At 70.6% G+C, this 56,131-nt stretch carries 52 protein-coding genes and 1 pseudogene (2 of these 53 only partly in view); 28 read left to right on the top strand and 25 right to left on the bottom strand.

Going from position 1 to position 56,131, the window contains the following annotated elements; translation table 11 throughout:
- The 5 genes from ACIQCZ_RS04455 to ACIQCZ_RS04435 all read right to left on the bottom strand — a co-directional run.
- Positions 1-1,518 carry the 5' portion of an ABC transporter ATP-binding protein gene (locus tag ACIQCZ_RS04455; RefSeq protein WP_402279619.1) on the bottom strand. 315 nt of this gene lie to the left of the window's left edge, so only the first 1,518 of its 1,833 coding nucleotides appear in the window; its start codon is at positions 1,516-1,518; its stop codon lies off the left edge, out of view.
- On the bottom strand, positions 1,515-2,069 hold the full coding sequence (locus tag ACIQCZ_RS04450) for a TlpA family protein disulfide reductase (protein WP_402279616.1): 555 nt from the start codon (positions 2,067-2,069) through the stop codon (positions 1,515-1,517). Before ACIQCZ_RS04450 ends, ACIQCZ_RS04455 begins: the two co-directional genes overlap by 4 nt.
- A 15-nt stretch (positions 2,070-2,084) precedes the next feature.
- Positions 2,085-2,618 carry a MauE/DoxX family redox-associated membrane protein gene (locus ACIQCZ_RS04445; RefSeq protein WP_402279613.1) on the bottom strand — a complete coding sequence of 178 codons (534 nt, stop codon included), beginning with the start codon at positions 2,616-2,618 and terminating at the stop codon, positions 2,085-2,087.
- A gap of 73 nt (positions 2,619-2,691) precedes the next feature.
- Positions 2,692-2,871, bottom strand: coding sequence for a hypothetical protein (locus ACIQCZ_RS04440; protein WP_327273156.1), 180 nt, complete (start codon positions 2,869-2,871; stop codon positions 2,692-2,694).
- Between the two features lie 73 nt (positions 2,872-2,944).
- Positions 2,945-3,478 carry a peroxiredoxin family protein gene (locus ACIQCZ_RS04435; protein ID WP_402279609.1) on the bottom strand — a complete coding sequence of 178 codons (534 nt, stop codon included), beginning with the start codon at positions 3,476-3,478 and terminating at the stop codon, positions 2,945-2,947.
- A gap of 109 nt (positions 3,479-3,587) precedes the next feature.
- Here ACIQCZ_RS04435 and ACIQCZ_RS04430 point away from each other — a divergent pair, with 109 nt between their 5' ends.
- Complete coding sequence (locus ACIQCZ_RS04430) at positions 3,588-4,385, top strand: BTAD domain-containing putative transcriptional regulator (protein WP_402279607.1); 798 nt, start codon at positions 3,588-3,590, stop codon at positions 4,383-4,385.
- A gap of 98 nt (positions 4,386-4,483) precedes the next feature.
- Positions 4,484-5,641, top strand: a complete 1,158-nt coding sequence (locus tag ACIQCZ_RS04425; RefSeq protein ID WP_402279604.1) for a hypothetical protein — start codon at positions 4,484-4,486, stop codon at positions 5,639-5,641.
- A gap of 236 nt (positions 5,642-5,877) precedes the next feature.
- Here ACIQCZ_RS04425 and ACIQCZ_RS04420 read toward each other — a convergent pair whose 3' ends face one another.
- The 3 genes from ACIQCZ_RS04420 to ychF all read right to left on the bottom strand — a co-directional run bounded on the left by ACIQCZ_RS04420 (position 5,878) and on the right by ychF (position 7,699).
- Complete coding sequence (locus tag ACIQCZ_RS04420; RefSeq protein ID WP_402279601.1) at positions 5,878-6,132, bottom strand: Txe/YoeB family addiction module toxin; 255 nt, start codon at positions 6,130-6,132, stop codon at positions 5,878-5,880.
- The gene (locus ACIQCZ_RS04415) at positions 6,129-6,410 is read right to left on the bottom strand and encodes a type II toxin-antitoxin system Phd/YefM family antitoxin (protein WP_402279598.1); all 282 of its coding nucleotides are present in this window, start codon (positions 6,408-6,410) and stop codon (positions 6,129-6,131) included. The genes ACIQCZ_RS04420 and ACIQCZ_RS04415 overlap by 4 nt, the downstream gene beginning before the upstream one ends.
- Before the next feature lie 200 nt (positions 6,411-6,610).
- Positions 6,611-7,699, bottom strand: coding sequence for a redox-regulated ATPase YchF (ychF, locus tag ACIQCZ_RS04410; RefSeq protein ID WP_376277852.1), 1,089 nt, complete (start codon positions 7,697-7,699; stop codon positions 6,611-6,613).
- 239 nt (positions 7,700-7,938) lie between these two features.
- On the opposite strand from ychF, the gene ACIQCZ_RS04405 reads away from it, so the two are divergent.
- Positions 7,939-8,544 carry a DUF6542 domain-containing protein gene (locus ACIQCZ_RS04405; RefSeq protein ID WP_402279596.1) on the top strand — a complete coding sequence of 202 codons (606 nt, stop codon included), beginning with the start codon at positions 7,939-7,941 and terminating at the stop codon, positions 8,542-8,544.
- A 63-nt stretch (positions 8,545-8,607) separates the two neighbouring features.
- Here the strand turns inward: ACIQCZ_RS04405 and ppgK are convergent, their stop codons facing one another.
- Both ppgK and ACIQCZ_RS04395 read right to left on the bottom strand, forming a co-directional pair.
- Positions 8,608-9,366 (bottom strand): polyphosphate--glucose phosphotransferase, encoded by a 759-nt coding sequence (gene ppgK, locus ACIQCZ_RS04400; RefSeq protein WP_402279593.1) that lies wholly within the window; start codon positions 9,364-9,366, stop codon positions 8,608-8,610.
- Positions 9,367-9,433: 67 nt separating this feature from the next.
- Positions 9,434-10,423 carry a 4-hydroxy-3-methylbut-2-enyl diphosphate reductase gene (locus tag ACIQCZ_RS04395; RefSeq protein WP_402279589.1) on the bottom strand — a complete coding sequence of 330 codons (990 nt, stop codon included), beginning with the start codon at positions 10,421-10,423 and terminating at the stop codon, positions 9,434-9,436.
- Positions 10,424-10,498: 75 nt separating this feature from the next.
- Here ACIQCZ_RS04395 and ACIQCZ_RS04390 point away from each other — a divergent pair, with 75 nt between their 5' ends.
- From ACIQCZ_RS04390 to ACIQCZ_RS04375, 4 genes are all read left to right on the top strand, one after another.
- The gene (locus ACIQCZ_RS04390) at positions 10,499-11,896 is read left to right on the top strand and encodes an APC family permease (RefSeq protein ID WP_402279586.1); all 1,398 of its coding nucleotides are present in this window, start codon (positions 10,499-10,501) and stop codon (positions 11,894-11,896) included.
- Between the two features lie 282 nt (positions 11,897-12,178).
- Positions 12,179-13,393 (top strand): exodeoxyribonuclease VII large subunit, encoded by a 1,215-nt coding sequence (gene xseA, locus ACIQCZ_RS04385; protein ID WP_351079480.1) that lies wholly within the window; start codon positions 12,179-12,181, stop codon positions 13,391-13,393.
- Between the two features lie 135 nt (positions 13,394-13,528).
- The gene (locus tag ACIQCZ_RS04380) at positions 13,529-13,786 is read left to right on the top strand and encodes an exodeoxyribonuclease VII small subunit (RefSeq protein WP_351079483.1); all 258 of its coding nucleotides are present in this window, start codon (positions 13,529-13,531) and stop codon (positions 13,784-13,786) included.
- 406 nt (positions 13,787-14,192) lie between these two features.
- On the top strand, positions 14,193-14,783 hold the full coding sequence (locus ACIQCZ_RS04375) for a malonic semialdehyde reductase (protein WP_402279583.1): 591 nt from the start codon (positions 14,193-14,195) through the stop codon (positions 14,781-14,783).
- Between the two features lie 130 nt (positions 14,784-14,913).
- Here ACIQCZ_RS04375 and ACIQCZ_RS04370 read toward each other — a convergent pair whose 3' ends face one another.
- A complete protein-coding gene (locus tag ACIQCZ_RS04370; RefSeq protein WP_376223338.1) occupies positions 14,914-15,432 on the bottom strand; it encodes a DUF4245 domain-containing protein in 519 nt (172 codons plus the stop codon).
- Positions 15,433-15,574: 142 nt separating this feature from the next.
- Between ACIQCZ_RS04370 and glpX the strand changes: the two genes are divergently transcribed.
- Complete coding sequence (gene glpX / locus ACIQCZ_RS04365) at positions 15,575-16,606, top strand: class II fructose-bisphosphatase (RefSeq protein ID WP_376324402.1); 1,032 nt, start codon at positions 15,575-15,577, stop codon at positions 16,604-16,606.
- A 158-nt stretch (positions 16,607-16,764) separates the two neighbouring features.
- Here the strand turns inward: glpX and ACIQCZ_RS04360 are convergent, their stop codons facing one another.
- Positions 16,765-17,148 carry a WhiB family transcriptional regulator gene (locus ACIQCZ_RS04360; RefSeq protein WP_402279578.1) on the bottom strand — a complete coding sequence of 128 codons (384 nt, stop codon included), beginning with the start codon at positions 17,146-17,148 and terminating at the stop codon, positions 16,765-16,767.
- Positions 17,149-17,415: 267 nt separating this feature from the next.
- Positions 17,416-18,081 (bottom strand): DUF1707 domain-containing protein, encoded by a 666-nt coding sequence (locus ACIQCZ_RS04355; RefSeq protein ID WP_402279576.1) that lies wholly within the window; start codon positions 18,079-18,081, stop codon positions 17,416-17,418.
- 185 nt (positions 18,082-18,266) lie between these two features.
- Here ACIQCZ_RS04355 and ACIQCZ_RS04350 point away from each other — a divergent pair, with 185 nt between their 5' ends.
- The 4 genes and pseudogenes from ACIQCZ_RS04350 to ACIQCZ_RS04335 all read left to right on the top strand — a co-directional run bounded on the left by ACIQCZ_RS04350 (position 18,267) and on the right by ACIQCZ_RS04335 (position 23,579).
- The gene (locus ACIQCZ_RS04350) at positions 18,267-19,934 is read left to right on the top strand and encodes a fumarate hydratase (protein ID WP_402279574.1); all 1,668 of its coding nucleotides are present in this window, start codon (positions 18,267-18,269) and stop codon (positions 19,932-19,934) included.
- 243 nt (positions 19,935-20,177) lie between these two features.
- Positions 20,178-20,360 (top strand): annotated as a pseudogene (locus ACIQCZ_RS04345) (hypothetical protein); the annotation flags it as partial.
- Complete coding sequence (locus tag ACIQCZ_RS04340; protein ID WP_402279572.1) at positions 20,357-21,751, top strand: MFS transporter; 1,395 nt, start codon at positions 20,357-20,359, stop codon at positions 21,749-21,751. The pseudogene ACIQCZ_RS04345 and the gene ACIQCZ_RS04340, both read left to right, overlap by 4 nt.
- 526 nt (positions 21,752-22,277) lie before the next feature.
- The gene (locus tag ACIQCZ_RS04335; protein ID WP_402279569.1) at positions 22,278-23,579 is read left to right on the top strand and encodes a M18 family aminopeptidase; all 1,302 of its coding nucleotides are present in this window, start codon (positions 22,278-22,280) and stop codon (positions 23,577-23,579) included.
- A gap of 75 nt (positions 23,580-23,654) precedes the next feature.
- Here the strand turns inward: ACIQCZ_RS04335 and ACIQCZ_RS04330 are convergent, their stop codons facing one another.
- Positions 23,655-25,184, bottom strand: coding sequence for a ricin-type beta-trefoil lectin domain protein (locus ACIQCZ_RS04330; RefSeq protein ID WP_402279566.1), 1,530 nt, complete (start codon positions 25,182-25,184; stop codon positions 23,655-23,657).
- A 105-nt stretch (positions 25,185-25,289) separates the two neighbouring features.
- Here ACIQCZ_RS04330 and ACIQCZ_RS04325 point away from each other — a divergent pair, with 105 nt between their 5' ends.
- The 4 genes from ACIQCZ_RS04325 (at position 25,290) to ACIQCZ_RS04310 (ending at position 31,353) form a co-directional block, all read left to right on the top strand.
- Entirely contained in the window at positions 25,290-26,714 is a 1,425-nt protein-coding gene (locus ACIQCZ_RS04325; RefSeq protein WP_402279563.1) for a class II fumarate hydratase, read from the top strand.
- A 44-nt stretch (positions 26,715-26,758) separates the two neighbouring features.
- Positions 26,759-27,463 (top strand): DUF402 domain-containing protein, encoded by a 705-nt coding sequence (locus tag ACIQCZ_RS04320; protein ID WP_402279561.1) that lies wholly within the window; start codon positions 26,759-26,761, stop codon positions 27,461-27,463.
- 371 nt (positions 27,464-27,834) lie between these two features.
- On the top strand, positions 27,835-29,748 hold the full coding sequence (locus ACIQCZ_RS04315) for a SpoIIE family protein phosphatase (protein WP_402279558.1): 1,914 nt from the start codon (positions 27,835-27,837) through the stop codon (positions 29,746-29,748).
- 135 nt (positions 29,749-29,883) lie between these two features.
- A complete protein-coding gene (locus ACIQCZ_RS04310) occupies positions 29,884-31,353 on the top strand; it encodes a catalase (RefSeq protein ID WP_402279556.1) in 1,470 nt (489 codons plus the stop codon).
- A gap of 74 nt (positions 31,354-31,427) precedes the next feature.
- On the opposite strand, the gene ACIQCZ_RS04305 is transcribed toward ACIQCZ_RS04310, so the two are convergent.
- The gene (locus ACIQCZ_RS04305; protein WP_402279553.1) at positions 31,428-33,677 is read right to left on the bottom strand and encodes a transglycosylase domain-containing protein; all 2,250 of its coding nucleotides are present in this window, start codon (positions 33,675-33,677) and stop codon (positions 31,428-31,430) included.
- Positions 33,678-33,909: 232 nt separating this feature from the next.
- On the opposite strand from ACIQCZ_RS04305, the gene ACIQCZ_RS04300 reads away from it, so the two are divergent.
- The 5 genes from ACIQCZ_RS04300 (at position 33,910) to ACIQCZ_RS04280 (ending at position 38,888) form a co-directional block, all read left to right on the top strand.
- Positions 33,910-34,881, top strand: coding sequence for an SPFH domain-containing protein (locus ACIQCZ_RS04300; RefSeq protein WP_376211627.1), 972 nt, complete (start codon positions 33,910-33,912; stop codon positions 34,879-34,881).
- The gene (locus ACIQCZ_RS04295; RefSeq protein ID WP_402279551.1) at positions 34,878-35,123 is read left to right on the top strand and encodes a hypothetical protein; all 246 of its coding nucleotides are present in this window, start codon (positions 34,878-34,880) and stop codon (positions 35,121-35,123) included. The genes ACIQCZ_RS04300 and ACIQCZ_RS04295 overlap by 4 nt, the downstream gene beginning before the upstream one ends.
- A 161-nt stretch (positions 35,124-35,284) precedes the next feature.
- Positions 35,285-35,809 carry a PadR family transcriptional regulator gene (locus tag ACIQCZ_RS04290; protein WP_402279549.1) on the top strand — a complete coding sequence of 175 codons (525 nt, stop codon included), beginning with the start codon at positions 35,285-35,287 and terminating at the stop codon, positions 35,807-35,809.
- Positions 35,806-36,492 (top strand): ABC transporter ATP-binding protein, encoded by a 687-nt coding sequence (locus ACIQCZ_RS04285; protein ID WP_402279546.1) that lies wholly within the window; start codon positions 35,806-35,808, stop codon positions 36,490-36,492. Before ACIQCZ_RS04290 ends, ACIQCZ_RS04285 begins: the two co-directional genes overlap by 4 nt.
- Positions 36,489-38,888, top strand: coding sequence for an FtsX-like permease family protein (locus ACIQCZ_RS04280; RefSeq protein WP_402279544.1), 2,400 nt, complete (start codon positions 36,489-36,491; stop codon positions 38,886-38,888). Before ACIQCZ_RS04285 ends, ACIQCZ_RS04280 begins: the two co-directional genes overlap by 4 nt.
- A gap of 62 nt (positions 38,889-38,950) precedes the next feature.
- On the opposite strand, the gene ACIQCZ_RS04275 is transcribed toward ACIQCZ_RS04280, so the two are convergent.
- A complete protein-coding gene (locus tag ACIQCZ_RS04275) occupies positions 38,951-39,910 on the bottom strand; it encodes a hydrogen peroxide-inducible genes activator (protein WP_402279541.1) in 960 nt (319 codons plus the stop codon).
- A gap of 131 nt (positions 39,911-40,041) precedes the next feature.
- Between ACIQCZ_RS04275 and ACIQCZ_RS04270 the strand changes: the two genes are divergently transcribed.
- Together ACIQCZ_RS04270 and ACIQCZ_RS04265 are read left to right on the top strand one after the other, a co-directional pair.
- Positions 40,042-40,596: a peroxiredoxin gene (locus ACIQCZ_RS04270; protein ID WP_189542777.1), complete on the top strand. Its 555-nt coding sequence runs from the start codon at positions 40,042-40,044 to the stop codon at positions 40,594-40,596.
- A gap of 12 nt (positions 40,597-40,608) precedes the next feature.
- A complete protein-coding gene (locus ACIQCZ_RS04265) occupies positions 40,609-41,142 on the top strand; it encodes an alkyl hydroperoxide reductase (RefSeq protein WP_402279538.1) in 534 nt (177 codons plus the stop codon).
- Between the two features lie 80 nt (positions 41,143-41,222).
- Here ACIQCZ_RS04265 and ACIQCZ_RS04260 read toward each other — a convergent pair whose 3' ends face one another.
- From ACIQCZ_RS04260 to ACIQCZ_RS04245, 4 genes are all read right to left on the bottom strand, one after another.
- Positions 41,223-42,653 carry an AI-2E family transporter gene (locus tag ACIQCZ_RS04260; RefSeq protein WP_402279536.1) on the bottom strand — a complete coding sequence of 477 codons (1,431 nt, stop codon included), beginning with the start codon at positions 42,651-42,653 and terminating at the stop codon, positions 41,223-41,225.
- A 153-nt stretch (positions 42,654-42,806) separates the two neighbouring features.
- Positions 42,807-43,517: a lytic transglycosylase domain-containing protein gene (locus ACIQCZ_RS04255; protein ID WP_402279534.1), complete on the bottom strand. Its 711-nt coding sequence runs from the start codon at positions 43,515-43,517 to the stop codon at positions 42,807-42,809.
- A 390-nt stretch (positions 43,518-43,907) separates the two neighbouring features.
- Positions 43,908-45,230, bottom strand: a complete 1,323-nt coding sequence (locus ACIQCZ_RS04250) for a PhoH family protein (protein ID WP_402279531.1) — start codon at positions 45,228-45,230, stop codon at positions 43,908-43,910.
- A 390-nt stretch (positions 45,231-45,620) separates the two neighbouring features.
- Positions 45,621-46,382 (bottom strand): isoprenyl transferase, encoded by a 762-nt coding sequence (locus ACIQCZ_RS04245; RefSeq protein ID WP_402279528.1) that lies wholly within the window; start codon positions 46,380-46,382, stop codon positions 45,621-45,623.
- Between the two features lie 200 nt (positions 46,383-46,582).
- Here ACIQCZ_RS04245 and mgrA point away from each other — a divergent pair, with 200 nt between their 5' ends.
- Positions 46,583-47,623 carry an L-glyceraldehyde 3-phosphate reductase gene (gene mgrA, locus ACIQCZ_RS04240; protein WP_402279525.1) on the top strand — a complete coding sequence of 347 codons (1,041 nt, stop codon included), beginning with the start codon at positions 46,583-46,585 and terminating at the stop codon, positions 47,621-47,623.
- 513 nt (positions 47,624-48,136) lie between these two features.
- Here the strand turns inward: mgrA and ACIQCZ_RS04235 are convergent.
- From ACIQCZ_RS04235 to ACIQCZ_RS04225, 3 genes are all read right to left on the bottom strand, one after another.
- Positions 48,137-48,595 (bottom strand): hypothetical protein, encoded by a 459-nt coding sequence (locus tag ACIQCZ_RS04235; RefSeq protein ID WP_402279522.1) that lies wholly within the window; start codon positions 48,593-48,595, stop codon positions 48,137-48,139.
- Between the two features lie 22 nt (positions 48,596-48,617).
- Positions 48,618-49,481, bottom strand: a complete 864-nt coding sequence (locus tag ACIQCZ_RS04230; protein WP_402279519.1) for a class I SAM-dependent methyltransferase — start codon at positions 49,479-49,481, stop codon at positions 48,618-48,620.
- Between the two features lie 84 nt (positions 49,482-49,565).
- Positions 49,566-50,378, bottom strand: a complete 813-nt coding sequence (locus ACIQCZ_RS04225; protein WP_402279516.1) for a prepilin peptidase — start codon at positions 50,376-50,378, stop codon at positions 49,566-49,568.
- A 103-nt stretch (positions 50,379-50,481) separates the two neighbouring features.
- Between ACIQCZ_RS04225 and ACIQCZ_RS04220 the strand changes: the two genes are divergently transcribed.
- Positions 50,482-50,865: a DUF192 domain-containing protein gene (locus ACIQCZ_RS04220; protein ID WP_402279514.1), complete on the top strand. Its 384-nt coding sequence runs from the start codon at positions 50,482-50,484 to the stop codon at positions 50,863-50,865.
- Positions 50,866-50,995: 130 nt separating this feature from the next.
- Here ACIQCZ_RS04220 and ACIQCZ_RS04215 read toward each other — a convergent pair whose 3' ends face one another.
- Together ACIQCZ_RS04215 and ACIQCZ_RS04210 are read right to left on the bottom strand one after the other, a co-directional pair.
- A complete protein-coding gene (locus ACIQCZ_RS04215; RefSeq protein WP_402279511.1) occupies positions 50,996-52,234 on the bottom strand; it encodes a hypothetical protein in 1,239 nt (412 codons plus the stop codon).
- Positions 52,235-52,265: 31 nt separating this feature from the next.
- Entirely contained in the window at positions 52,266-52,850 is a 585-nt protein-coding gene (locus tag ACIQCZ_RS04210) for an XRE family transcriptional regulator (RefSeq protein ID WP_351085461.1), read from the bottom strand.
- A gap of 202 nt (positions 52,851-53,052) precedes the next feature.
- On the opposite strand from ACIQCZ_RS04210, the gene ACIQCZ_RS04205 reads away from it, so the two are divergent.
- The 3 genes from ACIQCZ_RS04205 to ACIQCZ_RS04195 all read left to right on the top strand — a co-directional run.
- Positions 53,053-54,201: a Zn-dependent alcohol dehydrogenase gene (locus ACIQCZ_RS04205; RefSeq protein ID WP_402279508.1), complete on the top strand. Its 1,149-nt coding sequence runs from the start codon at positions 53,053-53,055 to the stop codon at positions 54,199-54,201.
- Positions 54,198-55,628: an APC family permease gene (locus ACIQCZ_RS04200; protein WP_402279505.1), complete on the top strand. Its 1,431-nt coding sequence runs from the start codon at positions 54,198-54,200 to the stop codon at positions 55,626-55,628. The genes ACIQCZ_RS04205 and ACIQCZ_RS04200 overlap by 4 nt, the downstream gene beginning before the upstream one ends.
- Before the next feature lie 309 nt (positions 55,629-55,937).
- Positions 55,938-56,131, top strand: the beginning of a protein-coding gene (locus tag ACIQCZ_RS04195) for a hypothetical protein (protein ID WP_402279502.1). The gene runs 1,801 nt beyond the window's last position; the window shows 194 of its 1,995 coding nt (coding positions 1-194); the start codon lies at positions 55,938-55,940; its stop codon lies beyond the right edge, outside the window.

Genomic DNA, 56,131 nt, shown 5'->3' with positions numbered 1-56,131 from the left:
CTGGCCGCCCGACAGCTGGACGCCAGGGCTGGTGTCCTCGGTGTCGTCGGGGAAGAACATCCGGCTGAGCATGGTGTCGTACCCCTGTGGGAGGCGGGCGAGGGCGGTGTGGATGTCCGCGTCCGCGGCGGCGGCGTGGATGCGCCCGTGGTCGTGGAGGGATTCGAGGTCACCGAGGCCGATGTTCTCGCCGGCGGTGAGGTCGTACTCCATCGGGTCCTGGAAGACGACGCTGACTCGTCGGCGCAGCTGGTCCGCCGGGAAGTCCTTGAGGTCGATGCCGTCCCAGTGGATGCTGCCCCGCTGCGGGTCGTAGAGGCGGCACAGCAGTTTGACGAGGGTGCTCTTGCCGGCCCCGTTGAGGCCGACGACGGCCAGGCTGGTGCCGTGCGGGATGGTCAGGCTGATTCCGCGCAGGATCCACGGTCCGTCGTCGGTGTAGCGGAACCAGACGTCCCGGAGTTCGAGGCCGTGGCTCAGGGGCGGTGCGGCGATCGGGGCGGCCGGGGCGGGGAGGTCGTCCCGGACCTGGGTGACATGCAGGTAGTGGCTGAACAGCAGGGCCGTCTGGTGGCTTTGGGCGATGCACCCCACCAGGCCGACGAGGGCCGTCTGCATGCCGGCGAGGGCGGCGACGAGGAGGGACACGTCACCGGCGGTGAGGGCGTGGGCGGCTGCCTGGTGCACGCCCCAGACGAGTGCGCCGGTGGAGACGCCGGCTCCGAGGACGGCGAGGGCCGTCTCGTAGGTGGCGAGGCGGCGGTCGAGGCGTTCCTCCTGCTGGTTGATGCTGTCCAGATCGCTACGCATGCGCTGCGCGAAGTAGCCGCCGAGGCCGTAGAGGCGGATCTCCTTCGCCGCTTGAGTGTCGGTGAGGAGCCCTCGGTAGAAGATCTGGCGGCGGGCGAGGTTGCTGGTGCGCCAGAACATGTCCGCGCGGTGCCGGCTGTTGGCCAGGTGGGCGAAGAGGGCCGGAACGGCCGCGGCGACGAGGATGGCGGCCAGGGTGGGGCTCATGAGCAGGAGACTTCCCAGAAAGCCCGCCAGGGTGAGGACTCCCTGCGCGCCCTGGAGTGCTGCGCCGACGAGTCGCTCGGCCCCCTGCGCGCTTTGGATGGCGAGTTGGACGCGGTCGTGGAAGGCGGGCTGTTCGAGCTTGGACAGCCCGCTGAGCCGGTTGACGGCCGTGAGCAGGTCGCTCTGGGCCCGGGTGGAGGTGGCGCGGCGGATGCGGCCGTCGGCGTAGGAGGAGACGGCCGAGGCGGCAGCGAGGAGGACGGTGAGCAGGCCGATGCCGGTCGCGGCCCAGTTGAGGTCCGAGGCGCGGAACTCGTCCGCGGTGAGGCTGTCGACCACGTACTTGAGCAGCCAGGAGGCGGCCACAGGGGCTGCGCCCGCGATGACGACGGTGGCGACGCGGACGGCGAGGGCCCCGGGGCAGGACCGCAGCGTGAGGGCGAGTACGGCGGTGAGACCCCGCAGGAATTCGGCCGTGCGGGAGGTGGACCGCCCGCTCATGCGGTGAGGAGGTCGATCGCGGGCAGGGAGCCATGGCCGATGCCCGTCTCCCGGATGGTCCCGTCGGCGTCGAGGAGGACGAAGGTGGGGTGGTGGCGTACGCCGAAGGTGTCGGCCACGGGGCCGTTCGGGGGTTCGGTGGCGGTGAGTTCGGTGAGCGGGCCGACCGCTTCGAGCAGGGGGCCGGTTTCGGTGGGCTGTCCGTTGATGACGGCGACGAGACGCGCGCCCGACGGGGTGTTCGCCTCGGCCCACCGTCGGATCCCGGGGAGGCTCTCCCTGGTGGGCCCGCAGTCGGGGCGGAGGAAACAGATGAGGGCGGGGTGGCCGGCCAGGGTGGATGAGCCGACCTCGCCCCGGGAGGTGTGCAGGGTGAACGCGGGGGTGTGGTCGCCTTCGCGTACGGCGAGGGCCGGCGGGCCGGGGGCCGCGGCGGCCGGGGCGGGCGCGGCCATCGTGGCGCGCCAGCGTTTGGTGACCGCGAAGGTGAGGAGGGCGTTGACGAGGGTGACCGCAGCGAGAAGGGCGAGGCCGCTGATGGCGTAGCTCACTCTGTGATCGTCCTTTCAGCGTTGGCCGGTGCGGACCGAGAAGAAGAAGGCGAGGTCGTCGGTGAAGACGGCGAACGCGGTGAGATAGACGGCGACGGCGACGGCGAGCGCGAGTGCGGGGGCGTTGAGGGGGGTGGTGGTGCCGTGGACGAGGGCGATGGCGCCGCCGAGCAGGGCGAGAACGGTGAGTGCGGCGTTGCGGGCGACATGCCAGGGGCCCATGGGCACCGTGGTCCGGCTGCCGAAGCAGGGGCAGCCGGCGGAGCTGCCGCTCCGCATGGTGGTGACGGCGACGGCGCTGAATGCCGCGCACATCGCGGCGGCGACGGCCAGGCCCGCGATGAGCGTCCGGGGCAGGGCGAGGAGCGCGGCGGCGATGAGCTCGGCCGCGGGCACCAGGACGGCGAGAGCCGGCCGGGCGGCGGCCGGCAGGTAGGTGAGGTCGCCCAGTGCCGTGGCGAACCGGCGGCGGTCGCGCAGCTTCGCGAGGCCGGCCACGGCCAGCACGCAGATCAGGGTCAGACGGCAGACGAGCAGCAGGTCGGACAAGGGTGACTCCGAAAGAATGGGTCCTGGGCCGGCGGGCACGGGGCGGGCCGCACGCGGCCCGCCCCGTGGTGGTTCAGCAGTAGTCCCAGCTGCCGCAGCTGACCCCGCACGCGCCCGTGTAGCAGCAGCGGCGGCATCGCTGGGCGCTGGTGCTCCACTCGGTCCAGCAGTCCGGCGGGCAGCCCGCCTCGGCCTCGGCCTTGGGCAGAATCCGCTCGATCAGGCGGCCCGCACCGGCCTTGAGTGTGCGCATGATTCTCCTCTTCCTGTGTGGATGGGGTGTGCGTACTCCTCGGTGCGACCGCGGTCCGCGATCGCACCGGGGTTCAGGAGGCCGCCGATACCGGTTCTCGGCCGGCGGCGGAGGGAGCGGCGACGACGCCGTCCTGGTAGCTGAGGATCGTGGGGAAGGCGGGGACGCGCAGGGCGCGGAACAGCGGTGACGCCTCGGGTCCCGGTACCACTTCGTCCGCCGGCCCGACGAGTCGGGCGGTCAGGCTGCTCTCCCCGGCCTCGGCGCCGATCACCAGGGCCAGGACCCGGCCGCCTGCCGCCCGTGCCCGGTCGGCCCGTTCGGTGAAGTCGGGCAGGCTGTCGGTGCAGGACGGGCAGTCGTGGGAGAAGACGCCCAGCAGCAGTTCCCCGGAGCGGAAGTCGTCCTGGGTCAGGGTCCGGCCGCTGAGGGCGGTGGCGGTGAAGTCCGGTAGTCCGTCTCCGGGTTGTGGCCCCTGGGCCGCGAAGTCGTCGCGTCGGCGTACGGCTGCGAGCTCCTGCCAGCGGCGCAGGATGACCATGAGCAGGACGAGGTTGAGCAGGGCGACGGCTCCGACGAGCACCAGACCCGCAATGACGTAAGGCAAGTTGCGACCCCCTGGCCGGTTGCACGGGAGAGCAGTGTGATAGATGAGGCCTGTCGGAAGGATGCCAAGACCTTGCCAGGAACATGACGAGCTGAGCATGATTGCCGCCATGCTTGCCACGGGGTCGCGTTTTCGGGTGCTGGGCAGAGTCGAGTGGTCCGTCGACGGACACCCCAAAGCCATCGGTCGCCGCCGCGAGCGCCTGCTGCTCGGTCTGCTCCTGCTGGAGATGGGCCGGCCCCTCCCGATGGACCGGCTGATCGATCTGCTGTCGGACGAGGACGAACGACCGCGCTCCCGGACCGATCTGTATGTGGACGTCTGTCGGCTGCGGGCGAGCCTTCGCCGGGGCGGGTGCGACGAGTCGGTGCGGCTGGTACGGAGCGGTTCGACGTACGCACTGACCGGCGATCCGCAACTGGTGGATCTGCACCGCTTCACTCAGCTGGTCTACCGGGCTCAGCGGGGCACCGAGCCGCAGGAGGTTTCACGACTCGCCTCGTCCGCCCTGGCCGAGTGGCGGGGGGCGGTGCTGGAGGACGTCGCGTCCGAGCGGACACGCCGAGGCGTCGGCACCGCTTTCGACGAGCTGCTGATCTCGGCGCAACTGCTGCGTGTCGCGGCGGAGTTCAAGCTGCGTAACTACTGGTCGCTCGCCTCGGAGCTCGCACGGCTCACCGAGGACCATCCGGAGCACGAGATGTTCCTGGCCTTCCGTGCGGCCACACTCTACGAGTGCGGCCGTCGCGCGGATGCGCTGCGAGTGCTGTCCTCGGCGCGAACACGAATGACCGCGCGGCTGGGATTGGATCTGAGCCGCGAGCTGCAGGATCTGCGCGAGGCGATCCTGCGGGGCATTCCCGTGGACCGCCGCATCTTCCGCTGTGGCGCCCTGGGCGCCGTGTGACGCACCATCGCATCCCCACCGACCCGGCGCGGTGGGGATGAGCCCGCTGTCCGCGCCGGCCGCGCCGGATTGTCAGTAGCGGCTGCTTTCATGGCGCCATGAGCACTGTGTACGAGACCGCAGCCCTCCTTCCCGACCCCGCCGACCTCCGCGCCCACCTGCGCGCGTTGGCCGTCCTGGACGCCACGATCGGAGGCGATCCTCGGTTCTGCTGCTACACCTTCGACACGGCTTGGGGCCCCGGCGAAGAGGCAGCGCTGATGGAGAACGGCTCGGGGGACGAGTTCTCCGTCCTCTTCACCCCGGCCGGCGTGCTCATACGCGGCTTCGACCACGAGTCGGAGATGAGCCCGTACGCGACGGACGACGAGCAGGTCTGGCCCGGCGTCATCGACGAAGTCCCCGCCGCGCTGCGCCCGCTCCTGGATGAACCCGCCTTCTATGACAAGGGCATCGACGCCCCTCGGGTCACCGTCTGCCTGTGGCGGGAGACCGGCGACACGGCCTGGCGCGCCGGCTCCGCCATCGCCTTCCCGTCCGGCAGCGAGGACACCGACGGCTCCGGTTTCCTCTTCCACCTGCTCACCGACCGCTCCCCCGAGGCGGTCCGGGCCCACTTCGAGGACTACTACGAGCGCCCCATCCCCCTCGACGCCGTCCGCCACGTCCTCGCCGGGCACCCCCTCACTCCTGCGATCGCCGCAACCCTCAACCCGGCCGCGCTCTCGGACAACGCCCTGCTCCGCAGGATCGCCGAACATCCCGAGGCCGCTTCCTACCTGGCCTGCGACGGCGAGTTCGACCTCGCCCGCACCGACCCGATCGAGCCGATCGCCCTGCCCAACGGCCTCCCGGTGGAGCCCATCGCCGGCTGCAACGCGGGCGGCACCCACTACCTCTGCGGCCCGGCCGTCCCCGACGGCCCCCGCCCCGTCCTCTACACGGACTCCGAGGGCCGTGCCTCTCTGATCGCCGAGTCCCTCGCCGAGGCCCTGACCCTCGTCGTCGTCCTCCCGTCCTGGCACGACGCCCTGGCCGGCTTCCGCCCCCCGGCCCTCAGCTCCGACTACCTCGACGACCGCCCGGACCACCCCACGGTCCGCGACCGCCTCCTCACCGCCCTCGGACTGCCTCCGGCCACTGAACGGGAAGTCCTGGACCGCCTCCTCACCACTGCGGCCCGCACCGTCCCCGACGGCTTCCTCCCGTACTGCCCCGATGAGGAGGACTCCTCCTTCGAGTCGATGCTCGCCTGAGGGGTTACCGAACAGCCCTTGGAGCCCGGCGACGACTTCGACCCGCAGGTGGCGGCACGCCGAAAGATTCAGCACGTCTCCGGCGCGGGAACCGGCAAGGGGTCGACTCCCGAAGGAGCCGACCCCTTGCCGCCTGCAAACCTGACAAATCGCACACGTCGCTCGCCCCTCTCCTGTCCACAACACCTGGAGGAGCGGGCCCGCCGCCAGGATGTGCCCCTTCGACAGCGATGCGTCTAGTAGTGATAGCGAGCTGCGAGGATCACGATCTCCTTGTTTGTGACCAGGTAGACGAGGCGGTGCTCATCGTCGATCCGCCTCGACCACGCTCCGGGCAAGTGGTACTTGAGGGGCTCGGGTTTGCCGATTCCTGTGAAGGGGTCACGCTTGACGTCCTCGATGAGCTTGTTGATCCGAGCGAGCATCTTGCGGTCGTTCTTGAGCCAGGACGTGTAGTCCTCCCAGCCCTGATCTTCGAAGACGAGCCTCACTCAGCACCCGCAGCAGGGTCCACCGCGTCCGGATCGATCAACTCGCGCTCCGACACGTTGATGTTGCTCAAGGCGTTCTCATACGCCTTGAGCAGCCGCCGCGCGTTGGCGGGCGAACGCAGCAGGTACGAGCCTTCGCGCAGTGCGGCGTAGTCCTCGGCCGAGACGAGCACGGCGTTGCCGTGCTTGGAGACGATCTCGATGGCCTCGTGATCGTCGTTGACCTTCTTGATCAGCGGAAAGAGAGCCTTGCGGGCTTCGCTCGCGGTTATGGACATGGGCCGACTCCCTACATCAAGTGGTACCGAATAACGTACCACTAGCAGCCTCCCCGAGCCGGATCAATGGGATTACCTGCCATCAAAAGAACCCAGCACCATCCCAGCACGGGAGACAGCATGGGGCCGACTCCGGAAGGAGCCGACCCCATCTGACCTGCATGTCCGACCAGGCCGCCGACGCAGCGCTGCTCATCCGCTCACACGTTGAAGCGGAACTCCACCACGTCCCCGTCCTGCATCACATAGTCCTTGCCCTCCATCCGCGCCTTGCCCTTGGCGCGGGCCTCGGCGACCGAGCCCGTTTCGACCAGGTCCTCGTAGGAGACGATCTCCGCCTTGATGAAGCCCTTCTGGAAGTCGGTGTGGATCACACCGGCCGCCTCGGGGGCCGTGGCGCCCTTCTTGATCGTCCAGGCGCGGGCTTCCTTCGGGCCTGCCGTGAGGTAGGTCTGCAGGCCCAGGGTGTCGAAGCCGACGCGGCCGAGGGTGGCGAGACCGGGCTCCTCCTGGCCCATGGACTGGAGCAGTTCCAGGGCCTCGTCGTCGTCGAGCTCGATCAGCTCGGACTCGATCTTGGCGTTGAGGAAGATGGCCTCGGCGGGGGCGACCAGGGCGCGCTGCTCGTTCTTGAAGTCCTCGTCGACCAGCTCGTCCTCGTCCACGTTGAAGACGTAGAGGAAGGGCTTGGTGGTGAGGAGGTGCAGCTCGTGGAGGAGTTTGCCCTTCTCCGTGCCCGCGGTGATACCGGCGGCGAAGAGGGTCTGGCCGGACTCCAGGATCTTCTGGGCCTCCTCGACCGCGGCGAGGACCGCGACCTTCTCCTTCTGGAGACGGGACTCCTTCGTGAGGCGCGGGACGGCCTTCTCGACGGACTGGAGGTCGGCGAGGATCAGCTCGGTGTTGATCGTCTCGATGTCGTCCTTGGGCGAGACCTTGCCGTCGACGTGAACGACGTTCTCGTCCTTGAAGGCGCGGATGACCTGGCAGATCGCGTCCGACTCACGGATGTTCGCGAGGAACTTGTTGCCCAGACCCTCGCCCTCCGATGCGCCCCGGACGATACCGGCGATGTCGACGAAGTCGACCGTCGCGGGGAGCAGCCGCTGGGAGCCGAAGATCTCCGCCAGCTTGTTCAGACGCGCGTCGGGGACGCCGACGACACCGACGTTCGGCTCGATCGTGGCGAACGGGTAGTTGGCCGCCAGCACGTCGTTCTTGGTCAGGGCGTTGAACAGGGTCGACTTGCCGACATTCGGCAGACCGACGATTCCGATCGTGAGCGACACGTTGGCGACTTCCTGAGGAGTGAGGAGCGGGACGACGGGGTGGTGAGCGGATGGAGAGGCGTCGGCCCGGGTGGGCCGATTCTCCAGTTTACGGGCGGGCGCAACCGGGTAACCACGGGTCCGGTCCGGGTGCCGAATCGGTTCCCGTTCGGCCGTGTGGCATCGAACTCACCCCCAAGGTCACCCAAAGCGCGTGTCCCGCACCCGTTTCGTCCCGTTCGGCGACCTACGTTGTCCCGGTGGAGCAGCACAGGACACGTCCCCCGCAGCGCAGCCGGTCTCGGCAGGCCCCGCTGTCCCCGCAGGGCACCATCGACGAGGCCGCGACCGTCTACCGGGTGGTGGAAACGAAGCCGGAGGGCCGGTCCCGTCGGGTGCCGCCCATCGTTCTCGCGCTGCGCAGGCTGCCCAACCCCCGGCTGACCGGTATCGGCGCCGGGCTCTTCGCCACCGCCGCCATGCTCGTACTGGCGTGCCTGGACCAGCTGATCCTGGACGGTTCGTCTGCCGTGTTCGGCGCGCTGTTCCTGCCGGTCAGCGCGCTCACCGCGCTGTGGGTGCGGCCCGCGGACCTGGTGACCGCGCCGATCATCGTGCCGATCGCGTTCGCCATCGGGGTCATCCCGATCTCCGGTGGCCCGAGCGGCTTCGCGGGCCAGACCATGGCGCTCGTCACCGCACTCGCCGTGCACGCCGGGTGGCTGTACGGCGGCACTCTCGTCGCCGGGCTCATCGCGACCGTACGGAAGGTACGGCTGATGCGTCAGCGCCAGCGGCAGCGCCGGACGCTGCTCGCCGCGCAGACGGCGCGGGCCGCACAGCCGCCCCGCCACCCGCAGCGCTGACCGGGGAAGGAAGGGGGCAAGGGGGCGGGGCGGAGCCGTCGTGTGCGCCGCGGCCGCCACCGCCTACGCCGTACCCGCCGCCTGCATCCTGCCCGCCGCCGACATCGCCGCGCCCACGATGCCCGCGTTGTTCTGCAGCTCCGCGGGCACCATCTCGGCCCGCACGTGCTCGATCAGGGGCAGGAACTTGTCGGCCTTGCGGCTGACTCCGCCACCGATGATGAAGAGCTCGGGCGAGAACAGCATCTCCACGTGGGTGAGGTACTTCTGCACCCGGTGCGCCCAGTGGTGCCAGCTCAGCTCCTCGTCCTCCTTGGCCTTGGTGGAGGCGTGCTTCTCCGCATCGTGGCCGTCCAGCTCCAGGTGGCCCAGTTCGGTGTTGGGGACGAGCTTGCCGTCGATGAAGAGGGCGCTGCCGATCCCCGTACCGAGCGTCAGTACGATCACGGTCCCGCTGCGGCCACGCCCCGCGCCGAAGGCCATCTCGGCGACGCCGGCCGCGTCCGCGTCGTTCAGGAGGGTGACGGGCAGGCCGAGTCTGTCGCCGAGCAGGCCTTGGGCGTCCGTGTCGATCCAGGCCTTGTCGACGTTGGCCGCCGTGCGGGTGCAACCGCCGGTGACGACACCCGGGAACGTGATGCCCACCGGGCCGGACCAGTCGAAGTGGCCGACCACCTCCGCCACGCACTCGGCCACGTCCTTGGGCGTGGCCGGGTGCGGTGTCAGTACTTTGTGGCGCTCCTGCGCCAGGTCTCCGCGGTCCAGGTCCACGGGAGCGCCCTTGATCCCGGATCCGCCGATGTCCACGCCGAAGATCTGCATGCAATCCACGGTACGGGCAGGCGGCCCGGCCCACTTCCCGGAACGGGAAGCCGTCGGTGCGGAGTCGTCACTTCTCCGCGAGTGCGGCGGCCTCGGCCCGCAGGTCACGGCGGAGTTCCTTGGGCAGTGAGAAAGTGATGGACTCCTCGGCCGCCTTGACGATCTCCACGTCCTCGAAACCGCGCTCCGAGAGCCACGCCAGGACACCGTCGACCAGCACCTCGGGGACGGACGCGCCCGAGGTGACACCGACCGTGGAGACACCCTCCAGCCAGGCCTCGTCGATCTCCTCGGCGAAGTCGACCAGATGGGCGTCGTTCGCACCCGCGCCGAGGGCGACCTCGACCAGGCGGACGGAGTTGGAGGAGTTCTTGGAGCCGACGACGATCACGAGGTCGGCGTCCGCGCCCATCTGCTTCACGGCGATCTGGCGGTTCTGCGTGGCGTAGCAGATGTCGTCGCTGGGCGGCGAGACCAGGAGCGGGAACTTCTCCTTGAGCGCGCCGACCGTCTCCATCGTCTCGTCGACGGAGAGCGTGGTCTGGGACAGCCAGACGACCTTCGACGGGTCGCGCACCTCGACACCCGCGACATCGTCGGGGCCGTCGACCAGCGTGATGTGCTCGGGGGCCTCGCCGGAGGTGCCGATGACCTCCTCGTGGCCCTCGTGGCCGATCAGGAGGATGTCGAAGTCCTCCTGCGCGAAACGGACGGCCTCCTTGTGGACCTTGGTGACCAGGGGGCAGGTCGCGTCGATCGTGGCGAGCTTCCGCTCGGCCGCCTCCGCGTGCACGGTCGGCGCGACGCCGTGCGCGGAGAACATCACGATCGAGCCCTCGGGGACCTCCGCCGTCTCCTCGACGAAGATCGCGCCCTTCTTCTCCAAGGTCTGTACGACGTACTTGTTGTGGACGATCTCGTGGCGGACGTAGACCGGGGAGCCGTACTGCTCCAGGGCCTTCTCCACAGCGATCACGGCACGGTCCACGCCCGCGCAGTAGCCACGGGGAGCGGCGAGCAGGACGCGGCGGTGTGTCGTTGCAGTCATGCGTCCCATCGTAAGGCCGCGTCGGACGCGCGGAAGATCGGCGGGGTGGCGAGACTGATGCGTACGCGACTCAACGGAGGGCTCATGTCGGGGACGGGCGGCGGCAGCGGCAGCGGCGGGGTCACGGAGGCGGAGGGGGCGAGCGGGGCGCACCAGGAGAAGGGCAGGCTGCGCCGGACGCTCGGCTTCCGCGATCTGGTGGTCTACGGGCTCCTCTTCATCGCGCCGATGGCGCCCGTCGGTGTCTTCGGCACACTCGACGCGAAATCGGGCGGTGCGGTCGCACTGGTCTATGTCGTGGCGACCGTCGTGATGGCGTTCACGGCCTTCAGTTACGCCCAGATGGTGCGCGTGGCCCCGCTGGCGGGCTCGGTCTTCGCGTACGCGCGCAGGGGGCTCGGGGAGGGGCCGGGGTTCGTCGCCGGGTGGATGGCGATGCTCGACTACCTCCTGATCCCCGCCGTCGCCTATCTCTTCTCCGGGATCGCGCTGAACGCGCTCGTGCCCTCGGTGTCGCGGTGGGTGTGGACGGCGCTCGCGGTCGTCGTCACCACACTGCTCAATCTCTGGGGCGTACGGGCCGCCGCCCGGGTCGGTTTCGCGGTGCTCGCGATGGAGATCATGGTGCTGCTGGTGTTCCTGGTGTCGGCGGTGGCGGTGCTGGTGCGGGACGGGGCGCAGCGCGGCTGGCTGACCCCGTTCACCGGTGATTCCGGCTTCTCCGCGTCGGCGGTGCTGGGGGCGGTGTCGGTGGCCGTGCTGTCGTATCTGGGCTTCGACGCGATCGCCTCGTTCGCGGAGGAGGTGACGGGGGGCCCGTCGAAGGTCGCGCGGGCGCTGCTGTTCTGCCTGGCGCTCGCGGGCGTCCTGTTCGTGGCGCAGGGGTATCTGGCGGCGCTGCTGGAGCCGCTGACGTCGGCGGAGCTGGCCTCCGATCCGGCCGCGCAGGGCTCGGCGTTCTACGACACGGTGGACTCCTCGGTCGGGACCTGGCTGCACGATCTGGTGGCGGTCAGCAAGGCGATCGGGGCGGCGTTCGCCGCGCTGGCCGGGCAGGCGGCCGCGGGGCGGCTGCTGTTCGCGATGGCCAGGGAGCGGCGGCTGCCCCCGTTGCTGTCGAAGGTCGATGCGCGCTCCGGGGTGCCGCGGATCGCGATCCTGCTGGCCGCGACGGTGACGCTGGTGGCGGCGGTGTGGGCGGCCCGTCGCGCCGACGGTCTCGACCATCTGGTGTCGGTCGTCGACATCGGAGCGCTGACGGCGTTCGTGCTGCTGCACGCGTCGGTGGTCGGCTGGTTCGCCGTACGCCGGATGGAGGGGCCGCCGAGCTGGTGGCGGCATGTGCTGGTGCCGGTGTTGGGTGCGGGGGTGCTGATCGCGGTGATCGTGGAGGCGACCGCGAGCGCCCAGGTGGTGGGGGTGTGCTGGTTGGCGGTGGGGCTGGTGGTACTGGCGTTGCAGCGGGGGCGGCGCACGGCCTGAGGGCCTGCCGGGTGGCGCCGGATCGGATGGCGGACGCGGTCCGGTGCGTGCGGTTTTGAGGCGGAGGAGGGAGTCGGACGGGGTCTCCCCTGCTCGAACGCGGCTGAGAGCTCGGGGAAGGAGCGTCGGCGACCGACGACGACGCGGGAAGCGCGCGTGCCAGGGCGTGGCCGCCCGGTCGGAGGCCACCCGACAGGCTCACAGGGGGCGGTGTTGCGCCGACAGCGCGTGGCTGTCGGCGTGGGCGGCTGATTGTCGGTGGGGGCGGTTACGCTCGCTCGCATGGCTCTCCAAACGTCCGCGGAAGCTCCGCTGCCCGTCGGTGATGTGTCGCGGCTCATCGGGGGGTGGATCGACCGGCTCGGAGCGGTCTGGGTCGAGGGGCAGATCACCCAGCTGTCGCGGCGGCCCGGTGCCGGCGTGGTGTTTCTGACGCTGCGCGACCCGTCGCAGGACATCTCGGTGAGCGTGACGTGCTTCCGCCAGGTCTTCGACCGGATCGCGGACGTGGTGACGGAGGGGGCGCGGGTCGTCGTCCTCGCCAAGCCCGAGTGGTACGCGCCCCGCGGCCAGCTGTCCCTGCGGGCCACGGAGATACGGCCGGTCGGCATCGGCGAACTGCTGGTCCGTCTTGAGCGGCTGAAGACGTCACTGGCCTCGGAGGGGCTCTTCGCGCTCGACCGGAAGAAGCCCCTGCCGTTCCTGCCGCAGCTGATCGGACTGGTCTGCGGACGGGCCTCGGCAGCCGAGCGCGACGTCCTGGAGAACGCGCGACGGCGGTGGCCCGCGGTGCGTTTCGAGGTGCGCAACACGGCGGTGCAGGGGGTGCACGCGGTCAATCAGGTGGTCCAGGCCGTGAAGGAGCTCGACGACCTGCCGGACGTCGACGTGATCGTCGTGGCGCGGGGTGGCGGCAGCGTGGAGGACCTGCTGCCGTTCTCGGACGAGCAGCTGATCCGGACGGTGGCCGCGTGCCGTACGCCGGTGGTGTCGGCGATCGGCCATGAGCCCGACTCCCCGCTGCTCGACCTGGTCGCGGACCTGCGCGCCTCCACGCCGACGGACGCGGCGAAGAAGGTCGTGCCCGATGTCGGTGAGGAGCTGGACCGGGTGCAGCAGCTGCGGGACCGTGCGCTGCGGACCGTGCGCGGGTTGCTGGACCGGGAGGAGCGGGGGCTGGCGCATGCGCTGGGCCGCCCGTCGATGGAGCGTCCGCAGCGGATGGTGGACGAGCGGGCGTCGGAGATCGATGCCCTGATCGGGCGGGGCAGGCGGGTACTCGGGCATCTGCTGGACCGGGCGGACTCGGAGCTCGCCCACACCCGGGCGCGCGTGGTCGCGCTGTCGCCCGCCGCGACGCTGGAGCGCGGATACGCCGTGCTGCAGCGGGCCGACGGCCATGTGGTGCGGGCCCCCGCGGACGCGGGGGCGGCGGGCGATGTGCTCCGTGCGCGGGTCTCGGGGGGCGAGTTCGCGGTGCGGGTCGCCGGTGAGTGAGCACGGGCGCGGCAGGGACGCTCCGGACGGTGGATGCTCGGCGCGCGGACGCCGGGCGGGGTCGGAGGGTGGGCCCGCAGATGACGACGGACGAGGTCGATGGCTCCTGGCGGGCCGGAACGTAGGGTGGGGCGCATGACGGACGACGGGACTACGGCGGCTGCCGCGGGCACACTCGGATACGAGCAGGCCCGTGACGAGCTGATCGAGGTGGTGCGCCGCCTGGAGGCGGGCGGTACGACGCTGGAGGAGTCCCTCGCGCTGTGGGAGCGGGGCGAGGAGCTGGCGAAGGTGTGCCGGCACTGGCTGGAGGGCGCGCGCGCCCGGCTGGACGCGGCCCTGGCGGGGCCGGCCGACTCCGAGGAGACCGCCACGGCAGCCGACAACGGCTGAGAGCCTGTCGGGTGGCCTCGGATCGGATGGCGGACGCGGTCCGGTGCATGCGATTCCGAGGCGGAGGAGGGAGTCGGAGGGGGTCTCCCCTGCTCGAACGCAACCGAGAGCTCGGGGAAGGAGCCTCGGCGACCGACGACAACGCGGGAAGCGCGCGTGCCAGGGCGTGACCGCCCGGTCGGAGGCACCCGACAGGCTCCGAAACCGCCCGGCCGTGCGCGAGGGCCACGGCGGGCGCCGCACCGAAGGAGCCGTCGACGGCGCAGAAGGCCCGACGGCGGCGCAAGAGGCCCATGCTGTGGAACGGGTCACTCCGCTCCAGTTTTAGTTGAAAGTTAACCTACCTCTCCCGTACCGTGGCCGTCGTTGCTTGATCCACGTGTACGTCCGGAAGGTAATACGCACGATGTCCCTCGCTCTTGACCCCGCCGCCCAGGACCTCCTCTTCCGCGAGGCCCGCACCGCCAACACCTTCACCGACGAGCCGGTGACCGATGAGCAGATCCAGGCGATCTACGACCTGGTCAAGTACGGCCCCACCGCGTTCAACCAGTCGCCGCTGCGCGTCGTCCTGGTCCGCTCCGACGACGCCCGCGCGCGCCTCGTGAAGCACATGGCCGAGGGCAACCAGCCGAAGACCTCCACCGCCCCGCTGGTCGCCATCCTGGCCACCGACAACGAGTTCCACGAGGAGCTCCCGGCCCTGCTCCCGCACTTCCCGCAGGCCAAGGACGCGTTCTTCTCCGAGCGCCCGGTCCGCGAGTCGGCCGCCACCCTCAACGGCGCGCTGCAGGCCGCTTACTTCATCATCGGCGTCCGCGCCGCCGGCCTGGCCGCGGGCCCGATGACCGGCTACGACGCCGCGGGCATCGAGAAGGAGTTCCTGGACGGCGACCACAGCGTGCTGATGGTCGTCAACATCGGCAAGCCGGGCGAGGACGCCTGGTTCCCGCGTCTGCCGCGCCTGGCCTACGACGAGGTCGTCACGACCGTCTGATCGTCGCCGCGCGTACGGAGAAGGCCCTGGAGCACCTGATACGGCTCCAGGGCCTTCTCCGTACGCCGTGCGCGGGAGGCTCCGTACGCCCCGCACGGGGCGCGCGGCCCCGCGCACGGCCATCAGGCCATCAGGACGTCTTGAGCGCGGCAGCCATCTCCGCCAGCCGCTCCGGCGACGCGGAACCCGTGACCACCGTGGTCGCGCCCTTGTCGTGGCGCACGAGGGCGTCGTACTTCTCGCCCTTCCAGTGCTGCCAGGTCTCGCCCGCGACCTGCTGCGTACGCCCGGTGTCCTTGGCGTCCTGGCTGACCTCGGTCACGTACTTCTTCGCCGCCGAGGTGGACTGCTCCACCGCGACGTACTTGCCCTCCGGGTCGAGGAAGCCCAGGTGCCAGCTGTTGCCGGCCTTGCGGTCGTAACTGACCGAGGTCGGCTTCCACTCCTTGGCCAGTCCGTCCGGCGCGGCCACCGGATAGGGCGCCGCGCGCCGCGCCGTCAGCAGCTCCACCCGGTAGTCGACCGGCTTGACCGGGTTGGCGTTCTCGTCATGCGGAACGAAGATGTAAACAACCCCCGCGGCGGCGGAGATCACCGCCATCGACAGGAACATGTCCCGCACCGTCTGCTTGCCTCGCTTGCTAGCCACGGGTCCATGGTCGCATCAGCCCCACTGGATCCGATTCGGGGGGCAGCCGCTCAAAAGTGACCCGGTCTGCTCATTTTGTCGACCTGACGATAGAGTCACAGCACCCTCTTCCGGTCGTCGTCGTACAGAAAGGTGCGCTCCGATGTCCGAGCATCATCTGCCGTCTCAGCTGGAGGTCTCCCCCGAGGCCCCCGACCGCAACCTGGCCCTGGAGCTGGTCCGGGTCACCGAGGCCGCCGCCATGGCAGCAGGACGCTGGGTGGGCCGCGGCGACAAGATCGGCGCCGACGGTGCCGCCGTGAAGGCCATGCGGACCCTCGTCTCGACCGTCTCGATGAACGGCGTCGTCGTCATCGGCGAGGGCGAGAAGGACGAAGCCCCCATGCTGTTCAACGGCGAGCGCGTCGGTGACGGCACCGGCGCCGAGGTCGACATCGCCGTGGACCCGATCGACGGTACGACCCTGAACGCCAAGGGCATGCCCAACGCGATCGCCGTCCTGGCCGCAGCCGACCGCGGCGCCATGTTCGACCCGTCCGCGGTCTTCTACATGGACAAGCTGGTCACCGGGCCCGAGGCCGCCGACTTCGTCGACATCAACGCGCCGGTCTCGGTGAACATCCGCCGTGTCGCGAGGGCGAAGAACTCCGCCCCCGAGGACGTGACCGTCGTCGTCCTGGACCGCCCCCGCCACGACGGCATCGTCAAGGAGATCCGGGAGACCGGCGCCCGGATCAAGTTCATCTCCGACGGCGACGTCGCGGGCTCGATCATGGCCGCCCGCGAAGGCACCGGCGTCGACCTGCTGATGGGCATCGGCGGCACCCCCGAAGGCATCATCTCGGCCTGCGCCATAAAGTGCCTCGGCGGTGTCATCCAGGGCAAGCTCTGGCCGAAGGACGAGGCCGAGCGGCAGCGCGCGCTGGACGCCGGGCACGACCTGGACCGGGTGCTGTCCACCGACGACCTGGTCAGCGGCGACAACGTGTTCTTCGTCGCGACCGGCATCACGGACGGCGAGCTGATGCGCGGCGTGCGGTACCGCGCGGAGACGGCGACCACCGAGTCGATCGTCATGCGCTCCAAGTCCGGCACCATCCGGAAGATCGACTCGACGCACCGGCTGTCGAAGCTGCGCGCCTACAGCGCCATCGACTTCGACCGCGCGAAGTAGGCCCGGTCCCGGAAGACCGGTCCGGCCCGGGAGCCGGATCCGCGACGCGGATCCCCCGAGAACGCGAAGAGGCGCCCCCGTGTGCGGTGGGGGCGCCTCTTCGCGTGTACGGGCACGGGCGGATACGCGCCTGCGCGGACCGGCACCCGGCCCGCCGGTCAGCCCGCCGCGGCGATGCGGCCCGTCACTCCGGAGGACGCGGACGATGCCTTGAGCTCCATCTCGCGCCGTCTGCGACGAGCGAGCACCACGCGGCGCTCGGCGGCGGTGAGGCCGCCCCACACCCCGTACGGCTCCGGCTGTATGAGGGCGTGTTCCTGGCATTCGACCATCACCGGACAGCGCGCGCAGACCCGCTTCGCGGACTCCTCGCGCGCGAGTCTGGCTGCTGTCGGCTCCTTCGACGGGGCGAAGAACAGCCCGGCCTCGTCCCGGCGGCACACCGCCTCCGAGTGCCAGGGGCCGGTCCGGTCCTCCCGAGCGGGGGTGCGCTGGGGAGGGACGGCGGCGACCTGCAGGGGCTGATGCGGCAGTTGCAGCACGGTCTACTCCTGACGACGGCTTCGCGTGCGAGAGACGATGCAGCAGTCCCTACCCGCTGTGCGTACGCCTATGCACTGCGTGGCACCCGCTTCCAGGATGCGAAATTGCGCCGGTCAGGAATTTGGCTTGTTTTCGAAGCCCTTCGAAGGGCTTGCGCGGACTTCGACGGACTTCGGAGCAGACCGAAAGGGTTCGGAGAGGTCCGGAGAAGTCCGAAACGGTTCGGAGCGGTTCGGAAGTGAGCGAAGGAGCGCGGGCCGAACCCCTCAGCCGAGGTATTTGCGCAGCCGCTCCTGGAGATCCGCGATGAACTTCCCGCGCTTGGGTTTCGCTTCGACGCTGCCGAACACCGAATAACCGTTGACGACGACCACGGGCGCCTCGGGGTCCGCGGATTCCAGTGTGGCGACTTCGAAATTGCCGAAGACACCCGTGCCGCTGCCGCGCAGCGAGATGTTCTCCGGGACCTTGATCTCGACACTCCCGAAGATGGCGGTCGCATTGATCACCGTGAGCCTCTGGCCGAAAAGCGCCTCGGTCAGATCGATCTCCACGCTGCCGAAGAGCGCGAAGGCGTTCGTACGGCCCCCGACCCGCCAACGACCCTTGCGGGTGGAGCTGCTGAAGACCGCCACCAGATTCTCGGCGGGGCCCGCCGGGCCCTGCGCGCCGTGGGCGCCGGGCGTGGCGGCCGAGCGGGCGGCCCCTCCGGGGGTGGGCAGATCCCGCACCAGCGGTTCGAGTTCGCCGACCGTCTTGGCGCGGTAGACCGCATCGACCCGCTCGGCGTGTTCCTCGGCGGTGAGCCGGCCCTCGGCCAGGGCCTCGCGCAGGATGTCCGCGATCCGGTCGCGGTCCGCGTCGGAGGCACGGATACCGGCCGGCTCCGCCGGGGCCACGGAGGGTTGCTGGGGGTGCTTTTCGAGGTCCACCGGCCCAGGGTACCCAAACGCGATAGATCGCGACTAGTCCCCGCCCCGTCTCCGCCGTGTCGCCCGTGCCCGGGTGCCGCACTGAGCCCTACCTCACAGCTTCGGCCTCCGTTCGGCGCTCTACGCTGGTGGGTGCGCTGCCCAAGGGAGGTCAGCCGCCGTCTGCCGAGTGAGGAATGGCCGTAATGCCAGAGTTTGCGTACTCCGATCTGCTCCCTCTGGGAGAGGACACCACGCCGTATCGTCTGGTGACCTCCGAGGGTGTCTCCACCTTCGAGGCCGACGGCCGTACGTTCCTCAAGGTCACCCCGGAGGCGCTGCGCACCCTGGCCGCCGAGGCCATGCACGACATCTCGCACTACCTGCGCCCCGCCCACCTCGCGCAGCTGCGGCGGATCGTGGACGACCCCGAGGCGTCGTCCAACGACAAGTTCGTCGCGCTCGACCTGCTGAAGAACGCGAACATCGCCGCCGCGGGTGTCCTGCCGATGTGCCAGGACACCGGCACCGCGATCGTGATGGGCAAGCGCGGGCAGAACGTACTCACCGAGGGCGGTGACGAGGAGGCCCTTTCGCACGGCATCTTCGACGCGTACACGAAACTGAACCTGCGTTATTCGCAGATGGCTCCGCTCACCATGTGGGAGGAGAAGAACACCGGCTCGAATCTGCCGGCCCAGATCGAGCTGTACGCCACCGACGGCGGCGCGTACAAATTCCTCTTCATGGCGAAGGGCGGCGGCTCGGCCAACAAGTCGTTCCTCTTCCAGGAGACGAAGGCCGTGCTGAACGAGGCCTCCATGATGAAGTTCCTGGAGGAGAAGATCCGGTCGCTGGGTACGGCCGCCTGCCCGCCGTACCACCTGGCGATCGTCGTCGGCGGTACGTCGGCCGAGTTCGCGCTGAAGACCGCGAAGTACGCCTCCGCGCACTACCTGGACGAGCTGCCCGCCGAGGGCTCCCCCACCGGCCACGGCTTCCGGGACAAGGAGCTGGAGGAGAAGGTCTTCGAGCTGACGCAGAAGATCGGCATCGGCGCCCAGTTCGGCGGCAAGTACTTCTGCCACGACGTGCGGGTCGTCCGCCTCCCCCGCCACGGCGCCTCGCTCCCCGTCGCGATCGCCGTGTCCTGCTCGGCGGACCGCCAGGCCACCGCGAAGATCACCGCCGAGGGTGTCTTCCTGGAGCAGCTGGAGAAGGACCCGGCCCGCTTCCTGCCCGACACCACCGACGAGCACCTCGACGAGGCGGGTGACGTCGTCGAGATCGACCTGAACCGGCCGATGGACGACATCCTCGCCGAGCTGACCAAGTACCCGGTCAAGACCAGGCTCTCGCTGACCGGCCCGCTGGTCGTGGCCCGCGACATCGCGCACGCCAAGATCAAGGAGCGGCTGGACGCGGGCGAGGAGATGCCGCAGTACCTGAAGGACCACCCGGTCTACTACGCCGGCCCGGCGAAGACGCCCGAGGGCTACGCCTCCGGCTCCTTCGGCCCGACGACGGCGGGGCGGATGGACAGCTATGTCGCGCAGTTCCAGGCGGCGGGCGGCTCCAAGGTGATGCTCGCCAAGGGCAACCGGTCCAAGCAGGTCACCGACGCGTGCGACGCCCACGGCGGTTTCTACCTGGGCTCGATCGGCGGCCCTGCGGCGCGCCTCGCGCAGGACTGCATCAAGAAGGTCGAGGTCGTCGAGTACGAGGAGCTCGGCATGGAAGCGGTGTGGAAGATCGAGGTCGAGGACTTCCCCGCGTTCATCGTCGTCGACGACAAGGGCAACGACTTCTTCACCGAGCCCGCTCCGGCGCCGACGTTCACCAGCATTCCGGTGCGGGGTCCGGGTCTCGCCTGATGAGCTGAGGCGTGCCGAGGCACGACAGGTACGGTCCCGCGGGGGCGTTCCGGCCGCATTCCACCGGCCGGGGCGCCCCCGCGGGCCGTTCCCGCCCCAGCGGGCGTCGTCCGTGGGGGCGGCTGGGCTGGGGGTCATGACGACAGGAGCGCGGAGCGGGGAGAATGCCGGGCATGACCGTTGGACCCACCGGCTTCGTGTGTCGTCCAGCGCAGGCGCCGCGCTGGAAGCGGAGTGGGCACGGACAAGAACTCCGCCCGCGTGATGCTCGTCCGGGCCGGTCTCAACCCGGCCGGCGCTGATCGTGCAAGAGCTGACGGACCGCCGGTCCGCAGCCGACGTGAGCCAGGAATCCCCTCTTCACAGGGAGAGGAGGATGTCAAAGCCATGCAGATCACATTCGTGCAATCCGGAGACCATGGATGAGCACGACCGGTGACTATGGGCCGGTGACACAAGACGTCGAACAGGCGGACGACCGGTCTGACCGCGCACCGGATATCGATCCGGCCGGCACGGCGCGCGGCGAGCGCCGATATCGATTCCTCGTCGCCGGTTGCTCGCTCTCCTCGTACGGCACGTTCCTGAACATGGTGGCGCTCAATCTGTTCGTCTACGAGACGACGGGCAGGGCGCTCGCGATGGGCCTGTTCATGGCCGTGCGTCTGGGGTCCGGATTCGTCGCCGGCCTCGCGGCCGGTGTTCTCCTCGCCCGATTCACGGCCAGGAGCGTCATGCTGTGGACGAATGCGGCGCAGGCGGCGGTGATGCTGTCGCTGATCCTCGCGCCGGAGGGGATGCGCACGGCCGCGTTGATGGCCGTTTCCGTGGTGGTCGGCGCCTGCGGAACGCTTTTCATGGTGTCGCTGCGCAGCTCCATTCCCGAGATGGTCGGCGACGACCGCCGGTCCTGGGCGAACTCCCTTTCCATCACGGGGCGTTCACTGGCCATGGTGGCGGGGTTCGCTTCGGCGGGAGTGGTGGTCTCGCTGGTCGGCTACACCGTGGCGTTCGTGGTGGACATGGCCACCTTCGTGGTCTGCGCCGTGACGGTGGCTCTGCTGCCGATCGCGGGCGGCGGCGGAGGGAAGGGCGCCCGGCCGGAATCGGAGCGGGATTCCGGCGGGCGTCCGCGGGACAGGAAGAAGGGGGCCTGGGCCCGGCGGTGGCGGTTGCCGGGGGCGTTCCTCGGGTCCGCCGCCGCACCCGGCCTCGGTCTGATGGTGGTGCTGCGCGGTGTGGACGCCTTCGGTTCTTCCTCCCACAACGCGGCGCTGCCGGTCCACTCCGCGGGGCTCGACGCCTCGCGCCCCGCCGTGTTCGTCAGCGCGTTCTGGTGTCTGTGGGCGCTGGGGAACGTCGTCGCCCAGCAGCTGATCCAGCGGTACGCCGCGCGCACCGGGCGGTCGGTGGGGGCACCGGGTTTCGGGTACGGCACATGTCTGATGTCCGGGGCGTTCATCCTGGCGTTCGCGGGGTTCCCGTACGCGGCGACGGCGGTGATCGCACTGGTCGCGGGGGCGGCCGACGGACTCACGGAGGTCTCGTACACCTCGCATCTGCAGACGCTCCCCGCGGATCTGCGCGGTCATGCGTTCGGCTTCTCCGCGACCGTCGAGAACCTCGGGTTCGGCGTCGGCATGATCCTGGTCGCGGCGGCGCTCGACAATCACAGCCCGCTGACCGTCGTCGCCTGGTCGCACGGGGCGGCCATCGTGGTCGCCGTTCTGTTCCTGATCAGGGTGACGGGGCCGCGGAGCGGAGGTCGTGTCCCCGCTCCGCGTTCCGGCGCCGATCGCGACGGGCAGATGCGGTGAGGCTTCGCGTACGACTGTATTCAGCCAATCTTGAGACGGTCACCGGGAGACCGGCAACGCCTTGCGGAACGCATGTCCGGCAGGGGTCGGGCAGAGCCCCGTCTTCGCTCGCGCACGCCCTTTGCCGCCGCGCGCCCGGATGCGGGCCGGGCCGGACCGGCACCGCCGCTTTCACGCAGCGGGCCGCGCCGCGGGCTTGCGACGTGCCGGGCCGCTGCGGTGGGTTGTCGGACGTTCCTGACGCGCTCCGCCGCCCCGGGGAACCGGGAAACCGCCCCGGGGCGACGGAAGTCGGGAACCGGGCCCCGGGAGCCGGCCGCAGGTGAAACCGGGAACGGTCCCGGGAGAACCGGCGGACCGCCGTTCGGAACCCGGGACCGGGAGCCGACCCGGGCAATCGGGACCCGTTCCCGAAGGCCCGGGAGCCGACCACCACCGCACACCCCGAACGCCTGCCGCGCCGAACGGCCCGGCGCGGGTTCGCCCCCTCACCCTCACCGTCGAACACCGGAAAGGCGGACACCGTATGTCGCCGCTCCCCCGTCGCAGCCACGCCGACGACCTGCTGTCCTTCATCAGGGACAGCCCATCCCCGTACCACGCGGTGGCGAGCGCCGCCCGGCGTCTTGAGAAGGCCGGCTTCCGTGAACTCCACGGTTCGCAGGACTGGACGGGCGCGACCGGCGGCGGCTTCGTCGCCCGCGGCGGTGCCCTGATGGCCTGGTACGTCCCCGAGGACGCACCCGCCCACACCCCCTTCCGGATCATCGGCGCCCACACCGACTCCCCCAATCTGCGGGTCAAGCCCGTCCCCGACACCGGATCGGCGGGCTGGCGCCAGATCGCCGTGGAGGTCTACGGCGGCGTGCCGCTGAACACCTGGCTCGACCGCGATCTGGGCATCTCCGGGCGGCTGACGCTGCGCGGCCCCGACGGCGGGGTCGGGTCACGGCTCGTCCGGATCGACGAACCGCTGGCACGGGTGCCCCAGTTGGCCATCCATCTCGACCGTACGGTCAACGACGGGCTCGCGCTCGACCGGCAGCGCCATCTCAGCCCGCTCTGGGCGCTCGGGGCTCCCGAGGAGGGTGCGCTGCTGCGCCGGGTCGCCGCGGCGGCGGAGGTGGACCGGGACGACGTGCTCGGCTGGGACCTGATGTTCCATGACGTCCAGCCGCCCGGATACCTGGGCGCGGAACGGGAGTTCGTGGTGTCCGCCCGGCTGGACAACCTGGTGTCGGTGCACGCGGGCGTCACGGCGCTGGTGGGTGCGGCGGCCGGGGCCGAGGAGCCCTCGTACATCCCCGTCCTGGCGGCCTTCGACCACGAGGAGGTCGGCAGCGGGTCGGAGACGGGGGCGCAGGGTCCCCTGCTGGAACGCGTCCTCGGCCGTTCGGTCACCGCGCGCGGCGGCAGCGCCGAGGACTGGTCCCGCGCCCTGTTCGGCGCCTTCTGCGTCTCCGCCGACATGACGCACGCGGTGCACCCCAACTACGCGGAGCGGCACGACCCGGGCCACTGTCCGCTGCCCAACGGCGGACCCACGGTCAAGGTCAACGCCAATCAGCGGTACGCCACCGACGGCACCGGCATGGCGGTGTTCACGGCGGCGTGCGAGCGGGCGGGCGTGCCGTGGCAGTCGTTCGTCTCCAACAACGCGATGCCGTGCGGCACGTCGATCGGTCCGCTTACCGCGGCCCGGCTGGGTGTGACGACGGTCGACGTGGGGGTGCCCGGACTGTCCATGCACTCGGCGCGCGAGCTGTGCGGGGCTGACGACCCCGGCCGTCTGGCCGCCGTCCTGGGCGCCTTCGTGACGTCCGGCTGACGCGTCGGCCGGTGCGGAAAGGGTGGGGCGGGGGCCCGAATCCGCTCCCCGCCCCACCCCGCACCGGGGTACGGGCTACGCGAACCGCTGCTGCGCGCTGCCGTCGCAGCTCTGCAGCCTCAGCGGGTCCTTGGCCGCCGCGAGTGTCAGGCACAGCCCGGTCGAGGCCGCCGGGCGCAAGGTCCCGGACTGCCTGACGAACTGCTGGTTGGCCGCGCCCGAGCAGTCCCACAGGATGAGCGTGGCGCCCGCCTTGTAGTCGGCGCCCGGCACGTCGAGGCACCGGTCGTGGCTCAGTTCGGTACGGATGTTCTTCGTGCCGGAGTCGTACCACCAGCCCTGGTTGCGGCCGCCGTGACAGTCCCATCCGCCGATCCGGGTGTTGTTGCGGGTCACCGAGGCGGGAACGTCCAGGCAGGTGCCCGTGGCCTCGTTCTTCAGGGGCTTGAAGACGTCGTCCCACGCCGCGGCCTGGAGAACCGGCTGTCCGGTGCTCGCCGGGTCGGCACAGCTCGCCTCGCGCAGGGACGAGTTGTAGATCTGGGTCAGGCAGGAGGCGAAGGCCGCGTGGCCGCGCGCGTTCGGGTGGAAGGACTGCCGGACGGAGTTCGAGTCCGGCGGGAAGTGCGACAGGTCGATGTAGAGGCCGCGGGCCCAGGTGTTGTCGCTGCAGACCTCGTGGCCGTGGAAGAGCCGGGAGTTGTCGAGGTAGACGGCTCCGGTGTCGGCGGCGGCCTTGCGCATTCCGCGTTCGAAGGCGGGGACCGCGACGTCACGGCCCCAGGCGGCGTCGGAGTCGTATCCGGCGCAGCCGCCGGGAAGCTTGCCGGGGAAGTTCGGGTTGTCGTAGAAGTCCGGGCCGATCGGGCTCGGGTAGCCCATGACCACGAGCTTGTAGTCGCTGTTGGCGTACCCGGCGTCCGACATGACGGTCTTCAGGTCGCGCACCGTCTTCTCGACCTTGGGGACGAGCCCGTCGACGCGCGCCTGCCAGCCGCCCTCGTACTTCGGCTGACAGGTGCCCTGGGAGAGCACCCAGCGCTGGACGCAGTCCGTCATGACCGGGCCGAACTGGAGGTCGTCATTGGCGCCGGCGACCAGCACGATCATCTTGATGCGGGTGTTGCGGGCCTTGATGGCGAGGTTGTCGCTCTGCACGAGCTCGTCGGCGTACTGCTTCGATCCGCCGATCACGATGTTGCCGGTGTACGCGCCGGAGCAGGAGACGTTGTACGTGACGTCGGCCGGGATGCCCGTGCGGTGGATGGCGGAGTCGGGCGAGCGGTGGCACCAGTTGTCGGGACCGTTGGTGCCCGCCTCGTACGTGCCGACGCCCTCGCCGGAGATCTCGCTGTCGCCGAGCGAGATCAGCCCGGTCTTGCGGTCGGCGAGCGGACGCTCGGCCGGGTCGCCGTACAGCCGGGTGGCTTCGGCGGCGCGGACGGCCTCCAGTTCGGGCGACAAAGGGGTGGATGCGGTAGTGGTGGTGCCGGACCGGTCCGCCGCGCCCGCCGGTCCCGCGGCGAAGGCCGTACCGCCCAATGCCGCCGCCATGGCCGCGGCGGCCGCGACCGTACAGCGAAGTCTGTGCCTGGTGCGCCTCATTGCGCCTCCCCGGGTTGTGGTTACCCCCGGTATTTACTGGTCGGTAGGCGACTTGGGAATAGAAAGAACAAGACAAGTGCTCAACTTTTTCAGGAGGTTGCACCCATGGACGAGTCACAGACCCCCGCACCTGCCCCCGCGGACGGCACGGATTTCCGCATCGAGCACGATTCGATGGGCGAGGTGAGGGTCCCCGCGGACGCCAGGTGGCGCGCCCAGACGCAGCGCGCGGTGGAGAACTTCCCGATCTCCGGGCAGCGCCTGGAGCGGGCCCACATCGAGGCCCTGGCCCGGATCAAGGCGGCCGCCGCCAAGGTGAACGCCGAGCTGAAGGTGCTCGACCCGGACATCGCCCTGGCCATCCAGGGGGCCGCCGAGGAGGTCGCCGAGGGGCGCTGGGACGCCCACTTCCCGATCGATGTCTTCCAGACCGGGTCCGGCACCTCGTCCAACATGAACACCAATGAGGTCGTGGCCACTCTCGCCACCGAGCGCCTGGGCCGCGAGGTCCACCCCAACGACCACGTCAACGCCTCGCAGTCCTCCAACGACGTCTTCCCGTCGTCCATCCACATCGCCGCGACCGCAGCCGTGACCGGTGAGCTGATCCCGGCGCTGGACCACCTGGCGACCGCCCTGGAGCGCAAGTCCGCCGAGTTCGCGACGGTCGTGAAGTCGGGGCGTACGCATCTGATGGACGCCACCCCCGTCACCCTGGGCCAGGAGTTCGGGGGTTACGCGGCGCAGATCCGGTACGGGACCGAGCGACTGCGCGCCTCCCTTCCCCGCCTCGCCGAGCTGCCGCTGGGCGGCACGGCCGTCGGCACCGGCATCAACACCCCGCCCGGCTTCTCCGCCGCCGTCATCGCCGAGGTCGCCCGCGCCACCGGACTGCCGCTCACCGAGGCCAGGGACCACTTCGAGGCGCAGGGCGCCCGGGACGGGCTCGTGGAGACGTCCGGCCAGCTCCGCACGCTCGCCGTCTCGCTCACCAAGATCTCCAACGATCTGCGCTGGATGGCGTCCGGACCGCGCACCGGCCTGGCCGAGATCAGCCTTCCCGACCTCCAGCCCGGCTCGTCGATCATGCCCGGGAAGGTGAATCCGGTCATTCCCGAGGCCGTCCTGATGGTCGCGGCCCAGGTGATGGGGAACGACGCGACGGTCGCCGTCGCGGGTGCGGCGGGCAATTTCGAGCTGAATGTGATGCTGCCGGTCATCGCGAAGAACCTGCTGGAGTCGGTGCGGCTGCTGGCCAACGTCTCCCGGCTGCTCGCGGACCGCACGGTCGACGGCATCACCGCGAACGTCGAGCGCGCCAGGGAGTACGCGGAGTCCTCGCCGTCCGTCGTCACCCCGCTGAACAAGTACATCGGTTACGAGGAGGCGGCGAAGGTCGCCAAGAGGTCGCTGGCCGAGCGGAGGACGATCCGCGAGGTGGTGCTGGAGTCGGGATATGTCGAGCGCGGCGACCTGACGGTGGAGCAGCTCGACGAGGCGCTGGACGTGTTGCGCATGACCCGCCCGTGACACGCGTCGCGGCAACGGGTCCGCGGCATCCCTAAGATCTGCCCATGGCAGGTACGGACAGCGGACACATCGAGCACTGGGCGCCGGGCGATCACATCCTGTGGCGCTACCGCGGAAACGTCCCGCGACCACGGGACGGCGCGCCGGAGCACGCCCCGGACCCGGTGCACATCTGCCGTCCCGTCACCGTCGTCCAGGACACCGACGAGCTGCTCGCCGTGTGGGTGGCGCCCGGCACCGAGTGCGTGAAGCCGGTGCTGGCGAACGGCACCGAGGTGCACGACGAGCCGCTCGCCACCCGCTACACCGCCCCGCGCACCACCGCCCGCGCGCCCTGGCTCGGCAACGGCGTTCTCAAACTCGCCCGCCCCGGTGAACCGTGGTCGGTCTGGCTCTTCTGGGAGACCGGCTGGCAGTTCCGCAGCTGGTACGTGAACCTGGAGGAACCGCGCACCCGCTGGGCGGGCGGCACCGATTCCGAGGATCACTTTCTCGACATCTCCGTCTACCCGGACCGCAGCTGGGTCTGGCGCGACGAGGACGAGTTCGCCCAGGCGCAGCGGGTCGGTCTGATGGCCCCGCGGACCGCGCGGCAGGTGCGGGAGGCGGGCCGCGCGGCCGTCGAAGTGATCCAGGACTGGGGCGCGCCGTTCCGGGACGGCTGGGAGGACTGGCGGCCCGATCCGCGCTGGCGGGTTCCGGCGCTCCCGGATGACTGGGACCGTACCCCCTCGCGCATGGCGTCATGAGACCCTTGTCGCACCCCAGGGGGGCAAACGTAGGATCGTCCTCCGGAGCGCGCCTGCGCCCCAACCGACGGACACCGCACCGGACCTGATCACAAGTCACCGCACGAGCACCACGCACTGCACGAGCTGTATGAGCCACATCAGTCGTATGAATCGCCTGAGCCACTACGAGGGGGTGGAGACGTGCTCGCTGTCGCTCGCCCCGTCGCCGGAAACGTTGTCACCGAGCCGCCTCGCGGGCATCCGGTTTCGGCCCCTCGTTCGGGGGCATCCGGTGACAGCCGTTGTTATCGCCGCTCTTGCCGGGGCACAGTAGCGCCCCACGAGGTGATTGCCTCATACAACCGGCCCGGACGGACGGAACCCCACGCGTGACGGAGCACTCCACCTCCCACGAAGGCCGGCAGCCTCTCGCCGCCCGGTCGCAGGAACGCGCCCGGCCGCGGCAGCAGGATGCCGCGCCGGCCGCTTCCCCTGCCACCGCAGCGATCCCCGGCCCGGCCGCGGCGCCGGGCGCGGGAACGAGTCAGGCGGCCCCCGCGGGACTCGACCCACAGGCCGCGGCCCGTCGCGAGGGCGACCGGCTGCGTTTCGTGGGCGCCGCCACCCGGCGGATCGCCCGCGGCATAGACCTGGACGAGATCGTGCTGGGTCTGTGCCGGGCCAGTGTGCCGACCTTCTCCGACGCCATACTGGTCTACCTCCGCGACCCGCTCCCGGTCGGTGACGAGCGGCCGGTCTCCCCGTTCGTGCTGCGGCTGCGCCGGTCGGACCGGCTGCGCCTGAACGAGGACGAGACCGAGACCCCGTCGGAGATCGAGCGCCTGCGGCTGCCCGCCCTCGACCCGCACGGCGACATGCCCCCGGCGGCCGAACTGTGCGAGGTCCGCTCGGGCGGCGCGCTCGCCGAGGTGCTGCGCGGTGTGCGACCGGTCTTCGGGGACTCCGCGGCGGCCCGCGCCGCGCTGCCCGAACTGCTCGGCGCCGGACGGGCCGTGCCCACCGGGCACCGCGCGATCCTCGCCCCGCTGCGCGGCCGGCGGCGGGTGATCGGCGCCGCCGTCTTCCTGCGCGGCACCGAGCGGCCGCCCTTCGAGGCCAACGACCTGCTGGTCGCGGCGCAGCTGGCGACGCACACCGCGCTCGGCATCGACAAGGCCGTGCTGTACGGGCGCGAGGCGTACATCGCCGACGAGCTGCAGCGCACCATGCTGCCCGACTCGCTGCCGCAGCCGACCGGCGTCCGGCTCGCCTCCCGCTATCTCCCGGCCGCCGAGACGGCCCGGGTCGGCGGCGACTGGTACGACGCGATCCCGCTGCCCGGCAGCAGGGTGGCCCTGGTCGTCGGCGACGTCATGGGCCACTCCATGACCTCCGCGGCGATCATGGGCCAGCTGCGCACCACCGCCCAGACCCTGGCCCAGCTCGACCTGCCGCCGCAGGAGGTGCTGCACCATCTCGACGAGCAGGCGCAGCGGCTCGGCAGCGACCGCATGGCGACCTGTCTGTACGCGGTCTACGACCCCGTCGCGCACCGCATCACGATCGCCAATGCCGGGCATCCGCCGCCCGTGCTGCTCCACCTGGGCGGCCGTGCGGAGGTACTGCGGGTACCGGCGGGCGCCCCGATCCGCGTGGGCGGTGTGGACTTCGAGGCCGTCGAACTGGACGCGCCGGCGGGCGCCACGCTGCTGCTGTACACCGACGGTCTGGTGGAGTCCCGGCTGCGGGACGTCTGGACCGGGATCGAGATGCTGCGCGAACGGCTCGCCGCCACCGCCCGGCTGACCGGCCCGGACCACTCGCCGCCGCTGGAGGCCCTGTGCGACGACGTCCTGGACATGCTCGGCCCCGGTGACCGGGACGACGACATCGCGCTGCTCGCCGCCCGGTTCGACGGGATCGCGCCGAGTGATGTCGCGTACTGGCATCTCGAACCGGAGGAGACCGCGCCGGGCCGGGCCCGCAGGCTGGCCCGGCGGGCCCTGAGCCGATGGGGGCTCGACGAGCTCTCCGACTCGGTGGAGCTGCTGGTCAGCGAGGTGGTGACCAATGCCGTGCGGTACGCGGAGCGGCCGGTGACGCTGCGGCTGCTCCGTACCGACCTGTTGCGCTGCGAGGTCGGCGACGACGCCCCGCAGCTGCCCCGGCAGCGCCGGGCCCGGGACATGGACGAGGGCGGCCGGGGTCTGTTCCTCGTCAACCGGATGGCCAGACGGTGGGGCGCGACGCGTCTGTCGACCGGCAAGGTGGTCTGGTTCGAGATGCCGACCCGGGGCCAGTAGGAGGGGTCTGCGCGGGGCGCGTGCGAGAGCCCTGCACGGACGGTAGCCAAATGTTGCCGACCTCCTGTCGGCGGAGTTGACTTCAGTCGTGAACGAGACGACCTGACCGAAACCCCCACCGACGGGAGGACGCTCGTGCCCGAGGAATCGAAGACCAAGAACACCCCCTACACCACGAACAACGCCGGAATCCCGGTGGAGAGCGATGAACACTCGCTCACTGTCGGATCCGACGGACCGATCCTGCTCCAGGACCACTACCTCATCGAGAAGATGGCCCAGTTCAACCGGGAACGGGTCCCCGAGCGAGTGGTCCACGCCAAGGGCTCCGGTGCCTACGGCATTTTCAAGGTGACCAACGACGTCAGCCAGTTCACCAAGGCGGACCTCTTCCAGCCGGGCAAGCAGACCGCCATGCTCGCCCGCTTCTCCACGGTCGCGGGTGAACAGGGCTCTCCCGACACCTGGCGCGACCCTCGTGGGTTCGCCCTGAAGTTCTACACGGAGCACGGCAACTACGACATGGTCGGCAACAACACGCCGATCTTCTTCGTGCGTGACCCGATGAAGTTCCAGGACTTCATCCGCTCGCAGAAGCGGCGCCCCGAGAGTGCCCTGCGTGACCACGACATGCAGTGGGACTTCTGGACCCTCTCCCCCGAGTCCGCGCACATGGTCACCTGGCTGATGGGCGACCGCGGCATCCCGAAGACGTACCGCAACATGAACGGCTACAGCTCGCACACCTATATGTGGGTGAACGCGGGCGGCGAGAGGTTCTGGGTCAAGTACCGCTTCAAGACCGACCAGGGCATCGACTTCTACCCCCAGGCCGAGGCGGACGAGATCGCGGGCAGCGACGGCGACATCCACCGCCGCGACCTGTTCGAGTCGATCAAGCGGGGTGACTATCCGAGCTGGACGCTGTATGTCCAGATCATGCCGTTCGACGACGCGCCGGACTACCGGTTCAACCCGTTCGACCTCACGAAGGTGTGGCCGCACGGCGACTATCCGGAGATCGAAGTCGGCCGGATGACGCTCAACGAGAACCCGGAGGACTTCTTCGTCCACATCGAGCAGGCGTCCTTCGAGCCGTCGAACCTGGTGCCCGGCATCGGTCCGTCGCCCGACAAGATGCTGCTCGGCCGGCTCTTCTCGTACCCGGACACCCACCGGTACCGGATCGGCCCGAACTACGCGCAGCTGCCCCCGAACCGTCCGCGGTTCGGCCGGAACTCGTATGCGAAGGACGGCCCCATGCGGTACGAGCCGACGCGTACGGGAGCGGTCTACGCGCCGAACTCGTACGGCGGCCCGGCTGCGGACACCGAGCGCTTCGGCGACCCGGCGGGCTGGGCGACGGCGGGCGAGATGGTGCACGAGGCGTACAAGCTGCACCGCGAGGACGACGACTGGGGCCAGGCGGGCACGATGGTGCGCAAGGTCCTGGACGACGCGGCCCGCGACCGGCTGGTGTCGAACATTTCCGGCCATCTGCTGGACGGGGTGAGCGCCCCGGTCCTGGAGCGGTCGCTGCAGTACTGGCGCAATGTGGACAAGGATCTCGGCGACCGGATCGCCAAGAAGGTCAACGGCGGCTGACACCGTCGTACGCGGCGGTCATGGGTGAGGGGCGTTGCCGGCCGGCAACGCCCCTCACCCATGGCCTCACGGCCTCAATGTCCGGGCGGGTTGTTCGCCACGTTGTTGCTCACGACGTTGTTGCTGTTGCCCGGCCGGCCGGGGTCCCCTCCGTCGCCCGGCACATCCGGGGACTGGCTCGGCGGCACATCCGGGGACTGGCTCGGCGGCGGCTCCGGCGACTGGCTGGCCGGCTGGCTGGGCCCGTCGCTCGGGCTCTGCGCCGGCCGGCTCGGCTCCTGGGACGGCGGCTGCGTGGGGCTCTCCGGTGCCGAGGGGGTGTTCGACGGGGTGTTCGGCACGGTGGCCTCGCCGCGCTCGACGTCCTGCAGGTCGAACTGGTGGCCGGACCCGCCGTTCAGCGCGCCGAGGGTGTAGTCCGCCCAGATCTCCGCCGGGAAACCGCCACCGTTGGCGCGGCCGGAGTTCGCGGTACCGGTCAGGCTGACCTGGGTGCCGCCCTGGGGGGATTCGCCGAAGAGCGCGACGACCGTGGTGAGGTCCGGGGTGTAGCCCGCGAACAGGGCGGCCTTGTTGTTCTCCGAGGTACCCGTCTTGCCGGCCGCCTCGTAGGCCGAGGTGTTGGCCGCCCGGCCGGAGCCGCTCTTCACGACGCCCTGCAGGACGGAGGTCACGGTATCGGCGGACTTGCGGCTGATCACCTGGTCACCGATGCCCTTGACCGGCTCGACCGTCCGGTCGCGGTGGACGGCGGACTTCACGATGAACGGGGTTACCTTCTTGCCGTGGTTGTCGAGCGTGGCGTACGCGCCCGCCATGTCCCAGGTCGAGGCGTTCATCGTGCCGAGCGTGATGGCGGGGCGCTCGGGGAAGTTCTTGTCGGGCAGGCCGAGCGCCAGCGCGGTCTTCTTCACCGCGGCGGGGCCGACGTCGACGACCATCTGAGCGAAGACCGAGTTGATCGACTTGTTCATCGCGGTCTGCACGGTGACGTCGCCGTAGCTCTGGTTGTCCTCGTTCTCCGGGGCGAACGGGGTGTCGCTGCCCACCACCGGCCGCTTGCTGGTGCCGTCGTAGCGGGTGTTGACGCCGATCAGATCGCCGTCCTGGGTCTTCGACTCGTTCTCCAGCGCGGAGGCGAACACCAGGGGCTTGAAGGTGGAGGCGGGCTGGTAGTCCCGGCGCGTGGCGTTGGAGACGTAGTGCTTGACGTAGTCCACGCCGCCGTAGAGCGCGACGACGGCTCCGGTCTTCGGATCGACGGAGGTGGCACCCGCCTGGACGGTCGCGTCGACCTTGTTGCCCTTGCGGTCCAGCTTGGACTCCAGCTGACGGTCGACCGACGCCTCCAGCTGCTTCTGCCGCTTCTTGTCGATGTTGAGGGTGAAGGTCCAGCCGCCGGCCTGTCGCATCTCGGCCGTGATGCCCTGCTTATCCAACTCCTGGTTGGCGGCCTCGACGAGGTAACCGGTCTGGCCCTCCATGCCGGGGGCGGGCTTGGGCTTGTCCGGGACGGGGAACTTCAGGGTGTCGCGCTTGGCCTTGTCGAGCCAGTGCATCTCGACCATGTTGTCGAGCGTGTAGCCCCAGCGCTCCTTGACGAGCCGCTTGCCGGTCGGTGACGCGACCGCCCAGTCGTACTGGCTGGGGGCCTGGAGCAGCGCGGCCAGATAGGCGCCCTGGGAGACGTCGAGGTCCTTGGCGTCGACCCCGTAGTAGGCCTGTGCCGCGGCCTGGATACCGCTGGCGCCGCGGCCGTAGTACGAGGTGTTGATGTATCCGGCGAGGATGTCGCTCTTCTCGTACCTCTGGTCGACCTTGAGGGAGATGACCAGCTCTTTGAGCTTGCGGCTGATCGTCGGGTCCTGCGTCAGGTAGTAGTTCTTCACGTACTGCTGGGTGATGGTCGAGCCACCCTGCTTGCCCTTGCCGGTGAGGGTGTTCAGGATGCCGCGCGCGGTGCCCTTCAGGTCGACGCCCTTGTCCTGGTAGAAGGACTTGTTCTCGGCGGCGACGAAGGTGTGCTGCACGTCCTTGGGGACCTCGGCGAGATCCACGTTCTGACGGTTGACCCCGTTCCCGACCCGGGTCAGCAGGGAGCCGTCGCTGTACTTGTAGACGTTGCTCTGCCGCTCGGCCAGGGCGTTGGCCTTCGGTATGTCCACGTACATGTAGAGCGCCACGAAGGCGCCCATGATCAGCAGGCAGAAGACGAAGAAGGCGCCCAGCATCTTCCGCCAGGTGAAGAGTCTGCGTATGCCGCCGCTCTTCTGGGCCCGCCGCGCTCCGCGCTGCTGGGCTCGTCGCGCATCCGCTCGACCCATCGCTGTTTTGCTCCTGTTTCTCTGCTCGACCAGATCAGCTCAGCCCAGCCAGCTAACACCGTCGGCAAGGACGAAAAGCAAGCGATGTGGCCTTTTCCGGACGTGACAATCAGCACCCGCTCTGTAGGGAACCGACTCCCCAGAGGCGCTCAAGGTTGCGAAGACAGGTAATGTGTAATCACATTGCTAGCACCGAATCAGCCGCTGCCGGCCTTCCGAAACGGGGGATTCCATGTCCGACCACGGCAATCCGTACGAGGCGTCCACGATGACCGCCGAGCTCGCACCCGACGCCCCTCAGATGCCTGAACCGCAGGTGAGAGAGGTGACGGCGCACAGCATCCCGGGCGGTCTCGGCCTGCTGCTGACCGTGGTCGGAGTGATCGCCGGCATCGGGCTCGCGATCGTCGGCGGCGTCATCGGCTCGAACGGGAACAACGGCGTGGGTGTCCCGGTGTGCATCTTCGGGATCCTGCTCGCCATCGCCTCCTTCTTCTGCATGACGGGTGTGAAGATGGTCGCACCGGGCGAGGCCCGCGTGATCCAGCTCTTCGGCCGGTACGTCGGCACGATCCGCACCGACGGGCTGCGCTGGATCAATCCGCTCACCAGCAGCCGGAAGATATCCACCCGGGTCCGCAACCACGAGACCGCCGTCCTGAAGGTCAACGACGCCTACGGCAACCCGATCGAGCTCGCCGCGATCGTCGTCTGGAAGGTCGAGGACACCGCGCAGGCGCTCTTCGAGGTCGACGACTTCCTGGAGTTCGTCGCCACCCAGACCGAGGCGGCCGTCCGGCACATCGCGATCGAGTACCCGTACGACGCCCACGAGGAGGGCGGCCTCTCGCTGCGTGGCAACGCGGAGGAGATCACCGAGAAGCTGGCCGTGGAGCTCACCGCCCGGGTGCAGGCCGCCGGTGTGCGAATCATCGAATCGCGCTTCAGCCACCTCGCGTACGCCCCCGAGATCGCCTCCGCGATGCTCCAGCGCCAGCAGGCCGGCGCGGTGGTCGCGGCCCGGCAGCAGATCGTCGAGGGCGCGGTCGGCATGGTCGAGATGGCGCTGACCCGGATCGCCGAGCAGGACATCGTCGAACTGGACTCGGAGCGGAAGGCGGCCATGGTCAGCAATCTGATGGTGGTGCTGTGCGGTGACCGCGCGGCGCAGCCGGTCCTCAATACGGGCACTCTTTACCAGTGACGGAAGAGACCCCCGGGCGCAGGCCTCCGCCGCAGCGCAAGCAGATGCTGCTGCGGCTCGACCCCGCGGTCCACGATGCGCTGGCCCGCTGGGCCTCCGACGAACTGCGCAGCGCGAACGCCCAGATCGAGTTCCTGCTGCGCAGGGCGCTGGCGGAGGCGGGCCGCCTGCCGGGCACGGCCCGCCCGATCCCCCGCCGGGGGCGCCCGCCGAAGGAGAGGCCGAACCCGCCCGGCGGCTGAGAGCCCGTCGGGCGACCTCGGATCGGCCGCCCGGCCAGAGGTCACCCGACAGGCTCCGAGGCCCGGGGACGAAGGGGCGCACCGGGGAGGGCGCGCGAGCCCTCCCTGGTCCCGTACCCGGGTATACACCCGAGGTATACACACCATGTACAGTGCTCGGTATGTCTATCGGCCACACCCTGCTCGGGCTCCTGGAGTCCGGCCCCCGCCACGGCTACGACCTCAAGCGGACATTCGACGAAAAGTTCGGCCACGACCGCCCCCTGCACTACGGGCAGGTCTACTCGACCATGTCCCGGCTGCTCAAGAACGGCCTCGTCGAGGTCGACGCCGTCGAGAGCGGCGGCGGCCCCGAGCGCAAGCGGTACGCGATCACCGAAGCGGGCATCACCGATGTCGCGACCTGGCTCGCGCAGCCGGAGAAGCCCGAGCCGTACCTCCAGTCGACGCTCTACACCAAGGTCGTCCTGGCTCTGCTCACCGGCCGGAGCGCCGAGGCCCTGCTGGACACCCAGCGCGCCGAGCACCTGCGCCTCATGCGCATCCTCACCGACCGCAAGCGCCGGGGCGACCTCGCCGATCAGCTGATCTGCGACCACGCGCTCTTCCACCTCGAAGCCGATCTGCGCTGGCTGGAACTGACCGCCGCGCGGCTGGACCGACTCGCCGCGGAGGTACGCGCGTGAACCCCGCCGGCTCCCTGCTCAGCGCCCACGACCTGCACAAGTCGTACGGATCGACCCCCGCGCTCGACGGTGCCTCGTTCTCCATCCACCCGGGCGAGGTCGTCGCCGTGCTGGGCCCGTCCGGCTCCGGCAAGTCGACCCTGCTGCACTGCCTCGCCGGGATCGTCACCCCGGACAGCGGCACGATCACCTACGCGGGCCGCGAGCTCTCCGCGATGTCCGACGCCGAACGCAGCGCCCTGCGCCGCACCGAGTTCGGCTTCGTCTTCCAGTTCGGCCAGCTCGTCCCGGAGCTGACCTGTGTGGAGAACGTCGCCCTGCCGCTCCGCCTGAGCGGGGCCAGGCGCAAGGACGCCGAACGCGCCGCCCGCCACTGGCTGGAGCGCCTGGAGGTGGACAACGTCGGCGCCAAGCGTCCCGGCGAGGTCTCCGGCGGCCAGGGGCAGCGCGTCGCCGTGGCCCGTGCGCTGGCCGCGTCCCCGAAGGTCGTCTTCGCCGACGAGCCGACCGGCGCCCTGGACTCCCTCAACGGCGAGCGGGTCATGGAGCTGCTCACCGAAGCGGCCCGGTCCACCAATGCCGCCGTGGTCCTGGTGACCCACGAGGCCCGCGTCGCCGCCTATTCCGACCGCGACGTCACCGTGCGCGACGGCCGGGCACGCGACCTGGAGCACGCGGTATGACTCTGCTCGACCACAAGAACGTCGCGGCCGACGCGCCTCCCCGGGCCACCGGACCCACCGGCGTCGCCGCCCTGTTGCGCGACCTCGGCCTCGGTGTCCGGTTCGCCGCGTCCGGCGGGCGCGAGGGCTGGATCCGCACCCTGCTGACCGCCGTCGGCGTCGGCCTCGGCGTGGCGCTGCTGCTGGTCGCCGCCTCCGTGCCGAATCTGCTCGACCACCGTTCCGCGCGCGATCAGGCCCGCTCCGAGACCAAGATCTCCGAATCGCCCGACGCCCAGGCCGAGAAGACCGACACCTCGGTGCTCCGGATCAACGCGGAGACCGAGTACCGCGGCCGGACCGTCGGGGGCTACCTGATGCGTGCGGACGGTACGCGTCCGGTCGTCCCGCCGGGTGTCGCACGCTTCCCCGGCGCGAACGAGATGGTGGTCTCCCCCGCTCTGAAGAGGCTGCTCGATTCCTCGGAAGGCAGCCTCCTCAGGAAGCGGCTGCCGTACCGGATCACCGGCACGATCGCCGACTCCGGCCTGATCGCTCCGGGAGAGCTGTACTACTACGCGGGCAGCGACACACTGACTCCCGCCAACGGCGGCCACCGGATCGCCGGTTACGGCGACCCGGGCCCGTCCGATCCCATGTCGCCGATCCTCGTCGTGCTGACCATCATGATCTGCGTCGTCCTGCTGATGCCGGTCACGATCTTCATCGCGACGGCCGTGCGGTTCGGCGGCGAGCGGCGCGACCGCAGGCTCGCCGCGCTGCGTCTGGTCGGTGCGGACATCCGGATGACCCGTCGGATCGCGGCCGGCGAGGCGTTCTTCGGGGCGGTGCTCGGACTGGTGGCCGGCCTGGCCTTCTTCCTGGTGGGGCGTCGCTTCATGGGCTCCGTCGAGGTGTGGGACGTCAGCGCCTTCCCGGCGGACCTGGTCCCCGACACCTGGCTGGCGGCGCTGGTCGTGGTCGCGGTTCCGGTGGCTGCGGTCCTGGTCACGCTGGTCGCCCTGCGTTCGGTGGTCATCGAACCGCTCGGAGTCGTGCGCAGCGGCCGCAACCGCAGGCGCCGGATCTGGTGGCGCCTGCTGGTTCCGGTCGCGGGCCTGGCGGTGCTCGTGCTGTCCGGCAAGGCGGACACCGAGGTGAACCCGTATCCGATCGCGGGCGGCGCCGTGCTCGTGCTCGTCGGGCTCGCCCTGCTGCTGCCGTGGCTGGTCCAGGCGTGCGTGAACCGGTTGCACGGCGGTCCGGTGCCCTGGCAGCTCGCCACCCGCAGGCTCCAGCTGAGCAGTGGCGCGGCCTCCCGCGCGGTCAGCGGCATCACGGTCGCGGTCGCGGGCGCCGTGGCGCTGCAGATGCTGTTCGCCGCGGTGGGCGACGAGTTCAACCGGATGACCGGGCAGGACCCGACGCGGGCCCAGTTCTACACGTACTCCCAGACCGTCACCGGCGACGCGGCCACGCGGACCATCAAGAAGTTCCGGGCCACCGAGGGGGTGACCGGGGTCATCGGGATGGTCGAGACGTACGTCGTCAAACCCGGCAAGTACAAGGGCGACGACGTCCAGCCCACCACCTCGCTGACCGTCGGCGACTGCGCGACCGTGCGCGAGATCGCCCGGATCGGCTCCTGCAAGGAGGGCGATGCCTTTGTCGTCCACCCCCGGGACAAGGACACGGCCGAGTGGACGGACCGGACGGCTCGCAAGGGCAAGCCGGTCGAGCTCAACTACATGGTGGGGGAACCCGGCGAGAAGTCGAAGCTGTGGACCCTGCCCGCCGACGCCCGGACCGTTCCGGCCCGCCCCGATCCGATGGGCCAGGAACACTTCGGCATCGTGGCCACGGTCGGCGCGATCGACCCGACCACCCTGCCGCATGCCCAGACCAACGCGCAGATCCGGGTGGACCGGAGCGTCGAGGACGTCTCCGAGTACGTACGGAACACGGCGGCCGAACTCGACCCGGGGATGCGCATCGTCGCCGTGAACTCGGTGGTCCGCGACCGGCAGTACGCCAGTGTGCAGAGGGGCCTCCAGGTCGGCGGGACCGCGACGCTGCTGCTGATCGCCGTCGCGATGCTGGTCTCGCAGCTGGAGCAGTTGCGGGAGCGCAAGCGCCTGCTGTCCGTCCTGGTCGCCTTCGGCACCCGGCGGACCACGCTCGGCTGGTCGGTGCTCTGGCAGACCGCCATTCCCGTCCTCATCGGACTGGCGGTCGCGATCGCCGGGGGTCTCGGCCTGGGGGCCGTGATGGTCCGCATGATCGGCAAGCAGGTGACCGACTGGTGGCTGTTCCTGCCGATGGCGGGGGCGGGCGCGGCGCTGATCGCGCTGGTCACCCTGGTGTCGCTGCCACCGCTGTGGCGCATGATGCGTCCGGACGGGCTGCGCACGGAGTGACGTCGCCGTAGCCGTGAGGGGTGCGGTCCCCGCAACGGGGGACCGCACCCCTTTCCCGCGCCCTATCTGCCCGTCGTCACCCGCACCGGCAGTGTCTCCATCGCCTCCCGCAGCGCCACCGCGAACTCCTCGAACTCCTCGTGCCGTGCCGCGCCCGTCCGCATCCCCAGCGCCACCCGCCGCGACGGTGCGGGTTCCGCGAAGTACCCGGTGGCCAACGCGTCGTTGCGGCCGGTCTCCACCGTCACCGCGGTGCGCGGCAACAGCGTCACCCCGAGCCCGCCGGCGACCAGCTGCACCAGCGTGGAGAGCCCGGCCGCGGTCGTGGTGACCGGCGCCCCCTCCGTGCGCCCCGCCTCCCGGCATATGTCGAGCGCCTGGTCGCGCAGGCAGTGCCCCTCGTCGAGCAGCAGCAGCGGCAGTTCGCGCAGCGCCTCGCGCGGGATGTCGGTGCGCCCGCCCAGCCAGTGGTCCCGCTCCATGACGAGCACGAAGTCCTCGTCGAACAGCGGGAGTTCGGTCATGCCCGGCACCCCGAGCGGCACGGCGAGCAGCAGCAGGTCCAGCCTGCCCGCGGCCAGCCCCTCCAGCAGCGACGAGGTCTGCTCCTCGTGCACCTGGAGGTCGAGTTCGGGGTAGCGGTCGTGGACCAGCCGCAGCACGGTCGGCAGCAGATACGGGGCGACGGTCGGAATCACCCCGAGTCTGAGCACTCCGGTGAACGGCGCGCGGACCGCCTCGGCCTCCTCCATCAACTCGCCGACGGCCTCCAGCACCACCCGGGCCCGGACCGCGAGCCGCTCCCCGGCCGGCGAGAGCAGTACCTTGCGCGTCGTACGCTCGATGAGCTGGACACCCAGTGCCTCCTCCAGCGCCGACACGGCCCCGGAGAGCGCCGGCTGGCTCATCCCGATTGCTGCCGCCGCATCCCTGAAGTGCAGATATTCAGCGACGGCCGCGAAGGCACGCAGCTGCGACAGACTGGGCTGTTTGATTCGATTGCCCTGATTGCTCTGCGCCACTGATAGGCACCTCCGATCATCACGACCGAGTGTAGCTATTTCCGCTATCAATGCACTCTGTGCCAAGGTGGATCTCGTCCAACCCTCAGGAACTCCCGCAAAAGGGAATTCCAACCCTGCAAGGAGAGCGCGTGCTCACTGTCGGTGACAAGTTCCCCGAGTTCGACCTGACTGCTTGTGTTTCGCTGGAGAGCGGCAAGGAGTTCGAGCAGATCAACCACAAGACCTACGAGGGCAAGTGGAAGATCGTCTTCGCGTGGCCGAAGGACTTCACCTTCGTGTGCCCCACCGAGATCGCCGCCTTCGGCAAGCTGAACGACGAGTTCGCCGACCGTGACGCCCAGATCCTCGGCTTCTCCGGTGACTCCGAGTTCGTGCACCACGCCTGGCGCAAGGACCACCCGGACCTGACCGACCTGCCGTTCCCGATGATGGCCGACTCGAAGCACGAGCTCATGCGTGACCTCGGCATCGAGGGCGAGGACGGCTTCGCGCAGCGCGCCGTCTTCATCGTCGACCAGAACAACGAGATCCAGTTCACGATGGTGACCGCCGGTTCCGTGGGCCGTAACCCCAAGGAGGTCCTGCGGGTCCTGGACGCCCTGCAGACCGACGAGCTGTGCCCGTGCAACTGGACCAAGGGCGAGAACACCCTCGACCCGGTCGCGCTCCTCGCGGGCGAGTGAGCTGACAGCGACATGGCACTCGACGAACTGAAGGCCGCCGTCCCGGACTTCGCCAAGGACCTGAAGCTGAACCTCGGTTCGGTCATCGGCAACAGCGACCTCCCGCAGCAGCAGCTGTGGGGCACCGTCCTCGCGTGCGCGATCGCCTCGCGCTCGCCGAAGGTGCTGCGCGAGCTGGAGCCGGAGGCGAAGGCCAACCTCTCCGCACAGGCGTACACCGCGGCGAAGTCCGCCGCCGCCATCATGGCGATGAACAACGTCTTCTACCGGACCCGGCACCTGCTGTCGGACCCCGAGTACGGGACGCTGCGCGCGGGGCTGCGGATGAATGTCATCGGCAACCCGGGCGTGGAGAAGACCGACTTCGAACTGTGGTCGCTCGCCGTCTCCGCCATCAACGGCTGCGGCCAGTGCCTCGACTCCCACGAGCAGGTGCTGCGCAAGGCCGGCGTGGACCGTGAGACCATTCAGGAAGCCGTCAAGATCGCCTCGGTGATCCAGGCGGTCGGCGTGACCCTCGAAGCCGAGGCCGTGCTCGCCGAGTAGGACCAGCGGTACCCCTTGCACGAGAAGGGCCCCGAGGACGACCGACCGTCCCCGGGGCCCTTCTTCTCATCCGTCTCGCGTCACTTGCCGGGCCCGTCCTCGGTGCCGCGGTCCACGCCGGCCTCGTCGTCGCCGTGGTCGATGTCCTCGGGCGGCGAGCCGGGCGCGGGGGTCGGGGCGGCGCCGAGCGCGGTCGCCCCGTGCGGGGCCGGCGCGTGCCGCAGGGCCTCCTCCTGCCCGTACGCCCGTAGATAGCCGACCACCGTATTGGTGACCGCCACCAGCGGCACCGCGACGACCGCCCCGCCGATACCCGCGATCATGCCGCCCGCGGCGACGGAGAGGACGACGGCGAGCGGATGCACCCGTACCGCGCGTCCCAGGATGAACGGCTGCAGCACATGCCCCTCGATCTGCTGCACCGCGAGCACCACGACCAGCACCATCAGCGCGGTGAACACGCCCTCGGTGACCAGCGCGACGACCACCGCGAGCGCTCCGGAGACCACGGCGCCGATCAGCGGGATGAAGGCGAAGAGGAAGATGAACACGGCGAGCGGCACCGCCATCGGCACCTTGAGGAACCAGATTCCGAGCCCGATGAAGATGGCGTCGATCAGCGCCACCAGGACCGTGCCCCGCACATAGGCGGTCAGGGTCCGCCAGGCGCGTGGCCCGGCGCCCGCGACACCCGGCCGGGCCTGGGCGGGCACCAGCTTCAGCACCCAGTGCCAGATCCGCTTCCCGTCGTACAGCAGGAAGAGCGTCGAGAACATCGCCAGCAGCATCCCGGTGAGGAACTCCACCATCACGGTGACGCCCTGGAGTCCGGCGGAGGTTATCTGCTCGGTGTTGGTGCCGATGGTGTCGCTGAGGTTCTTCGCGACGTCGTTGATCTGCTGCTCGGTGACGTGGAAGGGGCTGTCGAGCAGCCAGTTCTTCAGGTCGTCGATACCCGTCCGGACCTTGTCGGAGAGGGTGTCGATGTTGTCCATCACCTGCCAGACGACGAACCAGCCGACCAGCCCGATGATGACGAAGCCCAGAATCGCGGTGACGGCGGTGGCCAGTCCGCGCGGCAGACCGTACTGCCGCAGCCGGGCGACGGTCGGCTGCAGCATCGCCGTGACGAGCAGCGCGGCGACGAAGGCCAGAACCACCAGCTGGACGGCGCTGATGACCCGCATCATCACCCAGAGCGTGCCCGCCAGGACGAGCAGCCGCCAGCCCGCCTCGGCCGCGACCCGCATGCCCCAGGGGATCGCCGAGACCGGATCGGGCCGGGCGGCCACGGAGGGGGCGTACGTGGGCGGCGGCGGCACATGCTCGGCCACGGCCTCACGCCGGGGCGCCTCGGCCGGTACGGGCCCTGCGGGGACAGCGGCGGGCACCGGCGGCACGGCCGGCATGACCTCGTCCGCCTCGGCCTCGGCCCGGCGCCGCTCCAGACGCTCGCCCAGTTCGGTCAGTTCGGCGCCCAGCCGACCGAGCCACCCCGGAAGTTTCGACATGATCGTTCCTCTTCCCCCGCTCTCGCACCCCACCGCTCCCCCGGCGAGCCGTCCGGACCGACCGTACACGCGCGAAGCCCCTCACTGTAGGACAGCGAGGGGCTTCACAAGGTTGAGACCGAGGCCTCGGAAGTTCTGGTGCCGGGAGGGGCACTAGTACCAGTGGTTGGCCTGCCAGAAGGACCAGGCACCGCACGGGCTGCCGTAGCGCCCGTCCATGTAGCTGAGGCCCCACTTGATCTGCGTGGCCGGGTTGGTCTGCCAGTCGGCACCGGCGGAGGCCATCTTCGAGCCGGGCAGCGCCTGGACGAGACCGTAGGCACCGGAGGACGGGTTGCTCGCCCGGTAGTTCCAGGTGGACTCGTGGTTCACGATGTTGCTGAAGCACTGGAACTGGTCGGCGGGCACCATCTGGCGCGCCATCGCCTGGACCTCGGCCACGGTGTACGAGCCCTGTGTGGCGAAGGAGGAGGCGCTGCGGACCGAGGAGCGGCTGGCGCGCTCGGCTGCATCCCTTTCCTTCTTCTCCTTGCGCTCCTTCTCCAGCTTGGCCTCGGCCGCCTGCTTCTTCGACTTGGCGTCCTTGGCGGCCTGGATGCGGGCCGCTTCCTCCACGGACTTCTTCGCCGCCGCGTCGGCCGCGGACGCCTGGGCGTCGGCCTGCTGCGTCAGCGAGGCGGTCTGCACCTGGGCCTGCTGGCCTGCGGGGATGTCTGCGAGCAGCGTGGTGTCGGCTGCGGTCGCCTCGAAGTTGTTGTCGTCGACAGCGGGAGTGCTGCCCGAGGCAACGCCTACGACGGCGCCAACGGTGGTTACGGCAGTGGCGGATGCCACGGCGAACCCCCGGACCGAGATCCGGCTCACACGGTGTCCTTCCAGCATCGCCCGCTTAGGTGACCTCGCGGACGCAATCGTGCCCCTGGCACTGGCCTCCCTACTGCTTGGGTCACGGGAGGCACGGGCCCGGTGGGCAACTCCCCGGAGGAAGTGCCGCGTGGTGCTCGCGGGCGGCATACGGACGTCGGCTGTTGAGTTGTGTGGTGCGTGGCACCTCTGGAGGTGCGGGTGTGCCGTATGCGGGGCCTGACGGAAGCAAGACTCTGCCGGAACGGCACGCCGGTAGGCAATTCTCCGTTGCGTGTGAAAGCTCACACCTCGTTTGGAGCAAGTGATTTACGGAAATGCCACCGCAGCACGATGCCGCCCGGCTAAGCTACTGCGCTCGCCGGGCGGCACCAACTGTCGTATCCCCTATCAGATCTGGCCTTCCTCCAGCATTTCGGTCACCAGGGCGGCGATCTGCGAACGCTCGGAGCGGGTGAGCGTGACGTGCGCGAAGAGCGGATGGCCCTTCAGCTTCTCGACCACGGCGACGACCCCGTCGTACCGGCCGACCCTGAGGTTGTCCCGCTGGGCCACGTCATGTGTGAGCACCACCCGGGAATTCGACCCGATCCGGGACAACACGGTCAGCAGTACGTTCCGTTCGAGCGACTGCGCCTCGTCGACGATCACGAAGGCGTCATGGAGCGAGCGGCCCCGGATATGGGTGAGCGGCAGGATCTCCAGCATCCCGCGCCCCAGCACCTCCTCGATCACCTCGCGCCCGGCGACCGCCGAGAGCGTGTCGAAGACGGCCTGCGCCCAGGGGCTCATCTTCTCGGCCTCGGTGCCGGGGAGGTAGCCGAGTTCCTGTCCACCGACCGCGTACAGCGGACGGAAGACCATCACCTTCCGGTGCTGCCTGCGCTCCAGGACGGCTTCGAGACCGGCGCAGAGCGCCAGCGCCGACTTGCCGGTGCCGGCCCGGCCGCCCAGCGACACGATGCCGACGTCCTGGTCGAGGAGCAGATCGAGGGCGATGCGCTGTTCGGCGCTGCGGCCGTGGATGCCGAAGGCCTCCCGGTCGCCGCGCACCAGGCGCACATTTCCCTCGGCGGTGACGCGGCCGAGCGCCTTGCCGCGCTCGGACCGCAGCACCAGTCCCGTGTGCACGGGCAGCTCGGCGGCTTCGGGAACGTACAGCGTCTCCTCGCCGTAGAGCAGATCCACCTGCTCCGCCCCGAGGGGCAGTTCCGTCATACCCGTCCAGCCGGAGTCCGTGATGGCGAGTTCGGCGCGGTACTCCTCGGCGAGGAGACCGACCGAGGACGCCTTGATGCGCAGCGGCAGGTCCTTGGAGACGACCGTGACGTCGTACCCCTCGGCCTGGAGGTTCCGCGCGACCGCGAGGATCCGTGAGTCGTTGTCCCCCAGCCGGTAGCCGGCGGGCAGTACGCCGGGGTCCGAGTGGTTGAGTTCGACGCGCAGCGTCCCGCCCAGATCCCCGAGCGGGATCGGGGCGTCCAGCCGGCCGTACCGGGTCCGGAACGTGTCCAGCAGGCGCAGGGCCTGCCGGGCGAAGTACCCCAGCTCCGGGTGGTGCCGTTTGGCCTCCAGTTCCGTGACCACGACGATCGGGAGCACGACTTCGTGCTCGTCGAAGCGGGCCAGGGCGTTCGGATCGGCCAGCAGGACGCTGGTGTCGAGAACATAGGTGCGCCTGTCGGACATGCGGCGCTTCGTGCTGGTCACCACGGAAGGACGTACCCCCTCGGACGAGGTTGGGGTGCGACGGCGTCGCGGAGCATCCCAATGGGAGAGGACGGACCGGGCTGCGACCCAGATGCACGGGCCGAGCACCGGCCCTCCGCGTCGGCCGCACTGTGTGTACGGTCCTTCGTGTGCAAAGGGCCTCCCGGGCGAGCGGACTCCATGCCGCTCACTTGGACACGACGTCCGCCTGGTTGGTGACCGGACATCGACCTGTCAGGGGTATTCCCTCGAACACGCGAAGCCATGCCGCCCGGGGCGGGCGGGGTGAGCGGGGCCGGTGCGTCCGGGCACGTCAGCACGGGCCCACGCCGCGGCGGTCCTGCCGGGGACGTTGCTCCCTCCGGGGGACGGGAGCCCCGGGAACAGGCGGTGTCAGCCGCCGTAGCGGCGGTGCCGGGCCGCGTAGTCGCGCAGGGCCCGCAGGAAGTCGACGCGGCGGAAGGCCGGCCAGAAGACCTCGCAGAAGTAGTACTCGGAGTGCGCGCTCTGCCAGAGCATGAAGCCGGACAGCCGCTGCTCGCCGCTGGTGCGGATGACCAGATCCGGGTCGGGCTGGCCCCGGGTGTAGAGGTGCTCGGAGATCAGGTCGGTGGAGACGATCTCCGCCAGGTCCTCGAAGGAGGTCCCCTTGGCGGAGTGGTCCAGCAGCAGCGAACGGACCGCGTCCGCGATCTCCTGGCGCCCGCCGTAGCCGACGGCGACGTTGACCAGTATCCCGTCGACCCCCAGCGTGGCCTGCTCGGCCTCCTTGAGGACGGTCTGGGTGTGGGCGGGCAGCAGATCGAGCGTGCCGACGTGATGGACCCGCCAGCGCCCGTCCGCCGCGAGGTTGCGCACGGTGTTCTCGATGATGCCGAGGAGCGGGGTCAGCTCGGACTCGGGCCGGTCGAAGTTGTCGGTGGAGAGCAGCCAGAGTGTGACGACCTCCACATCGGTCTCGCTGCACCAGCCGAGCAGTTCCTGGATCTTGTCCGCGCCGGCCTGGTGTCCCTGCGCGGCCGTGCCGCCGGACGCCTTCGCCCAGCGCCGGTTGCCGTCGAGGATGACGCCGATGTGCTTGGGCACCTGGGTGTGGTCGAGGCGCGCCTCGACCCGGCGTGCGTAGAGCCCGTACACCAGGTCGCGCAAGTTCACTGAGTTCACCTCTCGGTTCTGTGCGGGCCCGCCCGCCCCGATGCCCGGGGGCCGGGGTCGTCCCCCTGGGGATCGCCGCACGACTCCGCGGAGTCCATCGCCCCGCCGTGACGCGGCGGTCCCCGAAGCCGCCACATTACTGCGCAGGCGGCACACCGGCCCAACCCGGCCTGTCACAAGTCCGTGATAAGGAGAGAAACGTGACTGATTCTCCTCTCTTCTACCGCGCAGCCGATTCGCGCTACGACTCCATGGAATACCGCCGCACCGGCCGCAGCGGTCTCAAGCTCCCGGCCGTGTCCCTCGGCCTCTGGCACAACTTCGGCGACGACCGCACGCTGGACTCCCAGCGGGCGATCCTGCGCCGCGCCTTCGATCTCGGGGTGACCCACTTCGATCTGGCCAACAATTACGGGCCGCCGCCCGGCTCCGCCGAGCTCAACTTCGGCAAGATGTTCCGGCAGGACTTCGCCCCGTACCGGGACGAGCTGATCATCTCGACCAAGGCCGGCTACGAGATGCACCCCGGCCCGTACGGCGAGTGGGGCTCCCGTAAATATCTGCTGTCGTCGCTCGACGCCTCGCTGAAGCGGATGGGGCTCGACCACGTCGACATCTTCTACTCCCACCGCTTCGACCCGGACACCCCGCTGGAGGAGACGATGGGGGCGCTGGCCTCCGCCGTGCAGCAGGGCAAGGCGCTGTACGTGGGTGTGTCCTCGTACAACGCGGAGCAGACGGCCGAGGCGGCCCGGCTGCTCAGGGAGATGGGCGTCCCCGCCCTGATCCATCAGCCGTCCTACTCGATGATCAACCGCTGGATCGAGGACGACGGGCTGCTCGACACCCTGGAGACGGCCGGTATGGGCTGCATCTCCTTCGTGCCGCTCGCGCAGGGCCTGCTCACGAACAAGTACCTGACGGGCATCCCGGAGGGTTCGCGGGCCACCCAGGGCAAGTCCCTGGATCCCGGTCTGCTCTCCGACGAGGTGATGCGCCGGCTGAACGGGCTGAACGACATCGCCCGGCGGCGCGGCCAGTCGCTCGCCCAGCTGGCACTCAACTGGGTGCTGCGGGACGGCCGGATGACATCGGCGCTGATCGGCGCGTCGAGTGTGCGGCAGTTGGAGGAGAACGTCGCGTCGCTCTCGGGGCAGCCGTTGTCCGACGAGGAGTTGAAGGAGATCGACACCTTCGCCGTGGACACCGCGGGCACCAACATCTGGGCCGGACGGAGCTGACGGGGGCGGTCCTCGCGGGCCGGTCGGCGGGGCTCAGGGCCTGTCGGGCGCAGCCGGCCCGTGGCCGGCACGCGGTCCGCCCGGGGGCGGCGCCGCCCGGCCACAAAAAACGGGCCGGTCCGTGGGGGGGGATACGGACCGGCCCGAGGGGGGGTTTCCACCATAACCCTTCGTAAGTGATGCTGCGTGCCACGCCACTCCACAATCACTCTCCGAGTTCACCGGACTCCGCTGCGAGCACGGTGTCCGGTTGACGCCTCAGAGCCTGTCGGGTGACCTCGGACCGGATGGCGGACGCGGTCCGGTGCGTGCGGTTCCGAGGCGGGGAGGGAGTCGACGCCGGGCGTCGGCGACCGACGACGACGCGGCGAGGCGAGGTACCGGGGCACGCGAGCCCGGCATGATCCGAACGAAAGGCCCCGGTGCTGTGACGGCCCGGGGTCTCCCGGCCCGTCCGGTCGCCGTTCCGTCCCACGGCCCGGTGGGCGCGGAGCCCCTGCGGCGGGCCCGCCGTCAGCTCCTCGCCGGTGCGCCCCGGTGGCCGCGGGTGAAGCGGATCGCCACCGTGTCGCCGCCGATGACGACGAAGCGTCCGCCTTCGCACCGGATGACGGCCTCGTGCACCTCGCCCCGCTCGTCCCTGCGCTCCTCGGTACGGGTGACGGTCCAGCCGCCCTCGGGCGGTCGCGGCAGGTTCGGCACGGTGGCGAACTCCCACTGTCCCGACGGTACGCACCAGTCGGGCAGCTTCGGCCAGGCGCCGGGGCCGACGTGCAGGGTCCCGTCGGATGCGCAGGTCAGGAGCACCGACTGGCCGTCGGCCAGCAGGAATTCCACGGCTTCCGGCTCCCCCATCCGCCCCTCCGGCCGGTAGTAGACGCCGAGTACCTCGACGATCCGCTCGCCCCTGAGCCAGTCGGCCCTGCCCTGCCGCGGGACACGCGGTGCCTCGTCCTCGTCGCCCACCCTCATGGCCGGTTCCCTCCCCATCCGCTCACCGTCCAGGGTCGCATCCTCCGGGCGGAAGCAGGGGGCCCGGTTTACGGGCCTCGATCAGGAACCGGGTGGTGTGGGCGACGAACGGCCCCTCGGTCTCGATCCGGTGGTGCAGCTCGGCCAGGCGCGGCCGGTACTCCTCGACGGTGAAGCCCGGCACCATCCAGATCACTTTCCGCAGGAAGTAGACGACGGCGCCGATGTCGAGGAATTCGGTGCGCAGTCTCTCCGCGCGCAGGTCGACGACCTCCAGCCCGGCCGTCTCCGCGGCTCCACGCGCCTGCTCCGGGTCGCGGGCGCGGCGCACCTCGGGCGGCTGCGGGCCGAGGAAGTACTCGACGAGTTCGAAGACGCTGGCCGGGCCGACCTGTTGCGAGAAGTACGTGCCGCCGGGGGCGAGGACCCGGGCGATCTCCGCCCACCAGGTGGTCACCGGATGCCGGCTGACCACCAGGTCGAAGGCGTTGTCGCCGAACGGCAGGGGCGGCTCGTCCGCGTCGGCGACCACGGCCACGCCGAGCGGGTGCAGGAGGGCGGTGGCGCGGGCGATGTTCGGCGGCCAGGACTCGGTGGCGACGGTGAGCCGCGGCAGCTTCGGTACGGAGGCGAGAACCTCGCCGCCCCCGGTCTGGATGTCGAGCGCGGCCCCGGCCCGTCCCATCCGGTCCGCCATGGCGCGGGCGTAACCCCATGAAGGGCGCTGTTCGGTGGCCCGGCCGTCGAGCCAGGAGAAGTCCCAGCCGTCCACGGAGACGGTGGCGGCCTCGGCGACGAGGGCGTCGAACCTCGCACGTTCTGCTTCCGCGCCGGCTGCGTGCGCCGCGTCCGGCGCTCCTGGCGCCTCTTCGGGTGTTCCGGACATACGTGAAGGGTGTCAGCCGGGAACCGGTCCGCGCGACCTCAATACCGCGGCGTCAGGGCCGTCGGCCGGTCCGCCCGGCAGCGGTCACGCGGCAAGCCCGCCGAGCAGCATGCCCAGCAGCGCGCCCGTCAGCATGAACGGCCCGAACGGGATGCCGGTCCTGCGTCCGGCGCGCTTCAGGACCATCAGCCCGAACCCGTACGCCGCGCCGAGCAGGAACCCGGCGAACCCCCCGGCGAAGAGCACGGGCCAGCCGTACCAGCCGAGTGCGACGCCCAGGGACAGGGCGAGCTTGACGTCCCCGAAGCCCATGCCGTTCGGATTGATGAGGAAGAGCAGGAAGTAGAAGGCGCCGAGCGCCGCTCCGCCGAGCAGGGCGGAGAGCCAGGATCCGCCGTGCTCCGGGAGCAGCGCCGCCATGCCCAGGAGGACGACGACGGTCGCGGCGGCGGGCAGTGTCAGGCGGTCGGGCAGGCGGTGCACGCGACGGTCGATGGTCGCCAGGAGTACGCCCACGGGGGCCAGCAGCAGCCAGACGGCGAGCTCGGGCCGCGCTCCGGTGGCCGCCGCGAGTACGGCACAGGCGAGCGCGGTGGCGACGGGGATCAGGACGCCGGGGGCGTAACGCGCCGTGGACGGCGCGGGGTCGCCCGCCTCTTCGCTCCGGTCCCCCGGCTCGGCGCCCGGGGCGGCTGCCACCGGCACCGCCGCCGCGCACCGGGCGCACCGGGTGGAGCCGAGCCAGCCGCGGGCGGCACCCGTCAGGGCGTGGCCCGCGGGGCAGCTGTCCCGCCAGGCGTCCTCCGGTTCGACGGAGAACCGGTAGGCGGCGCGCGGGACCAGCAGTCCGGCCGCCGCGCCCCAGAGTGCGGCGAGCGCTGTCAGCATGGCGTACACGGAGCAGACCCTAGGCGGGCGGCGGGCACGGGGCATGGGTCCAGGGGCCCACTGCGGTCCGTTCCGGACCCAGCGGAGGTCACCGGGCGCTACCGTCTTGGCCATGGCTCAATGGCGCAATGGGAACGGCACGTTGACGGTCACCGATCCACAGGGAGGGCAGGAACCGGAGATACCGCTGCGGATCGCGGCCACGTACCGGGCCAGGAGCCGGGGACTGCTCGGCCAGGACGGGATCGACGGCGCCCTGCTGATCACCCCGTGCGGGAGTGTGCACACCTTCCGGATGCGGTTCGCCATCGATGTGGCGTACCTGGACCGGAAGTTCCGTGTCGTCGCCGTCCACACGATGAAGCCGGGCCGGCTCGGGATGCCCCGGCTGCGGGCCCGTCATGTGATCGAGTCGGAGGCCGGGGCGATGGAGAAGTGGGGGCTGCGGCCCGGGGCGCGGGTGCGGATCGTCCAGACGCGGGAGAGCCGGGGCTGAGCCCGTCCCGAACCCCGACGCCCGGGGGCGCGCGGTCCGCGGCGTGACCACGGAGTCCGTGCAGCCCGGCGAGAACCGACGCCCGGGGCGCGCGGCGCCCCGCGCCCCGCCGGGCCTGCCCCGGCCGGGCTCACGGAGGGCCGGAACCGAGCAGCGTCCATGCCCCGTAGGCCGCCGAAGCCACCGCGAGCACGGCCACGACCGTCACCGTGCGGGCCGTGGTGCGCAGCCGCAGCAACGCGACGGCGGGCGGCAGGAGCAGCGGGAACGCGGGCATCATCAGCCGCGGTCTGGACCCGAAGTACCCGGAGCCGATCAGCGCGACGACGACGACGGCGACGCAGTAGGCGAGTACGGGGAGCGGCTGGCGCTGCCGTACGCACAGCAGCACCACCCATCCCAGGCCCGCCAGTGCCGCGCACAGCCCGAGCGCGGCGGGCAGCGGCAGCCCGAGGACGAACGAGGCGAGCGCCGCACCTCCGTCGATGCTGTTGCCCCACTGCGCCTGGACGTCGAAGTACGCGAACGGGGCGCCGCGCCGTACGGCGACGAACACCACGTACGCGAGCCAGCCCAGCGGCGCGAGCGCGACACCGGTCAGCATCCGCGCGTTGCGCCGCACGATGCCGTCGGTCCGGCCGGCCCGGTGCTCGCGTACGAGCGTGACCGCGGCGGTGATCGCGAGGGCGGCGATGAGCGCCGCGGCGGAGGGCCTGGTCAGCCCGGCGAGCACGCACAGGGCGCCCGCCACGATCCAGCGCCGGGTCAGTACGGCGTACAGCGACCAGGCGGCGAACGTGGTGAACAGTGTCTCGGTGTACGCCATCGACTGGACGAACGCCGTCGGGTACACCCCCCACAGCGCGGCCAGCAGCACCCCGGCCCGGCGGCCGTACAGATGCGCCCCGACGGCGAAGATCCCCCAGGCGGCGAGGAGCGAGGCCACCCAGGCGACCAGCAGTCCGGCGCCCGCGAGGGAGAGCGGGGTCAGCTCGGCGACCGCCCGTTCCAGAGCGGGCAGCAGCGGGAAGAAGGCCAGGTCCGGATGGACGCCGCCGTTCGGAAGGGTGACGGTGTACCCGTAGCCGTTCTCGGCGATCCGCTGGTACCAGACGGAATCCCAGCGCCCGCCGAGGAGGTGGAGGGCGCTCTTGCCGGTGTGGGACGCGGCGACGGCGAGGACGACGAGACCCGTCAGGCGCACGGCCGCATACGCCCCGAGGGCCGGTGCCGCCGCCGCGAGGGTCGTGGCGAACCGGCCGCGTACGGGAGGCCGGGGCGGCTGCGGCGTTCGGTGCGGTGCGTCGCGCTGCCGCACGAGCCGCTGTGCGGCGGCGGTGGCCTGAGCGGCCGGATCGTCGTCGGGCATGCTGTCGATTATCGCCGCGGCGCCGGCGGGGTCACGGCCGGAGCTTGGTGCGGGAGAGCGGCAGGGCGGGGGCGATCGACCAGAGGACCTCGGCCTCCTCCTCGCCGGGGTTGTCCCAGGCGTGCGCGGCGCGGGCCGAGAACGTCGTCGAGTCACCGGCCTCCAGGAACCTGGGCTCGCCGTCCACGCTCAGCCGCAGCGTGCCGCGGACCAGGTAGGCGAAGACGGTCTCGGCCTCCAGGCTGTACGCGCCGCCCGAGCCGCCGCCGGGCCGCAGGATCGTCCGCATGACCTGGACGTGCCGTTCCTCGGCCGGTGTGAGGAGGAACTCCTCGATGCCGTGCCCGCCCATTTCCAGCTTGGCGCCCAGACCGCCCTTGACGACGTCCTGGTCCGGATAGTCGAAGAGCGCGGCGATCCCGGTGCCCAGTGCCTCGCAGATACGGATCAGGGTCGGGACGGAGACCGAGGTCTTGCCGCGTTCGGCGAGGCTGACGAACCCCTTGGTCACGCCTGCGGATTCGGCGATCTGAGCGAGCGTCAGCCCTTGTGCCCGGCGGAGCTCACGCAGCCGCGGACCGATCGTGGACATGTGGCTGTCAGAGGCTTCGGACATGGCGGACACGCTACCTGTCGAGGAGGTCACGGTCGGTGGCCGGGGACAAACGCAGGTCAGAAGGGTCTTTACCCATCGAGTTTAGTGCTGTAAAACTTTGACGAAAGTTTAATGGCGCTAAACAAGGCGTCCGGGTGGGCCGCTGTGCCGCCCTTCCCCTCCCCCTCCCCCGCCCGTACCGCACCATCCGAGGAGTAAGCCGATGAGCTCCCCGTCTTCCCAAGAGAGCACCGCGCGCACCGTGCGCGGCGTCGTCTTCCGCTCCCCGGGGCAGGAGGTGACCGTCACCGACGTCGCCCTGGCCCCGCCAGGCCCCGGGGAGGTCGAGGTCGCCGTCGCGGCGGCCGGTGTCTGCCACTCCGACCTCCATGTCATCCGCGGCGAGTGGGACCACCCCACCCCGGTCGTGCTGGGGCACGAGGGCTCGGGCGTGGTCACCGCCGTCGGCGAGGGCGTCACCGGTCTCGAACCCGGCGATCATGTCGTGCTGTCCTGGGTCCCGTCCTGCGGCACCTGCCGCTTCTGCCTCTCCGGGCGTCCGGCCGCGTGCAGCCTGGTCGCCGAGGTCGTGGCGCCGGGCGGGGTGCTGTACGACGGCACCAGCCGGCTCTCCGTCGACGGCGAACCGGCCCACCACTACCTGGGCGTCTCCTCGTTCGCCGAGCGCGTCGTGGTCCCCGCGTCAGGCGCGATCAAGGTGCGCGAGGACGCGCCCCTCGATGTGATCGCCCTGGTCGGCTGCGCCATCGCCACCGGTGTCGGCGCGGTCCGCAACACCGCGGGGGTCGAGGCCGGGGCCACCGTCGCCGTCATCGGCTGCGGCGGTGTGGGCCTGTCCTGTGTGCAGGGCGCCCGGCTGGCCGGGGCCGGCCGCGTCGTCGCCGTCGACGTCGTCCCCGAGAAGCTGGAGCTGGCCCGTCGGCTCGGTGCGACGGACGCGGTGGACGCGCGTGACGGCGATGTCGTCGAGGCGCTGCGGGCCCTGGTCCCGGAGGGCCTGGACTACGTGTTCGACGCCATCGGCAAGATCGAGACCACCGAGCAGGCCATCGCCGCGCTCGGTCAGGGCGGCGCCGCCGTCATCGTCGGCCTGCCGCCGACCGGCCGCACCGCGCGCTTCGACCCGCTCGCGCTCGCCGAGGCCGACCAGCGCATCCTCGGTTCCAACTACGGCTCGGTCGACGCCGCCCGCGACATCCCGGCGCTGGTGGACCTCGTGGTGTCGGGTGAGCTCGACGTGGAATCGATGATCTCGGCACGGCGCCCGCTGGACGAGGCGGGCGACGCCCTGGCCGACCTCGCCGCCGGCCACGCCCTGCGCCAGCTGCTGATGATGGAGGACCGGACATGAGCACCGCCGGAAAGCAGGCCGCGCCCGGAAAGCCGGCCGACGGCCTGGCCCACCGCTCCGTCTCCACGTTCGAGGTCGGCGCGCAGAGCGTCGCGAACGTCGCGCCCAGCGCCGTCATCGCGTTCGCCCCCGCCAGCATGGCGGCGTCCGCCGGCAACGGCGCCTGGTTCTCGTTCTTCCTGGCCATGGCCGCCGTCCTCGCCATCGCGTACTGCATCTGCGTGTTCGCCCGCCGCCGCGCCGGGGTCGGTTCGCTGTACGCCTTCTCCCGCCTCTCGCTCGGGGCACCGGGCTCCTTCGTGACCGGGTGGGCCCTGCTCATCGGCGCGGTGTGCATCGGTTCGGGTTCGCTCGCGGGTGCCGGGTACTACACGGCGCGCGCCCTCGACCAGATCGGCATCGGGATCTTCACCGGTGTCACGGGGCAGATCCTGCTCGATCTGCTGCTGGCCGCCGTCGCGATGCGGCTGACGATCGCCAGTGTGCGGACGGCGGCGCGCGTCGCATCCGTGCTGGAGGTCGTGTCGATCGTCCTCATCGTCGTCGTGCTGGTCCCCGCCTTCTTCAAGAGCGGGAACATCATCGACACCGAGCAGCTGAGCCTCAGCGGCTCCACCCTCGACGGTGTCGTCTTCGCCGTGGTGCTGGGCGTGCTCGGGTTCGTCGGCTTCGAGGGCGCCGCGTCGCTGGGGGCCGAGGCCACCGACCCGTACAGGGCGATCCCCCGCTCGGTGATGGGCAGTGCGGTGCTGGCCGGTGTGCTCTACATGTTCGCGACATACGCACAGGTCGCCGGGTTCGGCGGGGCGGACGCGCTGGCGAAGAGCTCCGACCCGATGGACGAACTGGCGGAGCTGTCGGGCCTCGGCTTCCTGAAGTTCTTCCTGCACGCGGGCTTCGCCGCGTCGTTCGTGGCCGTGGTGATGGCCTGCATCACCGTCGCCGCCCGGCTGCTGTTCGGGATGGCGAAGGAGGGTGTGATGCCGGCCCGGCTCGGTGTCGCCCACCCCCGTCACCGGACCCCGTCCGTGGCGATCTGGGCCGTCGCCCCGTTCGTCGCCGTTCCCGCGGTGCTCGTGGTCGGCGCCGGGACCGCGCCGCTGAACGCGACGTCGTACATCGACACCATCGGTGTCTTCGGCTACATGCTCAGCTACACCCTGGTGTGTCTGGCCGCGCCGCTGTTCGTACGCCGGATCGGGGCCCGCGGCCTGCTCGTCACCTGGGGTCTGGGGCTGATCGGCGCCGCCGCGATGATCTACGTCTTCTACCGCAACCTGTGGCCGGTCCCGGCCTGGCCGCTGAACGTGCTGCCGTACGTGTTCGTCGGCGCGCTGGTCGTCGGCATCGTCGGCTTCGCCGTGCTGCGGATCCGGAGGCCGGAGGTCGCCGAACGCGCGGGGACGTTCGCGGACGACCTGGACTGACCCCCCGGCGCGGGTCCGGACCGGCCGCCCCATGGCCGGAACCGGGCCACCGTCCCGGACCCGGACCGGCCGCCCGGTGGCCGGTCCGGACCCGCGCCTCTCCTGTCCGGTCCCCTGTCTCCCTCTCCCCCGCTCTCCCGACGCCCTGCTCCCCCGCACCCCGCGGGCGGGGCGGGGCATCGCCCGTTGGGCCCGACTTTGGGGCCAAGGGCCCAGGTCACCCGGCCCGCGCCCCCGTACGCTCACGCCAGACCCGTATGTACAACTACGGGAACAGGCATGGCAGATGAGCGTCGGGGAGGAAGAACCGTGACGGGTGGCGGGGGCTGGGGAAGCGGAAGCACGGGCCACATACCACCGGGGAGCGGGGGTGGTGGCTCCGGCGCGGGCGGTGGCGTGTTCTTCGCCCTGACGCGTAGTTGGGCCGCGGGTGCCCTGGTCTACATCGCCGCCGGATACCTGGTGTCGCGCGGGCTCGTCGAGATGCTGGCCACCGACCAGCG

It is taken from the genome of Streptomyces sp. NPDC093149, assembly GCF_044754145.1.
Taxonomy (GTDB): Bacteria; Actinomycetota; Actinomycetes; order Streptomycetales; family Streptomycetaceae; genus Streptomyces.
Note: the sequence above shows the minus strand (reverse complement) of the source record. Positions and strands in the feature narration are given on the sequence as shown.

Excerpts from the sequence above, each read along its gene's own strand:
- ACIQCZ_RS04440 (WP_327273156.1), bottom strand. The coding sequence starts at position 2,871 with ATGCGCACACTCAAGGCCGGTGCGGGCCGCCTGATCGAGCGGATTCTG.
- ACIQCZ_RS04430 (WP_402279607.1), top strand. The coding sequence starts at position 3,588 with ATGCTTGCCACGGGGTCGCGTTTTCGGGTGCTGGGCAGAGTCGAGTGG.
- ACIQCZ_RS04425 (WP_402279604.1), top strand. The coding sequence starts at position 4,484 with ATGAGCACTGTGTACGAGACCGCAGCCCTCCTTCCCGACCCCGCCGAC.
- ACIQCZ_RS04415 (WP_402279598.1), bottom strand. The coding sequence starts at position 6,410 with ATGTCCATAACCGCGAGCGAAGCCCGCAAGGCTCTCTTTCCGCTGATC.
- ppgK (WP_402279593.1), bottom strand. The coding sequence starts at position 9,366 with ATGCAGATCTTCGGCGTGGACATCGGCGGATCCGGGATCAAGGGCGCT.
- ACIQCZ_RS04395 (WP_402279589.1), bottom strand. The coding sequence starts at position 10,423 with ATGGGACGCATGACTGCAACGACACACCGCCGCGTCCTGCTCGCCGCT.
- ACIQCZ_RS04390 (WP_402279586.1), top strand. The coding sequence starts at position 10,499 with ATGTCGGGGACGGGCGGCGGCAGCGGCAGCGGCGGGGTCACGGAGGCG.
- xseA (WP_351079480.1), top strand. The coding sequence starts at position 12,179 with ATGGCTCTCCAAACGTCCGCGGAAGCTCCGCTGCCCGTCGGTGATGTG.
- ACIQCZ_RS04380 (WP_351079483.1), top strand. The coding sequence starts at position 13,529 with ATGACGGACGACGGGACTACGGCGGCTGCCGCGGGCACACTCGGATAC.
- ACIQCZ_RS04375 (WP_402279583.1), top strand. The coding sequence starts at position 14,193 with ATGTCCCTCGCTCTTGACCCCGCCGCCCAGGACCTCCTCTTCCGCGAG.
- glpX (WP_376324402.1), top strand. The coding sequence starts at position 15,575 with ATGTCCGAGCATCATCTGCCGTCTCAGCTGGAGGTCTCCCCCGAGGCC.
- ACIQCZ_RS04350 (WP_402279574.1), top strand. The coding sequence starts at position 18,267 with ATGCCAGAGTTTGCGTACTCCGATCTGCTCCCTCTGGGAGAGGACACC.
- ACIQCZ_RS04340 (WP_402279572.1), top strand. The coding sequence starts at position 20,357 with ATGAGCACGACCGGTGACTATGGGCCGGTGACACAAGACGTCGAACAG.
- ACIQCZ_RS04335 (WP_402279569.1), top strand. The coding sequence starts at position 22,278 with ATGTCGCCGCTCCCCCGTCGCAGCCACGCCGACGACCTGCTGTCCTTC.
- ACIQCZ_RS04330 (WP_402279566.1), bottom strand. The coding sequence starts at position 25,184 with ATGAGGCGCACCAGGCACAGACTTCGCTGTACGGTCGCGGCCGCCGCG.
- ACIQCZ_RS04325 (WP_402279563.1), top strand. The coding sequence starts at position 25,290 with ATGGACGAGTCACAGACCCCCGCACCTGCCCCCGCGGACGGCACGGAT.
- ACIQCZ_RS04320 (WP_402279561.1), top strand. The coding sequence starts at position 26,759 with ATGGCAGGTACGGACAGCGGACACATCGAGCACTGGGCGCCGGGCGAT.
- ACIQCZ_RS04305 (WP_402279553.1), bottom strand. The coding sequence starts at position 33,677 with ATGGGTCGAGCGGATGCGCGACGAGCCCAGCAGCGCGGAGCGCGGCGG.
- ACIQCZ_RS04300 (WP_376211627.1), top strand. The coding sequence starts at position 33,910 with ATGTCCGACCACGGCAATCCGTACGAGGCGTCCACGATGACCGCCGAG.
- ACIQCZ_RS04290 (WP_402279549.1), top strand. The coding sequence starts at position 35,285 with ATGTCTATCGGCCACACCCTGCTCGGGCTCCTGGAGTCCGGCCCCCGC.
- ACIQCZ_RS04280 (WP_402279544.1), top strand. The coding sequence starts at position 36,489 with ATGACTCTGCTCGACCACAAGAACGTCGCGGCCGACGCGCCTCCCCGG.
- ACIQCZ_RS04265 (WP_402279538.1), top strand. The coding sequence starts at position 40,609 with ATGGCACTCGACGAACTGAAGGCCGCCGTCCCGGACTTCGCCAAGGAC.
- ACIQCZ_RS04260 (WP_402279536.1), bottom strand. The coding sequence starts at position 42,653 with ATGTCGAAACTTCCGGGGTGGCTCGGTCGGCTGGGCGCCGAACTGACC.
- ACIQCZ_RS04235 (WP_402279522.1), bottom strand. The coding sequence starts at position 48,595 with ATGAGGGTGGGCGACGAGGACGAGGCACCGCGTGTCCCGCGGCAGGGC.
- ACIQCZ_RS04230 (WP_402279519.1), bottom strand. The coding sequence starts at position 49,481 with ATGTCCGGAACACCCGAAGAGGCGCCAGGAGCGCCGGACGCGGCGCAC.
- ACIQCZ_RS04220 (WP_402279514.1), top strand. The coding sequence starts at position 50,482 with ATGGCTCAATGGCGCAATGGGAACGGCACGTTGACGGTCACCGATCCA.
- ACIQCZ_RS04215 (WP_402279511.1), bottom strand. The coding sequence starts at position 52,234 with ATGCCCGACGACGATCCGGCCGCTCAGGCCACCGCCGCCGCACAGCGG.
- ACIQCZ_RS04210 (WP_351085461.1), bottom strand. The coding sequence starts at position 52,850 with ATGTCCGAAGCCTCTGACAGCCACATGTCCACGATCGGTCCGCGGCTG.
- ACIQCZ_RS04205 (WP_402279508.1), top strand. The coding sequence starts at position 53,053 with ATGAGCTCCCCGTCTTCCCAAGAGAGCACCGCGCGCACCGTGCGCGGC.
- ACIQCZ_RS04200 (WP_402279505.1), top strand. The coding sequence starts at position 54,198 with ATGAGCACCGCCGGAAAGCAGGCCGCGCCCGGAAAGCCGGCCGACGGC.